The sequence below is a fragment of the Rhizobium croatiense genome (assembly GCF_019793465.1).
GTDB classification, from domain to species: Bacteria; Pseudomonadota; Alphaproteobacteria; order Rhizobiales; family Rhizobiaceae; genus Rhizobium; species Rhizobium croatiense.
In genome coordinates this window covers 57672-113324 of the sequence record NZ_JAILYJ010000005.1, presented here as the reverse complement: position 1 = coordinate 113324, position 55653 = coordinate 57672, and the positions used below count along the sequence as shown (strand labels likewise).

The window sequence follows — 55653 nt, the reverse complement described above, 5'->3', positions numbered from 1 at the left end:
TGGGCTGCGAGTTCCTCCGGGGTCGAGCCGACAATGGTGGCGCTGAACTCCTTCATCCGCTCGGCAACGGCGGGATCGGCGAGCGCCTTCTTGGCTGCGGCATTGAGGCGCATTACCACCTCGTTCGGCGTCTTTGCCGGCGCGAAGAGCGCGTTCCAGGTATAGGTCTCATAGCCTGGAATGCCGGATTCCGCGACCGTCGGCACGTCGGGGAAGGAGGGGGCGCGCTCAGCCGTCGTCACCGCCAGCGCCCTCAGCGTGCCCGCCTTGATGTGGCTGGATGAGGAGGGCAGGTTGTCGAACATGATCGGCACCTGGTTGCCGATGACATCGTTCAAAGCCGGACCGGCCCCCTTATAGGGGATGTGCTGCATGCTGACACCGGCCATGGATTTGAAGAGTTCGCCGGAAAGATGCAGCGGCGTGCCGTTGCCCGACGAGGCGTAACTGTATTTGTCGGGCTCCGCCTTCAAGAGCGCGATCAATTCCGGCACTGTCTTTGCCGGCAATTCCGGATTGACGACCAGCACGTTCGGCACGACGACGAGCAGCGAGATCGGCGCGAAATCCTTCTCGGGATCATAGGGGGTCGATTTGAGGATCAGCGGATTGAGGGCGTGGGTCGCGACCGTGCCCATCAGAATGGTGTAGCCATCGGGGTCGGCGCGGGCGACGTTGCCGGCGCCGAGATTGCCGCCGGCGCCGGCGACGTTCTGGACGATCACCTGCTGGCCGAGATCTTCCGACATCTTCTGCGCGACGATGCGGGCGACGACATCGGTCGAGCCGCCGGCGGCGAAGGGCACGACCATGGTGATCGCACGATCCGGAAAATCCGCGGCAAGGGAAGCCGTGCCAAGACCGAGCGTTGCAGCCAGGCCGAAAACGAGCGCAAGGCCCGTGCGTCGCGTCATGTTGGAAAGCGCCATTCCTATCTCCTCCCACGATTTCAACAGCAACCCCCTACCCGGGGGGCATGAAGAGGGTAGGGCAGGAGGCGGGAAAGACAACCGCGAGAGAATGCAAGAGAGGTCAGACTTTAGTTGCTGTCCTGGGAAAAGCGGATGCCGGTCATTTCGCGGAAGCGAGTACATCCTCGTTGGCGGCATCGAACTGCAGCCGGGCGAGGCGCGCATAGATGCCGCCGTGGCGGATCAGGCTCTGATGCGTGCCCTCCTCGACGACGCGGCCCTGGTCCATGACGAGGATGCGGTCGGCTTTCAGGACGGTGGCGAGGCGATGGGCGATGACGAGGGTCGTGCGGCCGTCGACCAGGCCGTCGAGCGCCTTCTGCACCAGGGTCTCGCTTTCGGCGTCGAGGGCAGACGTCGCCTCGTCGAGCAGCAGTACGGGCGCGTTCTTCAGGATGGCGCGGGCAATGGCGATGCGCTGCCGCTGGCCGCCCGAGAGGGTGACGCCGCGTTCGCCGACCTCGGTCTCATAGCCGCTCTCCAGCCGGGCGATGAACTCGTCGGCCTGGGCGGCAAGGGCTGCGGCGCGGACCTCCTCACGCGAGGCGCCGGGGCGGCCGAAGGCGATATTGTCATGGATCGAAGCGGCAAAGATGGTGACGTCCTGCGGCACGATGGCAATGCGCTGGCGCAACTCGTCCGGTGTCGTCAGCCGCGCGTCGACACCGTCGATCGTCACGCTGCCCTGCTGCGGATCGTAGAAGCGTAGCAGCAGCGAAAAGACGGTGCTCTTGCCGGCGCCGGAAGGGCCGACGATGGCGACGGTTTCGCCCGGTGCGATGGCGAAGTTCAAGCCATGCAGCGCCGATTTGCCGGGACGCGAGGGATAGGCGAAATGCACGTCGGAAAATTCGACGCGGCCGCGGCTGGGCGAGGGCAGGGCTTCGGGGCGCGCAGGGGCGGCGATCGGCGAGACCTCGTCGAGAAGCTCGGTCAGACGGTCGGCAGCGCCGGCCGCCTGCGAGAGTTCGCCCCAGACCTCCGACAGTGCGCCAAGAGATCCGGCCGAAATGACGGCATAGAGCAGGAACTGACCGAGCGTGCCGGCCGAAAGCGTGCCGGCAAGCACGCTGTGGGCGCCGACCCAGAGCACGGCGACGACGCTGCCGAAGATCAGCGTGATGGCGATGCCGGTCAGCAAGGCGCGCGAGCGGATGGCGGCGCGGGCGGCCTCATAGGCGGATTCAACGGCGCCGCCGTAGCGCATCGCTGCGGCATCTTCGCCGTTGAAGGCCTGGACCGTGCGGGTTGCGGCGATCGTCTCGTTGGCGAAGGCGGACGCTTCGGCAAGCGTATCCTGGGCGGCGCGGGAGCGCCTGCGCACCGAGCGGCCGAAGGCGACGAGCGGGAAGACGATCAGCGGGATCGCCCCGATGACGAGGCTGGAAAGCTTCGGGGAGGTGACGACCATCATGCCCATGGCGCCGAGACAGAGGATCAGGTTCCTGAGCGCCACGGAAGCAGTGGCGCCGACGGCGGACTTGATTTGCGTCGTGTCGGCAGTCAGACGCGAGATGATTTCGCCGGACTGGTTGACGTCGAAGAAGGAGGGCGACAGCCGCGTCACATGGGCAAAGACATCGCGGCGCAGATCGGCAACGATGCGTTCGCCGATGGTGATGACGAAATAATAGCGCATGGCGCTTGCAACAGCGAGCACGACGGCCATGACCATCAGCATGGCGAAATAGCTGTTGATGAAGCGGCCATCCGACTGGGTGAAGCCGTGATCGATCATGCGGCGTACGGCGAGCGGCAGCGCCAGCGAGGTGACGGCGGCAAGCGTCAGCGAAATCAGCGCACCTGCCACCAGGCCGCGATAGCGCATGACATAGGGCGTCAGTCTGCCAAGCGGTCGCAACGACCGCCTTTTGTTTTCTTCAGCCCGTCCCTGTTCTGCCAAATCATCTCCGATCGCCGCGAGGACCCGCTAATGCGGCCTGTTGGCTCTTGTTATCCCGGCGTCCTTCATGTATAGGCACGCCATCCTAATGGGAAGCCGTAGCCATCACGACTGCGGCTTCATTTATTCAATCGGTTCGGTGGCCGCAACTGCATGCGGCAAATTGAACTCCGGTATCGCAGGAAGATTGTTATGAAGGCAGGCATCCATCCCGACTATCACATGATCAAGGTAGTCATGACCGATGGCACTGAATACGAAACCCGCTCGACCTGGGGTTCGGAAGGTGCTGTCATGAACCTCGAAATCGATTCCAAGTCGCATCCGGCCTGGACCGGCGGCAATCAGCAGCTGATGGACCGCGGTGGCCGCGTTTCCAAGTTCAACAAGCGTTTCGGCGGCCTCGGCCTCTAATCGCTTCTGCTCGACGGAATTTGAAAAAGGCCCGGTTCTGCCGGGCTTTTTTGCGTTCGCAGGCTGCGCGGTAGCGCAGCAAATGAAAAACCGGCCGCGCAACGCGCAGCCGGTTCAAATGGAATTTGTCAGATCGGTCAGTTGTTGCCGAAGGCCGTCTGCAGCAGGGAAAGCTGGGCCTGCACGCTGTTCTGATTGTCGTGAACGATCACGGCTTCGGCCGGGCGATAGATTTCGCGATCAAGCAGGGCGATGCGGTTCTGCAGGCGCAACGAGCGCTCGACGAGATCGCGGAAGGATTCCGGCAGATCGCCCCAGCCCGGTGCGGCGCGGTCGACGTTGAAGCCGTCCAGGCGGACCTTGTTCTTCTCGGCCAGCACCTGATCGCGGGACATTTCGCCATTGTTGACGGCGCGCTGAAGCAGCAGCCAGGAAGCCATCTGCATCAGGCGGGTGGTCAGCCGCATCGATTCCGCGGCATAGAGGACGGACGCCATGCGCGGCAGAACCTTGGAGGCTGCGCGGCCCTGGCCGTCGAGATAGGCGGCGGTCTCCTCGACCAGCGACATGCCTTCGGCATAAAGCGCCTTGAACTGTGAGGATGCAGCCGCGCGGCCCGCAAAACTGATCGTGTTCAATCCAACTTCCGACATCGCAATAGTCCCTGTTGCACGCAGCTACTTATGGTCAGGTAAACGCCGGCGCCGAGGTAAAAGGTTCCCTAGCCGGTCTTTATGACTTTAAGATGGTATCATTAGCGCAAATGCGCAAGCCGTTTCTTAAGAAAGGGTTAATCTCCACAGTTTCATGGAAACGCGCCGGCCGCAGCAAAAAGAAGAGCCGCAAAAGCGGCTCTCAAGGTAAAACAGGGAGAAAAATCAGACCAATTCACCGCATGGAAAACTGTCTGAGACCCAGAGGAAATCTGGATGAATATAGTAATACCTTATAAAGCTTAATATTTTATTAACATTGTGCCGAATGAAGACTTGAGGCTGGTTCATTTGGTCAGCCATGCTGTTGTTTTTTGAGGTTTTTGCGGATCATGATCGGAAGAAGCTTTCCGCCGCCTGTCGTCCGGAGGCCTTGCGGGCGGCCTCGGCTTCCAGGCGGGCGATCTCGGTCTTCAGCAACTCCACTCGCGCCTTCAGCTCGTCCACCGAAAGCATGGAGAGATCGGCGCCGATCTCATGGGCGGTTTTCTTCTGCGGCCGGTCGTCATCGATAAAGCTCATCGGTTCTCCTCCTTTTGCTGCAGGCAGCTTGATGGCGAAAAATACGGGCGATGCGGAAGGGAAAATCTAGGCCGATCCGGCCTAAATCCACCCTCGTCCTGAGCTTCCCGTTCATGAGTCACGGAAAAACCGCAGCGCAGTTCTGCGGGACGCTCTATCCGAACTTTACAGCAGGATCGCCGTTTTCGGGAGACTTGCCGGTGCCGCGATCGGCAAGCGACATGCTTTCCGGCGTCAGCATCGGCGAAGTGCCGGTCGGGATCGTCGTATAGGCGTCGCGGTCGCTGGCCGGGACGGCGGCGCGGATGCGGCTTCTGATAATCGCATAAACGGTGATCAGCACATGGGCGATGGCCGTGACCAGGAAAAGCGCATGCGGTGTGATCGCCGACATGACAGGGCCGCCGAGCGTCGGGCCGATGACCGTGCCGATGCCGTAGAGGAGCAGCAGACCGCCGGAGACCTTGACGAAATCCTCCGATGCCGCGAAGTCGTTCGCGTGAGCGACCGCGATCGGGTAGAGCGTATTGGCCACCGCGCCGTAAAGGACAACCAGCCCGATCAGCAAGGCGGGCGATGTCGGGTGGAGCATGAAGATCAGCAGGCCGGCGAGGGCGGCGATCGCCGACATGGCGGCGAGCACGTAGCGCCGGTCGATACGATCGGAAAGTCGCCCGGCTGGCAACTGCATCATGGCGCCGGCGAAGATGGTGGCGCTCATCATGACGGCGATGCTGGTGTCGGAAAGGCCGGCGCCGGCGCCGAACACGGCGCCCAGCGTGCCATAGGCGCCGTTGGCGATGCCTACGAGCAGGATGCCGAGGCAGGAGACGGGCGAATTGCGGTAGAGCGCCGGCAGGTCGAGACGCACGGCCTTCAGCGGCTGCGGCGAGGCGGCGGTCGAAAGCGTCGTCGGCAGCATGGCGATGCAATAGAAGATGCCGCAGATCATGAACAGCACCGGCGTGCGCACATCCTCGAGCGGGATCATCATCTGGCCGCCGACGACGCCGAGCAGTGTGATGCCAATATAGAGCGAGAAGATCGCGCCGCGGCTTTCGTTGCTGGCGCGCTCGTTCAGCCAACTTTCGATGATCATCGAGGTGCCGGCGGTGGAGAAGCCGGTGACGGCGCGCAGGACCACCCACCAGATAGGATCGATGATGATGCCGCTGACCAGCGCGATGATGGCGATGATCGAGATGAAGCCGGAGAAGGCTCTGACATGGCCGACGCGGCGCACCAGTTTCGGCGCCACCAGGCAGCCGATGACGAAGCCTCCGGCCCATGAGGTGCCGAGCAGGCCGAGCGTCGTGGTGGCGTAGCCTTCGAGATTGCCGCGCACCGGAAGCAGGATGCCCTGCAGGCCGTTGCCCATGAAAAGGAAGAGCGTGCCAAAGAGCAACGCGGCGACGGACAGCAGATTTCTCTTCATTTCCCCAGACTCGGTCTCAGCGATTGTAAACGGACATAAGGCAAGACCTGCGCCTGGCCAGCCTCAAGATGATTGATTGTGCCCCGGAATATCTTTACGGCGTGTCGAGATGCTCTTGTTCGCTCGGAAAAATGTCCGTCCTGTGACATTCCGAAAAATGGAAAAAATAAAGCATGACAAAGCTGATAGCCTTGCTGCTCATGCTTGCCATGGCGATACAGGTGATCAAGCCGCTCGGGCTTCCCGGCCTCCGGCGGCGTATGGATTTCTGGAAGATCGCGCTTATCGCCTTCGGCGTCTGGGCTGTTGCGCTCTTATCGCGCGACTTCCTGATGTAAGCCCGCAGTCCATCCCGGATCGTCAGTCCTGCAGGATGATTTCTCCGCGCATGACGGAAACGCAGCGTCCCGAGATGACGACATCGGTGACGATGCCGCCGGATTTCACGACATCGAGGGCAATGATACTGCGGCGGCCCATTTCGACGCCTTGTTCGATGGTGAGGCGGACGTCCATATCGGCGTCCGGCGCAAGCGAAACAAGATAGGCGCCGAGTGCTGCCGAAGCGCTGCCGGTTGCCGGATCCTCGGGCACGTTATCGAGGGGGGCAAACATGCGGGCGCGAATATGCCACGGATCGTCGGATGTCCTGGCATAGACGAAAAGCGAGAAGTCGTGGCCGCTCGTCGTCTGCCGGCCCGCGGCCGCCTGGAAGCCGGCAAGGTTCGGACGGGCGGCGGCCAGGGTTTCGAGCCCCTTCAATTCGGCGACGGCGAAGTTCAGGCCGACGGAGGCAAAGACCGGCGCGTGGGTGGTGGTGACGATGACGCCTGGATCGAGCGAGATGCAACGGGCGACGGCCTCCTCGGCAATGGTGTCGCCGATTGTCAGCGGCTGCGGCGCGCGGATGGCGGTGGCCTCGATCTGTCCGCCGTTGCGTTTCAGGTCGACTTCGACGATGCCGGCCCTTTCCTCGAAGCGCAGCCTGTCGCCGACCGGCTTGCCGAAGATCTCGGCCTGCCGGCCGAGCACGTAGGCGGTGCCGACATTCGGATGGCCGGCGAAGGGGATCTCCATCGTCGGGGTGAAGATGCGCACGCGGGCGGAATTCCGATCGTCTTCCGGCGGCAGAACGAAGGTGACTTCGGAATAGTTGAACTCGGTGGCGATCTTTTGCATCGCCGCATCGCTCAAGCCCTGGGCATCGGAAATGACGGCAAGCGGATTGCCCTCGAAGCGGGTGGAGGTGAAGACGTCGACGGTGACGTAGGAGATGGTGTTCATGGCGGCTCCTGTTGTGGCAGGCCGTCATGAGTAAGCATGGTTTTTAAGGGATTGAAGCGGTTTCTTGTCGCCGTGACAATGAGAGGTGAGCGGTTACGCGCCGCATTTATCGTCCACGCAACTTCCCCGGTGGCATGGGAGGACGGCGTCTCTCCAACCCCTCATTCCTGTGCTCGTCACAGGAATCCAGCCACGGCGCGTCCGCGCCGTGAGTGAATCAATACTTCAGGGAAAAGAGTCTTTAGCGCCCAAGGACTTGGGCGCACTGGATTCCTGTGACGAGCGGAGAAATGAGGGCGAGGGGATTAGCAGAAGCGGCAACGTTGTGATTGCCGCCCCGGCTCAAATCCCAAGTCCAAAAATCAAGCGGCCTTTTCCAGGTCCTTCTTCCAGCTGCCCTTGGCGGCGAGGCTGTTCATCTCGGCGCGGTGGGTGAATTCGCGCTGGCCGGCGGCGACATTTTCCGGCTTGCCGTTCCAGGCCTTGAGGGCGCTGTCCTGCAGGGCGCGGCCGTAGGAGAAGGTGACAAGCCAGGGCAGGTCGCCGGTGGCATTGATGGCGGAAAGATGTGCGCTCGCCTCTTCGGTCGTCTGGCCGCCGGAGAGGAATGCGATGCCGGGAACGGCGGAGGGAACGGTCGCTTTCAGGACCTTGACGGTGCGCTCGGCAACTTCCTCGACCGAGGCCTTGCGGGCGTTCTTGCCGTCGATGACCATGTTCGGCTTGAGGATCATGCCTTCGAGGCTGACGCGGGCTTCGGCCAGTTCCTCGAAAACGATGCGCAGCGTGGATTCGGTGACTTCGGCGCAGCGGTCGATGTTGTGGTCGCCCGGCTTGCCGTCCATCAGGCATTCCGGCTCGACGATCGGCACGATCTTGGCTTCCTGGCAGAGAGCCGCATAGCGGGCGAGCGCCTGAGCGTTGGCACGGACCGAGCCGCGGGTCGGCAGCGAGGACGAGATGGCGATGACGCCGCGCCACTTGGCGAAACGGGCGCCGGCTTCATAATAGCGGGCAAGGCGCTCGCCGAGGCCGTCGAGGCCTTCGGTGATGGTTTCGCCGGGAAATTTGGCCATCGGCTTGGCGCCGGTATCGACCTTGATGCCGGGAATCGAACCGGCAGCGCGGATGATGTCGACGAAAGGCGTGCCGTCGGCAGCCTTCTGGTAGAGCGTCTCTTCGAAAAGAATGACGCCGGAAATATATTTCTTCATCGCCTCGTCGGAGCGGAAAAGCATCTCGCGGTAGTCGCGACGGCTCGTTTCGGTCGATTCGAGGTTGATCGTGTCGAAACGCTTCTTGATGGTGGAGGTCGATTCGTCAGCCGCAAGCAGTCCCCGGCCGCCCGCAACCATCTGCACTGCAATATCTTCCAGTCGTTCGCTCATTCGATCTCTCCACAGCGTTAACATCAGCGGTTTAAGAATATAGGACGGCGATAACAGAAGTTTATAGTGAGGAAAATGGAAGGCTAAGTCATTGAAACGATTGAAATCAATTCAATCGTTTGAAAAAATGGGATTTTTTTCAAGCCTTGAGCAAAAGACCGCGGAAGGCTTCTCGCCACCGCGGTCTATCCACATGTAAAACCTGCCAAATTGCGTTTTGCGGCGCCGCACCGCCTATTGCAAGGTGCGACACCGAATGCGTTTTTTCACGCCGAGGCGCTCGGTCTTATCTGGCGGCGTTGAGGACGGCGACGCCGGGAAGTTCCTTGCCTTCCATCCATTCGAGGAAGGCGCCGCCGGCGGTCGATACATAGGTGAAATCGTCGGCAACGCCGGCATGGTTGAGCGCCGAGACGGTGTCGCCGCCGCCGGCAACCGAGGTGAGCTTGCCGGCTGCCGTGCGCTCGGCGGCGTATTTCGCGGCAGCGACCGTTGCGACATCGAAGGGCTCGATTTCGAAGGCGCCGAGCGGACCGTTCCAAACGAGCGTTGCGGCGCGCTCGATCCAGGCGTTGATGGCCTCGACCGATTTCGGCCCGACGTCGAGTACCATGGCATCGGCGGGAATGGCGTTGATATCGACCGTCTCGTTGGCGGCACCCGCCTTGAATTCGCGGGCGACGACGCCGTCCTCCGGCAGGATGATGGCGCAGCCTGACGTCGCGGCCTCGATCATGATCTGCTTGGCGGTTTCAGCGAGGTCATGCTCGCAGAGCGACTTGCCGACATGGGTGCCGCGGGCGGCAATAAAGGTGTTGGCCATGCCGCCGCCGATGACGAGCGCGTCGACCTTCTTCACGAGGTTCATCAGGAGGTCGATCTTGGTCGAGACCTTGGCGCCGCCGACAATTGCGACCACCGGGCGGGCCGGGGCGCCGAGGCCCTTTTCCAGCGCTTCCAGCTCGGCCTGCATGGTGCGGCCGGCATAGGCCGGCAGGTGATGGGCAAGGCCCTCGGTCGAGGCATGGGCGCGGTGGGCGGCGGAGAAGGCGTCGTTGACATAAATATCGCCATTGGCGGCAAGCGCCTTGGTGAAGTCGGGGTCGTTCTTTTCCTCGCCCTTGTGGAAGCGGGTGTTTTCCAGAAGCAGGATATCACCGTCATTCATCGCGGCGACGGCGGAAGCGGCAGCCTCGCCGATGCAGTCGGAAGCCGTCGCCACGGCGTGATCGAGCACTTCCTCGACGGAAGGGGCGATCAGCGACAGCGACAGATCGGCCGAAGGGCCGTCCTTCGGCCGGCCGAAATGGGCAAGCAGGATCACCTTGGCGCCCTTGTCGGACAATTCGAGGATCGTCGGCGCCACACGCTCGATGCGCGTCGTATCGGTGACCTTGCCGTCCTTGACCGGGACGTTGAGGTCGACGCGGACGAGTACACGCTTGCCGCTGATGTCGGTGAGATCGTCGAGGGTCTTGAAAGCAGGCATGGGGAGGATCCAGTCTTGGTTGGCGGAAGTTGCGCCGACCATAGCAAGGATCATTCGAGACGCAAGGCGTTCAACGGCCGTTTTCGCGCCTGGCTTCGTCGCCTCCTGCCGATGCTTTCGGCGCGCCTTCGGAGGCCGCCGCTTCGCGATTCCGGCGTCCCTTCAGTCGCTCGCGGATGCGCTGGATGATGTCCTTGAGATTGATGAAGATCGGCAGGGTGATTGCCGGTTCGACCGCTTCGAGCGACATGCCGACGGAGGTGATGTGGTCGTGCTCGTCGAGATCGCGGACGATGAGAATGATCGAGCCGAGGCGGACACGGTCGGCATAATCGGCCTTGCCGCCGAGGCGCTGCCGCATCAATTCGGCGATCGTCAGGCCTTTTTCGGACTCGTTGAGCAGGCCGGGACCGTAAGCGGCGTCAAGATCGGCGGCGGGGCGGGCAGGCGACAGCGCGAAGGCACCGAAGAATTCGGCATCGTCCTCATCGACCGGCGCACGGCTGGCGAAGAGCCGGTCGAGCAGGCGCGAATAGCTCGGCACGATGAAGAGGTAGACAAGGTCGTTCTCGCGCAGGCGTCCGGCATATTGATAACGCATCGACTTGCCATCGCGGATGACGAGCGAGGGTGTCGCCCAGCGCGGGATGCGCTCGCCGCGCAGCACCGGGCTGTCCTTGATGACGCGATAGGAGAGCAGTTCGTGGTTGGCGGCGCCCGGCAGGTCGACCTCGACCTTGTCGACGGCGCCGATGCGCGGCGGAATGATCAGGCCGAGCTTCTTGGCGACCGGCTTGATCGTCCAGCCCTGGACGAGCAGGGAGACCAGCACGATGATGAAGGCGGTATTGAAATAGATCTGGCCGTTCTCCAGCCCGCCGAGGATCGGCATGATGGCAAGCAGGATGGAGACGGCGCCACGCAGGCCGACCCAGGCGACGAAGCCGATTTCCTGCTGCGTGTAATCGAAGGGAAGCAGCGACAGCCAGATCGCCAGCGGCCGGGCGATGAAGATCAGGAAGAAGGCGAGCAGGATGGCCGGCACGATGATGACGGGGAATTGCGACGGCGTGGCGAGCAGGCCGAGCACCAGGAACATGATGATCTGCGCCAGCCAGGTCATGCCGTCCTGGAAGCGCTTGATGGTGCCGATCGCCTGCATCTTGCGGTTTCCGGCATAGATGCCGGCAACATAGACGGCCAGGAAGCCGCTGCCGCCGACCGTGCCGGCGAAGGAGAAGACGAGCAGGGCGAGCGCCAGCACGAAGATCGGCGTCAGGCCGCGGTCGGTATCGAGCTTGCTGACGATCAGCACGATCATCATGCCGCCGAGCAGGCCAAGGATGACGCCGAGCCCCATCTGCTGCACGAACATGGCGAGCATGCCGACATTGATGCCGTCGTAACGCTCGCCGCTCGCCAGCACCTCGACAAGGGCGATGGTGAGGAAGATCGCCATCGGATCGTTGGTGCCGGATTCGACTTCGAGCGTCGAGCGCACCTTGTCACGGATGTTGATGCCGCCGATGCGCAGCAGGAAGAAGACGGCGGCGGCATCCGTCGACGCGACGATCGAACCGAGCAGCAGTCCTTCCAGCCAGGTGAAGTTCAAAAGCCACATGGCGGCGACGGCAAAGAGCGAGGCGGTGATCAGCACGCCGACGGAGGCGAGCGTGAGAGAGGGCACGGCTGCCAGCCGGAAGGCCTGCATCTGCGTGCCAAAGCCGGAATCGAACAGGATGACGGCCAGCGCGATGGAGCCGAGAATGTAGGCCAGATAGTTGTTGCTGAATTCGATGCCGAGGCCGTCGACGCCGGCGGCAAGGCCGATCATCAGAAACAGCAGAAGCAGCGGGGCGCCGAAGCGGAAGGCGAGCAGGCTCGAAAAAGCGGCAAGAAGCACGAGCGCCGTCGCGACCAGCACTACGATATAGAACGCTTCCATGCCCACCCCTTTCCATCGAATGCTTGCCGATGCGGCCACCCCCGGCCGATCCGCCTTGTCTCCACCCCTCCACTACGCGCGTCGATGCATCAGTAAACGGCAAAACGGCAGAGAAGGGTAGGCCTTGCGGCTTAACCTCGTCTCGTGCTGCATCATGCTGCTGAACGGCTGCCGGACGGCCACCGACACGGAAATGCTACGGGAGAAACTCTCTACAAAGAATGTATAAGAAAATCAGGCAAGAGCAGGGCGAAAGGCAGGAAGATCGATTTTTCCTGCCGGTATCTGCGAACCGCGACAGGATAGCGCACGCTTCTGCCTTCACGCGGCCCGTTCGTCTTGTCTACTGGTGAGAGGAAGGGATTGCCGCCGCCGATTGGCGTTATCCCAACACCGCCTGGAGTGTGATGACGGCGAGAAACGAAAGACCGATGAACACGGCAGCCCGAACGACCAGACGATTGGCCTTTGCCAGCACGACAGGTCTGACGTCCCGCTTGCGATGAAACCGCTGCCGCCGCTTGAGGGTGGCATGGGACAAGCGTTTTTGCGCCTCTGCCATTTATCGCCTCCACTTGCACTTCCTCAATCTACCACGCTTGGCCAGTGGATTGCCAACCGTGATTTCATCCTCGCGGCCACCGAACCACCCGTCGCTTCGAAGCGGCTTTCAACCAGAAGACGGCGAAGACCGACTGTCAGTCTTCGGTGTCGTCGCCGTCGTCGGTCAGATCCTCGACCGGAACCAGGAAAACGACGAATTCGTCGTCGATGGTCCTTTGCGGATCGTCGTCGAATTCATAGGCGTGCTCGACTTCGCTGGCTTCCTCGGCGGTCGCCTTGCGAAGGCTGAGCACCGCTTTGCGGTCCCACAGGGGCTTGCCTTCGGATTCCAGGATGGTCAGGTCGTCGCGAAAATCTTCCGCCTCGAAGAAATGCGTCGCTTCCTCATGGTTTTTCGAGCGAAAGCTGGCAATGGCGCGGCCGGCGATCTCAACGGTAAAGTAATCCATGCATCTCTCCCTATCTGCCCGGCCGACAATGCGGTTAGGGCTTGGTGCACCATATCAGGTTTCGCAATCAAGGCGCGGTGCCTATAACAAAACGGCCCGGTTTCCCGGGCCGCTTGCGATTATTCGTTCGTCAGGCTCTTAGATGAGCTTGGCAAAGGCGACGGCTGTGTCCGACATGCGGCTGGAGAAGCCCCACTCGTTGTCGTACCAGGACAGGACGCGCACAAAGTTGCCTTCCATAACCTTCGTCTGGTCGGTCGCGAAGATCGAGGAGTGGCTGTCGTGGTTGAAGTCGCGGGAGACGAGCGGCTCGTCGGTGTAGCCGAGGATGCCCTTCAGCGCGCCGTTGGAGGCGGCCTTGATGGCTTCGTTGATTTCGCCGACCGTGGTCGCCTTCTTGGCGACGAACTTGAAGTCGACGACCGAAACGTTCGGGGTCGGAACGCGGATCGAAGTGCCGTCGAGCTTGCCCTTGAGATGCGGCAGGACGAGGCCGACGGCCTTGGCAGCACCCGTCGAGGTCGGGATCATCGAGAGGGCGGCAGCGCGGGCGCGATACAGGTCCTTGTGCATCGTGTCGAGCGTCGGCTGGTCACCGGTGTAGGAGTGGATGGTCGTCATAAAGCCGTGGTCGATGCCGACGGCGTCGTCGAGAACCTTGACGACCGGCACCAGGCAGTTGGTGGTGCAGGAGGCGTTGGAGATGACCATGTGCTCCTTGGTGAGCTGGTCATGGTTGACGCCGAAGACGACGGTCAGGTCGGCGCCGTCGGCGGGGGCCGAGACGATGACGCGCTTGGCGCCGGCCGTCAGATGGGCGGCTGCTTTGTCGCGGGCGGTGAAGATGCCGGTGCATTCCATCGCGATGTCGACGCCGAGCTCGCGGTGCGGAAGCGTCGCCGGATCCTTGATCGCCGTGACCTTGATCGGCTTGCCGTTGCCGACGGTGATCGTGTCACCTTCGACCTTAACGTTTGCCGGGAACTTGCCGTGGATCGAGTCGTAGCGCAGCAGGTGGGCGTTGGTCTCGACCGGGCCGAGGTCGTTGATGGCGACGACTTCGATGTCGGTGCGGCCGGATTCGACGATAGCGCGGAGGACGTTACGGCCGATGCGGCCGAAACCATTGATGGCAACCTTGACTGTCATGTGCATTCACTCCCGATAGAATAGAGCCCGATAGAGAGGGCCTGGAATTGAGGAGATGGAGAGCGCCTCAAGGCGCCCTCTTTAAAGCTTTGCTTCCGCAGCCGCAACGACGGCGTCGGCGGTGATGCCGAAATGCTTGTAAACGTCCTTGACCGGGCCGGACGCGCCGAAGCTCTTCATGCCGATGAAAGTGCCTTCCGGTCCGATGAAGGCATCCCAGCCCTCGCGGACGGCGGCTTCGACGGCGATCTTGACCGGGGAGTTGCCGAGAACATCCTTGCGATAGGCGTCCGGCTGCTCGAAGAACAGTTCGGTGCAGGGCACCGAGACGACGCGCACCGAAACACCCTTGGCTTCAAGAGCGGCGCGAGCGGCGACGGCGATTTCGACTTCCGAGCCGGAGGCGAAGATCGTCACCTTGGCGTCGGCATTGCCGGCGAGCGTATAGGCGCCCTGTTCGCAAAGGTTCTTTTCGCTGTATTCGGTGCGGGCCGGGCTGAGGTTCTGGCGCGTCAGGGCGAGGCCCGACGGACGGTTGTGCGCCTTAATGGCGATCTGCCAGCATTCCGCCGTTTCCGTGGCGTCGGCCGGCCGGAAGACCAGCAGGTTCGGGACGGCGCGCAGGCCGGCGAGCTGCTCGACCGGCTGGTGCGTCGGGCCGTCTTCGCCGACGCCGATCGAGTCGTGCGTCAGGACGTGGATGACGCGGATGCCCATCAGTGCTGCGAGGCGGATCGGCGGGCGGCAATAATCCGAGAAGATCAGGAAGCCGCCGCTATAGGGAATGAGGCCGCCATGCAGCGCAATGCCGTTCATGGCGGACGCCATGCCGTGCTCGCGGATGCCCCAATGCACGTAACGGCCGGCGAAATCCGTCGGCGTGATCGAGTGCATCTGGCTGGTCTTGGTGTTGTTCGACGGCGTCAGGTCGGCGGAGCCGCCGAGGGTTTCGGGCACGAAGCCGTTGATGATTTCGAGTGCGTCCTCGGATGCCTTGCGGGTTGCAACCGTCGGCCTGGTCTCGGCGAGCTTCTTCTTATATGCGCTGATCGCGGCATCGAAACCTTCCGGCAGGTCGCCTGCCATACGGCGGGAGAATTCCGCTCTGGCCGGCGATCTGGACAGAGTTTCTTCCCATGCCTTGACGATATTGTCGGAGCGGGTGCCGGCCGAACGCCATGCCTCGAGAATGTCGGAAGGGACGACGAAGGGCTCGTAATCCCAGTTCAGAGCCCTGCGGGTGGCGGCGATTTCATCGGCGCCGAGCGGGCTGCCGTGCACCTTGTGGCTGCCGGCCTTGTTCGGAGCGCCGAAGCCGATGACCGTCTTGCAGGCGATGAAGGTCGGGCGATCGGACTGGTGGGCGGCCTCGATCGCATCGGCGATGGCGGCCTGATCGTGACCGTCGATCTCGATGGTGTTCCAGTGGACGGCCTTGAAGCGGGCGATCTGGTCGGTCGAATCCGACAGCGAGACGGCGCCGTCGATGGTGATCGAGTTATTGTCCCAGAAGAGGATCAGCTTGTTCAGCTTCAGATGACCGGCCAGCGCGATCGCCTCATGGCTGATGCCTTCCATCAGGCAGCCGTCGCCATTGATGACGTAGGTATAGTGATCCTGCAGGTCCGCACCGAATTCTTCGCGCAGCTTGCGCTCGGCGATCGCCATGCCGACGGCGTTGGCGATGCCCTGGCCAAGCGGGCCAGTCGTGGTTTCGATACCGGTCGCATGGCCGTATTCCGGGTGGCCGGCGGTCTTGGAGCCGACCTGGCGGAACTGCTTCAGATCCTCGACCGTCATATCGGGATAGCCGGTCAAATAGAGCAGCGAGTAGAGGAGCATCGAGCCGTGGCCGGCAGAGAGCACGAAGCGGTCACGGTTCGGCCAGTGCGGCTTCTTCGGATCGAAGCGCAGATATTTGGTGAACAGGACCGTTGCCACGTCGGCCATGCCCATCGGCATGCCGGGGTGGCCGGAATTCGCCTTTTCAACGGCGTCCATGGCGAGGAAACGGATCGCATTCGCCATCCGGTCGTTTTGTTCGGGAGAGGTCATGGCTTTTCCGCAAGCTCCGGGTGTCGGGGGATGGCCTCGAGCCTCCAAGACCATCGAATGAAAGCGGCAGAGACATAGCAGTTAAGACGGGCGAGTCAATAAATGGCGGGCCGAATCCGGCGGGGCTGAGGCGATTTTTGACATTTGTTCGCGCGATTATACAAATGACAAATTTTATGCGGCAGGCACCGATAAAACGCTCATCCACAAGATAGGCCGGCGGACGGGTATGGGGATTTATTGACGGGCCGTTGGTGAGCTGCATATCCTTTTTGAAATCACAGGATCGGTGCAGAGTGCCGATTCGCGGATCCTGCGCGGGAATCGGGAAGGCATGATGCCCACAGGCAAAACCATGGAAGCAGCGCTGAACGAGCTGAGACAGGCGATTTCGAGCCTCGAAAATGCCGTCGACATGCGCATCGAGCGGCAGCGCGAGCAAGGGGAGATCGAGGGCGAGGTGCGGCGCGTGCACGCTGACCGCTCCCGGCTGGCGCAAGAGCTCGACCAGGCCGAATTCCGCGCCAATCGGCTGGAAGAGGTCAATCGCGAAGTATCGCGGCGGCTGGTGACGGCCATGGAAACGATCCGCGCGGTTCTGGATCGCTGATGAGAAAGAATATGACATGGCGCAGGTGACGGTAACGATCGACGGCAAGGCCTATCGCATGGCCTGCGAGGAAGGGCAGGAGGATCATCTGACCGATCTTGCCACCCGTTTCGACCGCTATGTCGGCCATCTCAAGGGCCAGTTCGGTGAGATCGGCGATCTCAGGATCACCGTCATGGCCGGCATCATGATCATGGACGAGATCGCCGAGCTGACGCGCCGCGTTGCCGGGCTGGAATCCGAGCTCGAGTCGCTGCGCGGCAACCGCGACACGGTGCTTGCCGCGACCGCCCGCACCGAGGAAACGCTGGCGGCAGCGCTCGGCGAGGTGTCGAGCCGCATCCGCGGCATCACCGACAAGCTGAATGGCCGCTCCGCCCCCGAGCTCAATTGACGTCAATTAAATCGGCGCGGCCTACCGTCGCCACTGGCGCGTCGATGCAAACGCCCTTATATATCGCGATGCGGTCTGCGCCTCTCGACAGGAACCACAATCCCTGGGGCCATACTCGATCCAAAGGGAGCTGTCCCTGGCCAGGCCCGTGGGCCTGGACACACGGTGCCCACCTACGTTTGTAGGCACCCAGGATCGTAAACATCCATCGGTCGTCGTGGATCGCACTTTCTCTCCATCGCCGGCAAAGGCAGCAGATCGACAGGCGAACGCGGCGCGCGTCCGCCTTTTTTCCGCAGGTGCGACTACTTCCTTTATGACGTTATATCAGGATGACGCATTCTCGCTTCGGCGATTCAGCGTCCTAAAGCGCGTCGCATCAAATTTGATTCATGCGAAGCGCTGATGCATGTCGTTGTCCCGGAACCGCTGCACACTTCCGGGCGACATGCATTAATCGACCGGATAGGGGCCTTCGGCGAAAATTTCGTCGTGATAGCCTTTGGAGCCGACCTCGAGCGACAATGGGCTGCGCCATTCGCGATTCTTGCGCAGGCAATCGAGCACGAAGCGGAAATCATAGCGCGGCTGCCAGCCGAGTTCGCGCCGTGCGCGCTCGTTGACGTAGACGCGGTCCAGCGCCGGGAACATCTTCCAGCCGCGTTCGGCATAGAGGCGGCGGGCTCCCGGAAAGAGCCGCTCGACGACCGCAGGCGCATCGCGCCTGATCTCGGCGAGATCGTCTGGTGAAAACGGCGTGGTGGCCGAGATGATGTAGCGGCCGAAGCCAAGCGGACGCGCCCTTTCGAGGGCGAGCAGATGGGCGCCGACCACATCGGCGATATCGACGCGGCGATGGAGCAACTCGTTGGCCTGGGCATTTGCCGGCGAATATGCGTTGCGAATGTCCGGATCGTCGTCACTTTCGGGAAAGAAACGCGACGTCCTCAGAATAACGACCGGCAATGCGAATTTGCGAGCGAAGAGTTCGCACAGACCTTCGGCAGCGAGCTTCGTCACGCCGTAAATGTTCCTCGCGACCGGAAGCACGTCCTCGGTGATCCATGCGGCCGGTTGGCCGGCGGCCGGCGTCAATGCCGCGCCGAAGGTGCTGGTGGTGCTGGTGAAGACGAAACTTGCAACGCGTGCGGCGGCCGCCTCTTCAAGCAGGTTCAGCGTGCCGCCGATATTGGTGTCGACGAAATCCTGATTGCCGTGAGTGGCCACATGCGGCTTGTGCAGCGTGGCGGCATGGATGACGTGGCTGATGCCCGACATCGCCTGCCGGACGAAGGCGCGGTCGCCGATGGAGCCGACTGCGTCGGTGAAATCCGAAGGCTTGATGTCGACGCCGCGCGCCGATCGGCTTTGCGCCTTCAGGACGCGCATCAGCGCTTCGCCGAGGTGGCCGGTGCTTCCCGTCACCAGTATCGTCATTGTATTTTCTCCAGACCGTTTCCGCGGCGGAGGCTATTAAGACCGGCGTTTTCGGACAACGCATAAATTATGCATGGGGGTGCAGGAAAGCTGCAGGCTCGGTGACGGTGGTGACGAGGCGACCGGCGCTGCCGTCGGAGAGCATGATCCGTTCCCAGGTGACGCGGCCGGTTGGCACCGGTATCGAATGTCAACGACATGAGCCTGCCCTCATGCCAGCCGCATGCCTCCAGCGATTGTTCGGCGGCGGCGATCTCGGCTGAAGCGTAGGGGAAAAGAGAGCGGCCGAGAAAAGCGCCGATCGGTGCGCGCCATTCCGACTGCCGTGGACGGGAGGCGGACAGCAGCCGGTGGGTGCTGTCGCAGATCAGATGCACCGGCCGGAGGCAATCCTCGACCAGCCGTTTCAAAGCGGCATCGGCCGCGGCATGGTGCGGCGAGGCGAAAATTCGTTCCAGCTTGACGGCCTGCTCCGGCGAGAGGGCAAGTTGATCTCGCTCCCAGCGCGAGACGGTCGTCTGGTTGACGCCGAGGAGTTCGGCGAGGTGTTGCTGCTTCATGCTGCGCAGCAGCCGCATGCGGCGTATGCCGGCCCCCGATATCGTCATCTGTCCCGTCTCTTGTCTTTTGGTCAGCATAGAATTGCGGCCGGCCGGGAGGCAAGGTGGGGTGCCCCGGTCATTGTTGCGGCGGGCCTTCGAGATCGCTTCTCAGCCGATCGAGGATCGACAGGGCATGACCGGCATAGGCGTGATCCAGCGATCGTAGATCTGCTTGATCGGCAGACTGTTCAGGTGGTTCCAGCGTTCGCGCCCCTCCTTCCTGGCGATGACCAGATCGGCTTCCTCCAGCACTTTCAGATGCTGCATCACCGTGCAGCGGTCCATGTCAGGAAACAATTTCGGTCTTGCCCTGACGACATAGTAGCCGCCGAGGGCAAAGACCGGCAGAGTTCGATATCGTCGACACACCGAAGGTGGAGCGGCGGGCCGTGGTCGGATCAGCGGAAACATCCGGGCGGGGCCGGGATCCGATTCTCGTTGGGATCGAGATTGGCGGTGCGCAGGGATGATGGTTTGTACCTGTTGCTGCAGTTTGTCTCAGGCGCTTGCCTCTCACCTCAGCTGTGATGAGTTGACAACCCCGACACGTGCTCCAAAACTCTGCTTTTAGGTTATGGAGAAATGTAACCGTCATGCGACGTCGTGATTGGCAGATAGGCGCATTTGCCAAGCGGCTGCTCGCCCGCGAAGCACGGAACCATACAAGTCCTGTTTCCTCGATGTGCAGCTTCTGGGGCCTTATGCGCGCCTACTGGCTTTCTGAAAGCTGGCGCGAGGCCTGGGGGTTAACATCCGCCATTCTTGTCCTCACGGCATTGTCCGCCCAGGCCAGCGTCTGGTTCGCTATCACCTCGGGCGAGTTGATCAATCGGATCGCCTACTTCCACCATCCATCCACACCCACGACGCCCATGGAACTGTTGACAACAGCGGCAACGCTTGCCGCGATCGCGATCATGAGGGACGTGTGTTTCACCGCTGTCCGCCATTTCTTTTCGACCACGCTTCATCGCAAATGGCGCGCGTGGCTCGACCGACGCTTCAACGATGCCCTGCTCGACAGCAACCATACGCATTTCCATCTTCTGCAAATGGGCTCCGATTCGTCCGGCTCCGCTGTGCCGGCGCCGGACAATATTGATCAGCGCGTCCAGGAGTCTATCAAAGGCTTGACTGGCGGTGCTATTGGGCTCGCGATGGGCATTGCGGGAGTCGTGCTGTCCCTTGGCTTCGTCGGCAGTAAACTTGTTGAGATGTCGAGCGAAGTCGCAGGGCTTGAGTTCCTAGGCAGCTATGGAAGCGCCTGCTTGGCCTTCACGGCGGTCGCGATTTATGTACCGCTCAACACCGCTATTGCCGCTAAGCTCGGCGGGGTTCTCCAGCGCCTGTCCGGACGCATGCAATGGGCGGAGGGAAGCTACCGCACGGAATTGAACGCTTTGCTGCACCGCAGCTTCCATGTTGCCGTCCTCCATGGAGAAAGAGCCCAGAACGTCGTCAACAAGCGCCGGTATCTTGACATTGATCAAACTTGGGCCAGCCTGAATCGGGTGACTGCCGGCTACATGGGGTTCGAACTGGTCCATAATTTCATTGGTTCGCGGATTGTCGCCTATGCACCCGGACTGCTCCCCTACATGGACAACAAGGTCAGCCTGCAGCACTACGTAACGGGTGCCGAACTGGCGACTGCCCTGATCAACGAATGCTCGTGGTTCATACACGTCATGCCCGATATTGCGACGCTGAAGGCAAACGCCCGGCGAATGACCGATCTCGCGAAGGCGATCGAAACCGTTCAGCGACCCGAGGAGTTTTATGCCCAAACAGGCCTTTACGAATTCCAATATACCGAGCAGGATCCGGCGCTCGGCCTGACTCTCGAGCAGATTGGCCTTCTGCATGCGGGCACCGAACTCCCGTTTCTGACTGTCGATAGACTTCAGTTCCTGCCCGGCGAGTGGACCTTGGTCGTCGGCGAGTCGGGGAGCGGGAAGACCTCACTTATAAAGGCGATAAACGGTCTTTGGGCGCACGGCCGCGGTACTGTCGCAACGCCAAGACACGCCCGAATCCTGTATACCGCCCAGGACATCAAGCTTCAGGCCGTGTCCTTGAAGGAGCTCGTTTGCCTTCCAGACCCGGCGAGCGACTATCCGGAGACGCACGTCGCGGTGGCGTTGCACGAGGCGGGACTCGGCGAATTCATCGATGAACTCCCCAACGAAGGTCGCAACGGCCAGAGCTGGGATCTGCTGCTGTCGGGAGGCCAGAAGCAGAAGCTCGTTCTTGCCAGGATCCTTTTGTTGCGGCCTGGCCTCATCTTTCTCGACGAGGCCACGAGCGCCCTTGACACTCAAGCAGTTCGCGCATTTCACCAGGCTATTATAGATCATTGCCCGGAGGTGACTGTGATCGCCGTCATGCATGACGTTTCGTCCATCCGATCGGGAAGCGGCGCTGATTTCTTCGACAGCGTGCTCACCATCGAGAAAGGCGTAGCAAAGAAAATGCCCATTGCTGCTTGGCTTCAGACGGCGGGGGGTAACGGCGGCCAGACCATGCCGTCGCCGTAGACAAGCGCGTCAAGGCGGTCGTTGCCAGCACGAAGTACGACCTGACGCGGGTTATGTCGAAAGGCTGCAACGACAGTGTGACGCCGGAACAGCGGACGCAGGCGCTGGAGCAGTTGGGTCGGCAGCGTTGGGCGGACTTCCAGAAAGGAACGCCCGCCTATCAGCCCCCTTACAATGACTGAAGGGCGGCGAAGCGCAGTTCCTGGTCGCCTATCATGACTACTACGAGACGCGGTGTGGCTATCATCCGCGCGCGGTCAACTCCGGGAAAGCCTGGGTCGCAGACGATGCCGATGTCGTTCATGAACATGCCGGTCCTGACCTACACCGCGGAGATCTCGCCCCGTGCAGTCCTGTTCATCGACGGCGAGAAGGCCCATTCGCGCCACTTCGCCGAAGCGGCCTTCGCCGCTGCCGCGGAGCCTAAGCAGCTGATGATCATCCCCGTTGCCAGCCACGCGGACCTGTACGACCGGATGGACAAGATCCCCAGCATCCACTACCGAGCCCGCGTGCAAAAGTTCTCCATGATGGAAGCCGAAAAGGCTGTCGGTGCGCTGATCGAAGCCGCCGACAAGGTCTTCACGATGGCGGTTCGATTGCCGAGGCACGAGGCTCATGGCACGGCGATTGGAGATGTCAGAATGCCTTGCTGCGACCACCTCGGCTCCCTGCACCTGAAGAACCTGGGCGAGCATTGCCGCCGACGCGTCATCGAGTGGCCCCTGCCTCCGATGCAGAAGACGAAGGTGTTGCTGCTTCATGCTGCGCAGCCGCCGCATGCGGCGTATGCCGGCCCCCGATATCGTCATCTGTCCCGTCTCTTGCCTTTTGGTCAGATAGGATTTCGGCCGGCCGGGAGGCAAGGTGGGGCGGGCGCCCGGGTCATTGTTCCGGCTGGTCTTCGAGATCGCTTCTCAGCCGATCGAGGATCGACAGGGCATGACCGGCATAGGCGCTGATCCAGCGATCGTAGATCTGCTTGATCGGCAGACTGTTCAGGTGGTTCCAGCGTTCGCGCCCCTCCTTCCTGGCGATGACCAGATCGGCTTCCTCCAGCACTTTCAGATGCTGCATCACCGTGCAGCGGTCCATGTCAGGAAACATCTCGCAAAGGGTCCCTGTGGTGCGGGGGCCATCCTTGAGCAGATCGAGAATCTCGCGGCGGCGATGATGCGCCAGCGCCTTGAAAACAGGATCGTCGGATGATTCGCTTGACATGTTATGTTTTTATAACATAATGAGATCAGACACAATGGAGAAGAGGAGCAATGCCATGTCTCTCGGAATCCGTATTTCCGGCCGCATCGGCCGTCCCGTCGCAGAGGTGTTCGACGCCGTCGTCAATCCGAAGAAGCTCAGCAGCTATTTCACCACGATCGGCGGGGCGAGCGCCCCGCTCGTTCAAGGCACGACCGTGACCTGGTGGAAGGATGCGCCGGTCGAGGTCGTCGAACTCGTGCCGGAAAGCCGTATCGTGCTTCGCTGGGACGGTGGCACCGGCGAGGACAAGACGACGTACAAGACGCTGGTGGAGATGAATTTCAAACCGCTGGAGGATGGCGGCACGCTGGTGACGATTGCCGAGAACGGCTGGCGCGAGGACGAAGCCGGGCGGCGCGGCACCTATCTCAATTGTGAAGGCTGGACGCAGATGCTTTGCTGCATGAAGGCCTTCGTCGAGTACGGCATCAACCTGCGCGAGGGCATGTTCCTCAGTGAGATGAAGGGTGAACCGGCCAGCGCGCCCGATGAGTGAGGAATGAGCCGGCGTCGGGCTCTTCGGTCCGACGCCATCTCGCCGCGGCGCGATCGTCGCAGGCGCGGATACGGCCGAGACTTCGCTTGCCTGTCACACTGCGGGTGCTAGTTTCCGGAGGCGATACTTCATTTCGGTTTCCAGGAGATTCATATGCAGCTTGGCATGATTGGTTTGGGCCGCATGGGCAACTACATGGTCCAGCGCCTGATGCGGGGCGGTCACGAATGCGTCGTCTATGACACCAGGCCCGAAAGCGTTGCCGAGCTCGCAGGCCTCGGCGCGATCGGAAGCGCGTCACTCGAGGAATTCGTGTCGAAGCTGCAGCATCCCAGGGCGATCTGGCTGATGCTGCCGGCGGCGATCGTCGATAAGGTGCTTTCGAGCCTGGTGCCGCTGCTTCAGAACGGCGATATCGTCATCGACGGCGGCAATTCCTATTACCACGACGACATCCGCCGCGGCGCCGAGCTCATCACCAAGGGCATTCATTATGTCGATGTCGGCACCAGCGGCGGCGTCTTCGGCCTGGAGCGCGGCTATTGCCTGATGATCGGCGGCGAAAAGGGCACCGTTGCCCATCTTTCGCCGATCTTTGCAACGCTCGCCCCCGGCGTCGGCACGACGGAAGCATCGCCGAACCGCACAGCCGAAGCGGCAGCGGTGAGCACCGCGGAACAGGGCTACCTGCATTGCGGCCCGCATGGCGCCGGCCATTTTGTCAAAATGGTGCATAACGGCATCGAATACGGCCTGATGGCCGCCTATGCCGAAGGCATTAACATCCTGAAACATGCTAATATCGGCGCTGCCTCGCACGTGGCCGATGCGGAGACCGCGCCGCTCGCCCATCCCGAACATTTCCAATACGATTTCAATCTGCAGGATGTCGCCGAAGTCTGGCGCCGCGGCAGCGTCATCACCTCCTGGCTGCTCGATCTCACCGCCGATGCGCTGCATGCCGATCCGGCACTTTCAAAGTTTGCCGGCCGTGTCTCGGACAGCGGCGAGGGCCGCTGGACGATCATGGCGGCAATCGACGAAAGCGTGCCGACGCCGGTGCTGAGTGCGGCTCTCTACGGCCGCTTCTCCTCACGCGACAATGACGAGTTCGCCAACAAGGTTCTGTCGGCGATGCGCGCCGGCTTCGGCGGCCACGTGGAAAAGCCGGCGCCGAAATCTTGAGGGGCCGCAGCTGAATCCTGTTCTAAATTAACTGTTAGAGCATGACGTCGTTCGAAAACCGCTCACATTTTTCGGCGTCATGCCTAGCCATTGGTATGGTTTTCCTGCCGCTTGCTGGCGGCTGCGGTCACGAGTATCCATTGCGGAAAGGGAAATGTCGGGGCTGCTTCCATCCGAGCGGCCGACACTCCATTGGGAGGGCGGTCATGGGACGTGGCACGGCGGCGGGCTTGAAAGCCGCCATATTCGGCATCTTGGCATTCGTTGCGCTTTTCTCGGCGGCGTCGCCCGGCTTGTCCCAAACGCCTGCGCAAGCGCCGGATGCCAATACCCCGCCGGCGCAGGTGCGTGAGATGATGCAGCTCATGCAGGCACCGGAGGTCAGGCAGTGGATGGCGACGCAGATGGCGGCACCCTCTGCGGCCGATTCAGCGACCCAGAACCAGATGTCGGTTCTCTCGGGCCTGCTGCAACATGCCCGCCGGCATATCTCGATGGTGTCCGACGCGGCGATGATCTTGCCCTCGCAGATCGGCAATGCGTCCTCGCTGTTCTTTGGTGAAGTCGCCGCCACCGGCTGGAGTCGAATGATCGCGCAATTTCTGGCGATCTTCCTGCTCGGGGCCATCGTCGAAAGCATGGCCCGCTATGCCTTCCGCCGTCGTCGGCGGCGCCTGGCTCAAATGGCGGGCATGCATCTGACGCCGCGCGTCGTGCCGGCTCTCATTTTTGCCGCAGCAACCATGCTCGCGCTTTTCAGCCTCAGTTGGCCGCCGCTTAGCCAGAGCGTGGCGATCCTCTGCGCTGTCGCGCTCATCGTCCAGCGTTTCACGATTTGCCTGGGTGGCGTCCTGGTCGATCTCATCGGGCTGGCGCGGGCCGAGGAAGAGCGGCAAGGCGTGACTGTGCCGACCATGCCGTCACGCGCCGTCGCGCTCTTCTGGTATCGCCGCTCTGCGATTTTCGTCATCTATTTTATGCTTGGCTGGGCGGCCATCCAGTCGATGGAGCCGCTCGGCTTTTCCCCGAGCGCCCGGCTCTTCGTTGGCTATATCCTCGGCATCGGGCTGCTGCTGATCGCGGTCGAATCTGTCTGGTCGCGGCCTCAGAAGGACGAGAAGCGCGGTCATGGGATGTCCTGGGCGCTCACCGTTTATTTCCTGTTGCTCTGGGGGCTGTGGGTCACCGGGTTCAACTGGCTGCTCTGGCTCGGCATCTATGTGCTGATGCTGCCGCGGGTGCTCGCCGTCTCGACGATTGCGGTGAAATCGTTGCAGCAGACCGAGGCAAGGTTCCTTGCCACGCGCCGCATTGCCGCCGTATTGCTCGACCGCGGCGTGCGGGCGCTGATTATCGGATTCGCGGCCATCTGGCTCGGCCAACTGCTCGGCGTCGGCGCCGACACGATGGCGGCCGGCGACAAAATGGTCGATAAGATCGCCCGCGGCGTCATCGGCGGAATCGTCATCCTGCTTACTGCCGATCTGCTCTGGCACGTCGTCAAAGCCTATATCGACGGCAAGCTGCTCGGCTCGCCCTTGGACGGCGGCGCGACGGACGAGGAGAAGGCCAAACATGCACGGTTTCAGACGCTGCTGCCGATCTTCCGCAATATCCTTGCCGTGGTCATCGCCGTCATTGCGGTTCTCATGGTGCTCTCGGGCCTCGGCATCGAGATCGGGCCATTGATTGCCGGCGCCGGCGTCGTCGGCGTTGCTATCGGTTTCGGCGCGCAGACGATCGTCAAGGACGTCATCAGCGGCATGTTCTATCTCTGGGACGATGCCTTCCGCGTCGGCGAATATATCGAAAGCGGCAGTCACAAAGGCGTCGTCGAGGCCTTCAGCCTGCGCTCGGTGAAGCTGCGGCATCATCGCGGGCCGCTGACGACGGTGCCGTTTGGTGAACTTGGCGCGGTGAAGAACCTGAACCGCGATTGGACGATCGACAAGATCAGCCTCAACGTCACCTACGACACCGATCTCGTCAAAGCGAAGAAGGTGATCAAGCAGATCGGCCAGACGTTGCTCGAAAACCCCGAATTCGGCCCGCACATCATCGAGACGCTGAAGATGAAGGGTGTCGACCAGTTCGGCGAATTCGCGATCGAGATCCGCCTGTCGATGATGACGAAGCCTGGCGAACAGTTCGTTATCCGCCGCAATGCACTGGCGATGATCCGCAATGCCTTCAAGGAAAACGGCATCGAATTCGCCGTGCCGACGGTGCACGTGGCCGGCGATCGCGCAGTGGAAGTGGATGCCGCCGCGGCGCGCTATGCTGCGCATGCGCGGGCCGCCGGTGAGCCGGCCACCTGACGTCTCACATCGCCGCAGCGGCTGCGGTGAGCAGACCGCCGATAATGGCCATGTTGCTTTTCCAGCTGCTAATGGCGCTGTCGCGGGCAGTGCCTTCCATGTCCCAGAAATTCAGTAGCATCACGGAGGCGGCAAGCGTGAAGACGATGAGGCCGAACGCTGCCGCGGCGACGAAGAGACCCAGCATCATGAGGAGGCCGGCAGCAATTTGAAAGACGCTGCCGGACAGCAGCACCCATTTCGCAAAAGGTATGCCGCGGGCTTCGATGGCGTCGGTTATCGGCACGATGACGAAAAAATGATGGATACCGGCGGCAAGGAAAAAGCCGCCGAGCAGCAATCTGCCGAGGATGAGGATCAGGAAGGCCAGGTCATCCTGCATGTCTAATCCTTCGCTCGCGTCTCAAATCTTCGTCATTACCGCAAACTCTTCGTAAGCTTACGAAAATGCAATGTGGCAATACAGTTTGCCTGCTCACTTTCGCCCCATTTGAGGATGATTGAGGCGCAGGCGGCGGGGCTGGGGCAGCGGCGACATGGCCTCATGGAGCTTCTATGCCTGCCATGTTACGTCTTCGAAAAATGATTCCCGCCGAATTTGGAAATTGCGCAGGTACGAGATGTCGGGTCACGGCAATTTGGAAGAGATGGAAGCGACGGACGGGTTTTCTTTTCGCGCGCTTTTCAGACGGTACAGGACGCCACTGACGGCCGCCGCGACACTCGTTGTCTTCTGTCTCGTCGGTTATGCGATCATGCAGCTGACCAACGAGGTTCGCTATGATGATGTCGTCGGTGCGCTGGCGGCGACCAGGCCGAGCGCGATCCTGCTCGCGCTGCTCTTCACGGCCCTCAGTTTCCTCTCGCTGGTCTTCTATGACCTCAACGCCATCGAATATATCGGCAAGAAGCTGCCCTTTCCGCATGTGGCGCTGACGGCTTTCAGCGCCTATGCAGTCGGCAATACAGCCGGCTTCGGGGCGCTTTCGGGCGGTGCGATCCGCTATCGCGCCTATACGCGCCTCGGCCTCTCGCCGGAAGACATCGGCCGCATCATCGCCTTCGTCACGCTGTCCTTCGGTCTCGGGCTCGCGGCTGTCGCGTCGATCGCCCTCATTATCATCGCCAGCGAGATCGGGCCGCTGATCGGTGTCAGCGCGTTCCTTCTCCGGCTGATGGCCGGCTCGATCATCGCCATTCTCGGGGCTGTCATGATCATCGGTCGCGAAGGCCGCGTGCTCGACCTCGGTGCGGTGGCGATTCGCTTGCCGGATTCACGCACCTGGTCGCGCCAGTTCCTGGTTACGGCCTTCGATATCGCCGCCTCGGCCTCGGTGCTCTATGTGCTCTTGCCGCAGACGGCGATCGGCTGGCCGGCTTTCCTGGCCGTCTATGCGATCGCCGTCGGTCTCGGCGTGCTCAGCCACGTTCCGGCCGGGCTCGGCGTGTTCGAGACCGTGATCATCGCGTCGCTCGGGAGCGCGGTCAATATCGACGCGGTGCTGGGATCGCTGGTGCTTTATCGGCTGATCTATCATGTATTGCCGCTGTTGATTGCCGTGCTCGCGGTCTCCGCGACGGAGCTGCGCCGTTTTGTCGATCACCCGGCCGCCTCCAGCGTCCGGCGCATCGGCGGACGGCTGATGCCGCAGCTGCTGTCGACCTTGGCTCTGCTGCTGGGTGTCATGCTGGTGTTTTCGAGCGTCACGCCGACGCCGGATCAGAATCTGGAATTTCTGTCCAACTATCTGCCGCTGCCGATGGTCGAAGGCGCGCACTTCCTCTCCAGCCTGCTCGGGCTGGCGCTGGTGGTCGCCGCGCGCGGCCTTGGTCAGAGGCTCGATGGCGCCTGGTGGGTGGCGGTGTTTTCGGCCGTTGCGGCATTGACCTTGTCGCTGTTGAAGGCGATTGCGCTCGTCGAAGCCGCTTTTCTCGCCTTCCTCATCTTCGGGCTCTTTGTCAGCCGCCGGCTCTTTACCCGCCATGCGTCGCTGCTCAACCAGGCAATGACGGCATCCTGGCTGATGGCGATCGCCGTCATCGTCGTCGGCGCCGTCGTCATCCTGCTCTTCGTCTATCGCGATGTCGAATACAGCAACCAGCTCTGGTGGCAGTTCGAATTCACCGCCGAGGCGCCGCGGGGACTGCGTGCCTTGCTTGGCATCACCATCATCTCGTCGGCCATCGCCATTTTCAGCCTGCTCCGGCCGGCGACCTTCCGGCCGGAGCCGGCGACGGAGGAGGCGCTGGCGCGTGCCGTCGACATTGTCAGGAAGCAGGGCAATGCCGACGCCAATCTGGTGCGGATGGGCGACAAGAGCATCATGTTTTCGGAGAAAAGCGACGCCTTCATCATGTACGGCCGGCAGGGCCGCTCATGGATCGCGCTCTTCGATCCGGTTGGCGATCATCGCGCCGTGCAGGAACTCGTCTGGCGCTTCGTCGAGGCGGCGCGGGCGGCGGGCTGCCGCGCCGTTTTTTACCAGATCTCGCCGGCCTTGCTTTCCCATTGCGCCGATGCCGGCCTGCGTGCCTTCAAGCTCGGCGAACTGGCGGTGGCCGATCTCAGGACCTTCGAGATGAAGGGCGGCAAATGGGCAAATCTCCGGCAGACTGCGAGCCGGGCGCAGCGCGACGGGCTGGAATTTGCCGTTATCGAACCGCAGGATGTGCCCGTGGTCATCGATGATCTCGCCGCGGTTTCCTCGGCCTGGCTCGAGCACCACAACGCCAAGGAAAAGGGCTTCTCGCTCGGCGCCTTCGATCCCGATTATGTCTCCTCTCAACCGGTCGGCATTCTGAAGAAGGACGGCAAGATCGTTGCCTTTGCCAATATCCTCGTCACCGAATCCCGGGAGGAGGGCACGATCGATCTCATGCGCTTCTCGCCGGATGCGCCGAAGGGCTCGATGGACTTTCTCTTCGTGCAGATCATGGAATATCTGCGCGGTCAGGGCTTCACCCACTTCAATCTCGGCATGGCGCCTCTCTCCGGCATGTCGAAACGCGAGGCGGCACCCGTCTGGGACCGCATCGGCAGCACCGTCTTCGAGCACGGCGAGCGCTTCTATAATTTCAAAGGCCTTCGGGCATTCAAATCCAAGTTTCATCCGCACTGGCAACCGCGCTATCTTGCGGTCTCCGGAGGGGGCAATCCGATGATCGCGTTGATGGACGCGACGTTTCTGATCGGGGGCGGGTTGAAAGGGGTAGTGAGAAAATGATCAGGACAATCCTTCTTGCCACGGCATGCGCCTGCATGCTCGCGGCCGCACCGGCTAATGCCGCCGAGGAAACCACGCAGAGCTTCGAAAGCGGGCTGATCCCGTCGCCGCACATCTTCCTGCCGGAAGGGGAGGTGAAGGGCACGGTGATGCTGATCTCGGATGTCGCCGGCTGGGGCGATTACGAGAAGGCCGAGGCCGACAGGCTTGTCGCCGAAGGCGCCGTCGTCATCGGCGTCGACTTTCCTTCCTATGTGAAGGCGCTCAGCCGCTACGATGTCAGCCTCAATGACGGATGCCTCTACATGGTCTCGGATATCGAATCGCTGAGCCAGCAGGTGCAGCGTGCGACCGGCAACAACGCCTATCATCTGCCGATCGTCGCGGGTATCGGCGAGGGCGGGGCCTTGGCGCTGGCGATCGCGGCGCAGACGCCGGACGCGACGATCGGCCAGACGCTCGCCGTCGATCCGAAAGCCGGCATTCCGCTGACCAAGGAGCTTTGCACGCCGGCTTCCAAGCAGGCCGTCGGCGAACGCATGGTTTACGGACTGAGTGACGGCGCTCTGCCGGATCCCGTTATAACAGTGTTTACGCCCAAAGCCGACAAGGACGGCCGGGCGCATGCCGAAGCGCTGAAGAAAGTCCATTCCGCGATCGAGATCCGCGATTCCACCGACGACGCGCAGACGGTCTTTGCCGATACGCTCGATGATCTCGTCACCGCCTCCGGCGCCTTCGGCAATCCGCTCGGCCTGCCGCTGGCGATCCTCGAGGCCACCCCCACGCTCGATACGATGGCGGTGATCTATTCCGGCGACGGCGGCTGGCGAGACATCGACAAGGAGGTGGGCGGCACGCTGCAGAAGGAAGGAATTCCTGTCGTCGGCGTCGATTCGCTTCATTATTTCTGGTCGGAGCGCAAGCCGGAAGAGACCGCCAGCGACCTTTCGAAGATCATCGATTTCTACCGCAAGCAGTGGAAGGTGAAGCATGTGCTGCTCGTCGGTTATTCCTTCGGCGCCGACGTCGTGCCTGCGACCTACCAGTTGTTGAAGCCGGCCGAGAAGTCCGCGGTGGCGCAATTGTCGCTGCTGTCGCTCTCGCACGAAGTCGACTACGTCATCTCCGTTCTCGGCTGGCTCGGCCAGAAGACGGAAGGGGCGGGAGGTGATCCGGTCGTCGATTTGAAGAATGTCGATCCCAAACTCGTGCAGTGCGTCTACGGCAAGGACGATGACGACGACGTCGCCTGTCCGGCGCTGAAGGACAGCGGCGCCGAGGTCATCGAGCTGCCGGGCGATCATCACTTCGATGAGAATTACGACCTTCTCACCAAGACGATCATCGACGGGCTGAAGAGGCGGCTGCAGAATTAACGTATCAGTTTTTCCTCGCTCCAGCCGAGTTCGCCGAGTTCCTTGCTGCGAAACCGTGCATCATCGGCGACGATGAATTCGTCGAGCTGCGGCGGGGCGACGCTGGTGCCGGCAAGCATGGCATGCACCTGGCCGCGATGGTGGGTCTGGTGCTGGAAGAGGTGAGCCAGCGCATCCTCCATGCGCTCTTCCTGGATGCGGTCGCCGCGATGGAGTTTGACGATGGAGACGAGTTTTTCCGGGGTCAGAGCCTCGCAGAGCGCCGTCAGGCGCTGATCGACCGCCGCCTGCGCAGCGCCGAGCGATGCTATGTCGTCGAATGGCTCTTCGAACTCGAAGGCCTGGTAGCCGAGCGTGCCACCTTCCAAGCCATCGACATAGAACCAGTCGACGGTGATGATGTGGTTCAAGGTTTCCTTGATCGACGGGAAGAAGCTCGTGCGCGGCGCTTCGAATTCGCCGGGCTTCAAGGCTGCACAGGCGTGAAGCAGGCGGCGGTTGGCAAGGGCGTTGTTATAGGCAAGTTTGCGAAACGCCCGAACGGGATCGAAGGTCGGCATCGAGACATCTCCTCTTCTGCGTTGCGGCCATACGCATGACGTTACGACGTCAGTTCTTTTCGTCGAGATTGCCGTCGCGCCAGACGAGATGACGGGGTGCTGCCGGCAGGTTCTCGATGTCATCGGCGATGAAATAGGGCGGGATGTCGAGCGCGGTCAGGGCCTCGCGCGTTGCCCGCACCCATTTGAACTCGAGCTGGTTGTCGCCGTCTTCGACCCGATGGATGATTTCGTGCGACAGAAAGGGGAATTCGGGCGGGATCTCCATCAGATAATAGAGGCCGAGTTCATGCCAGTCGCGCTGCTCATAGTGGAAAAAATTCTCGACGACCCAGAGCAGGCGGTCGACGGTGACCTCGACGCCAAGCTCCTCCACCATCTCCCGTTTCAGCGTCTCCTCCGACGTCTCGCCGATTTCCGCCCTGCCGCCGGGAAAAGTCCAGAAGGGCTCGTGCACGGCGCGATGGACGAGCACATGGCCATCGCGAAAACCAAGGCCGGCGATGCGATAGTTGAAACGCTCGGCCCCCGCGGTCAGGCGGATGAGGGTACGCTTGCTCATGACATTCTTATCCGAGATCGATGACGACGATTTCCGGCGGCACGCCGAAGCGGACCGGCGCGATGGAGCAGCCGAGGCCGCCGGACACGATGATATTACGCCCCTCCTCGACGATGTGGCCATAGGCGTAGCGATTGCCGTAACGCGAGGGGACGATCGGCGAACGGCCGAGGAACCGGATCTGCCCGCCATGGGTGTGACCGGATAGCGTCAGCGAGACGCGCTCGGGCACCCGCGGAAAGATATCGGGCTCATGGGCGAGGAGGATGACGGGCGCATCGTCGGTCACCTGCGCCATCGTTCCATCGAGGTCGTCGAGGCCGAGCATGCGCGTGCGGCCCCATTTCGTGCCGGGCAGCAGTGCCAGCTGGTCTTCGAGGCCCGCGAGCCAGAAGCCGCGGCCATCCTTTTCGAGCCGAACGGCGCGGTTGCCGTAGACCGGGATGCCGACGCCGGCAAGCGCCCGGTGCCCGAATGTTTCCATCCCGCCGTTCTTCTGGGCGGTTCTGTCCTCCCACCAGTCATGATTGCCCATGATCGCATGGACGCCGAGAGGGGCCTGCAGGGTGGCCAGCGCCTTCGACCATCGGCTCGAATGCACGTACTGCGTCACCATGTTCATGCCCGAGGCATAATCGCCGAGCAGCACGGTCACGTCGCCTTCGAGCTCGTTGGCCCTGTGGCAGATCGCGGTAATGCGGCTTTCCGACATCCAGGGCTCGCAGGCATGGATATCGGCGAGCGCGACGACGCGGAGCTTCAGCCCCGGTGTCCATCCCGGTGGCGTCAGTCGGTAACGGGCGATGCCGAGCCGCGCCAGCGGTTCATAGGCGAAGGCGTACCCACCAAGCGACATAACGCCTGCGATACCACCGCCGAGAACCTTGAAAAATCCGCGGCGGGTGATCACTCAGTTATCCTCCTGGAACAGCCGGAACTGCGCCGCCTCCATGTCCTTGGGCGGTTGCATTCCGAGATGTTTCCACGCGATTGCGGTCAGAACACGGCCGCGCGGCGTGCGCTGAATGAAACCTTGCTGGATCATGTAAGGCTCGATGATATCCTCGATTGCATCGCGCGGCTCGGAAAGGCCGGCGGCGATGGTTTCGATGCCGACCGGGCCGCCGCCGAAATTGACTGCGATCATGTTGAGGTAACGTTTGTCGAGCTGATCGAAGCCGACATTGTCGACGAGCAAGCGGGTCAGCGCCTCGTCGGCAATCTCGCGGGTAACGGCTTCCGCCCTTGCCACCTCGGCGAAGTCGCGCACGCGCCGCAGCAGCCGGCCGGCGATGCGTGGCGTGCCGCGGGCGCGTCTGGCGATCTCGCGGGCGCCTTCTTCGGTGATCGGCAGGTTCATCAGCCGCGCTCCGCGACGCACGATCAGTTCCAGCTCCTCGACAGTATAGAAGCTCAGGCGCACCGGGATGCCGAAGCGATCGCGCAGCGGCGTCGTCAACAGGCCGAGACGGGTGGTCGCCGCCACCAGCGTGAATTTCGACAGGTCGATCTTCACCGAGCGGGCGGCCGGGCCTTCGCCGATGATCAGGTCGAGCTGGAAATCCTCCATGGCGGGATAAAGGATTTCCTCGACGGCCGGGTTGAGGCGATGAATCTCGTCGATGAAGAGCACGTCGCGCTCCTCGAGATTGGTGAGCAGTGCGGCGAGATCGCCGGCCTTGGCAATGACAGGCCCCGACGTCGAGCGGAAATTGACGCCGAGTTCCTTCGCCATGATCTGCGCCAGCGTCGTCTTACCGAGACCGGGGGGGCCGACGAAGAGCACGTGGTCCAGCGCCTCGCCGCGGTTCTTCGCCGCTTCGATGAAGATCTTGAGATTGGCACGCGCTTCCGCCTGGCCGGTGAACTCGTCCAGCGATTGCGGGCGCAGGGTGATGTCGAGATCTTCGCCCCGCTTTTCCGGCGATATCAGGCGGGCGGGTTCGCTCATGAAAGAAGCTCCATGCCTGGCACGGTCTTGAATGCGTGCCGGTCAAATGTCTTGGTTGCTTGGCATCCCTCATCGGCGGCGCGATAACCAATCAAGGCATCCGCAAAATCGGCCTTGCGCGTTTCCACGGCCCTTAGCGCCATGATGACCAGGGTTTGGTTTTCGATGTCCAATCCCCTGACGCGTGTCAATTTGCCGATCGCATCGACGACGTCCTTTTTCTTGAAGCCGAACCGCGCGCGCAATGCCCAATCCAGTTCCAAGAGGTTCAGCAAGGAGAGAAATCCACGATAATCCCTGCCGATGCCCTCACCAAATTTCAGTGCGGCCGCCCTTTGCTCTGGATCATCGTCGACGATGAGTCTCAGCAGGACGTTAGTATCTACGCCATAGGCGATCATGCGGCGATATCCGATTTCGATCGTCTGCCTTCATCGACCACGTCGTTGCCCGCAGCATCGGTGACGGCTGCGTCGATCTCCTCCAGCGAGGCACGACCATTCGGTGGCGATCCGAGGAGCCCCGCGAGATCGTTGAAGTTGATCGATTTCGGTGTCATCACGACTTCTCCGTCGATGACGGAGAAAACCAGTTGATCGCCAGGCTGAAGGCCGAGTGCATCCCGCAGGTCTTTCGGGAGGGTGATTTGGCCTTTGGGCGAAAGTGTAAATTCTCCCCACATCGCTCGGAAATCCTATTTTTGGGTGTGAGTTGGAATTCTTGTGAGTTAGCAGAAAAACGACGATCTATCTTACTTTATCGCGCCAATTCCTTCAACCCCAGCCGGATGAGCTTGGCGCTGTCGGCGTCGTCGCCGGCCACCTTCATCGCCGCCGCAACCGCATTTGCCGCCTGGTCTCTGCTGTAGCCGAGGTTGGTCAGCGCGGAGACCGCATCGGCCACGGGTGCGGCCGCGACCCCTTCGCCGAGTTCCTGCTTGAGGGCGATATTGATCGCTTCTCCGGCAAAGGCCGGCGCTCGGTTCTTGAGCTCGGTGACGAGGCGCATCGCCACTTTCGGGCCGACGCCTGGTGCGCGGGAAACGGCGGCGCGGTCCTGCAGGGCAATCGCATTGGCGAGTTCGCCCGGCGTCAAGGTCGAGAGCACGGCAAGCGCCACCTTGGCGCCGACCCCCTGAACGCTTTGGAGCAGGTTGAACCATTCCCGCTCCAATGCGGTCATGAAGCCGAAGAGCTTCAACTGGTCCTCGCGCACATAGGTCTCGATGAACAACACACAGGCCTCGCCGGCCGAGCCGAGCTTGGACACGGTGCGGGCGGAGCAGTAAGCGACGTAGCAGACGCCGTGCACATCGACGAGCACATAATCTTCGCCGATCTCGTCTATGGTGCCTTTCAGCTTGCCGATCATGGGTCGTGGTCTCTCAAGGATGCGTTTCGGGCGTGATAAGTTCCACGGAGGGAAAATAAGACCTGTATCCGCTGGGATCCCGGGTCAATATTCTATAGCCCCGGATCGTCGCATGGGCGCCGATGAGGAAATCGGGCGGTATCCGTTCGCGTCCCCCGCCGGCGCGACGGTAAAGTCGAAAGGCTTGAGCCGCGGCAAAAGCCGCCGGCCAAGGCAAATTCTCGCGGCGGAATTCATCCTGGGGAAGCAGGCGATCGACTTCATCCACATCGCCGTAGCGGACGGAAAATTCGGAATAGATGATCGGGTTTATCAGCACTGGCCCCTCTCTGAAGACATCGATCATCTTCTGACGCGACCAGCCATGCCAGTCCGAGCTAACCACGGCCAGGTCGACAAGGATGTTTGTATCGACAAGCGTCGCCATCAGCGATCACGGGTCATCGACATGAGGTCTTCGGCATCGATCTCCTGATCGCCGGTTCCTTCGAGACGACGGATCGCCTGCAGGAAACGGTCGAGCCGACCTCGATCCTCGATCTCCTGCTTGCCGTTCTTCGGCGAGACAACCAGCTTGCCGCCCTCGATCGAGAAGATGACCTCGCTGTTGGCCTCGATGCCGGCAAGCTCCCTGAGATCGCGAGGGATGGTGACTTGGCCTTTGGACGTGACGCGCATCTTGCTGCTCCTTCAAAGTAAGAATTATCCTTACCATCGGAACAAGTCAAGAACAGATCAGCCGGCCAGTGCCTGCCGCATCCGATTGCTGCCGCGATTGTGCGCATGGCAGATGGCGATCGCCAGGGCGTCGGCGGCATCGTCGCCTTTGAATTCGACTTTCGGCATAAGGATCTTCAACATCATGTGAATCTGATGTTTTTCGCCGTGGCCGACGCCGATGACGGCCTTCTTTACGGCGTTCGGGGCATATTCGGAGACTTGCAGCCCGGCGCGCGCCGGCACCAGCATGGCGATGCCGCGGGCCTGGCCAAGTTTCAGGGTCGCAACCGCGTCCTTGTTGACGAAGGTCTGTTCGACGGCGGCCTCATCCGGCTTGTAAGCGTGCACAACCTCCGCCAGGCCGTCATGCAGCTGGCAGAGGCGGGAGGCGAGGTCCATGTCTCCATCCGAGGTCACGGTTCCCGAGGCCACAAATCGCAGGGAATTGCCCAATGTGTCGATGATTCCCCAGCCGGTGCGGCGAAGTCCGGGGTCGATGCCGACGATGCGAATCGTATTTTGCATGGTTCAACCTATAGCGACTGCGAAATAAGTGCCATCGATATGTGAACAAAACAAAAACCTTCCCGGATTTAAGCCGCTCCATTTACCGCGAATTAAAACAGATGCTTGAATTCTAGTGTCGAATACGAAGGGGGTCTCCTGTCGCAAAGAGATAAAGCCCCGATGTTCTGTTTTGAAGACCGGTCGATCAGGCATGCGTTGCCTGCCCGCGCCGGCAGGCGCGTTCAGAAGGGGTTCGTCGTACATGGCTCGGAGATTTCAATCCCTGTCCTTCAAGGTCATTGCCACATTCATCCTGATGACCGTGCTGTCGATCGCGGTGATCGATGTGCTCGCCTATTTCGCCAGCAGCCGCATCTCCGGCGAGCAGGCGCTGAAGGCCAAGGAGAGCGTGCTGATCTTCCGCGGCGACATGCTGCAGGACCAGCTGGCGCAGCTCGAGAACCAGGCTAATTCCATCGCCCGCATCGAGGCGCTGCAGATGTCGATCACCAGCCTGAAGAGCGGCTGGAAGACCATCGAGAAGACCTCCGGCGATGCCCGCGCCGAGCTGAAAAAGGTTTTCATCACGGCCAATCCCAACCCGGCCGATCAGCGCGAGAAGCTGATGAAGCCGGAAGGGCCGAGCGGTTTTTATTATTCGAATCATGAGAAGACGCAGAGCGAGGTCGCCCGCGACCTCGAGGATACCGCGTTCAGCGATCTGCTGATCGCCGATCTCGACGGTACCGTCCTCTATTCCTACAAGAAGCTGGACGACTTCGCCGAGAATCTGAAGACGGACGCCTGGAAGACGTCCGGCGCCGGCATCGCTTTCGCCAAGGCGCTCGAGAATACTGCCAAGGCGACCGAAGATGCCGCGCCGACAGGCTTTTCCGGGCTCCGCGTCGATGCCGCCAGCGGCAGGTCGGCGATCTTCTATGCCGTGCCGATCGTCAAGCTCGGCGCCGCCAAGGGCATCATCCTGTTCAAGGTGCGTGACGACATCGTCACCAGCATCCTTGCAAAGGGCATAGTTCAGGGCAGCACCGCGCGGGCGGCGATCGTCTCCGCCGATGGTTCCGCTATCGGTCTCGATGCCGGCGGCAAGCTTGCGACGCTCGATGCCACCCCCTTCACCTTCATCAAGGACGCGCTTGCCAGTTCGGCGATGACGGTGGCCGATTTCGACAGGGCGGACGGCTCCGCGCGCGCCTATGTCCGCGGCCTCGATTATCGCGGCGACCGCTTCCTCGTGGTCGAAAGCGTGCTGCTCAGCGAGCTCAATGCCGGCTCGATCGAGATCGCCACTTTGCTGACGATGATCGGCATCGGCGTGCTCGTCGTCATGGCGATCGCCACCGGGCTTGTCACCAATCTTCTGTTCTCGCCGCTTGCGCGGCTTGCCGGCGTCACCCGCGATGTCGCCGATGGCAAGCTCGACAGCGAGATCGGCAGCCTGAACCGCAAGGATGAGATCGGTACGATGGCGAATGCGCTCGCTCGCTTCCGGCAGTCGCTGATCGAAAGCCGCGAACTGGAAGCCGCCAGCGAAGAGACGCGCCTTCAGGCCGAGCAAGACCGCCAGCAGAACCTTGCCGAGCGCGAGGCCGAGGCGAAGTCGCTGCAGCAGGTGGTTGAGGCGATCGATGAGGGCCTGCATCATCTGGCGAGCGGGGATCTCGCCTATCAGATCGACACACGCTTCCCGAACGAGCTCGAAAGCCTGCGCATCAATTTCAACCAGGCGCTCGCGACGCTAAGCGAAACCATGACGGCCATCGGCGGCAACTCGATGGCGGTGCGGGCCGGCTCCGAGGAGATGCGCACCGGCGCCGACGAGCTTGCCGGGCGCACCGAGCGCCAGGCCGGCTCGATCACCGAGACGGCGAATGCGATCAGCGCCATCACCCAGTCCGTCCGCCGGCAGATCGAGCGGGCCGAACAGGCCGAGCGCATCGCCCGCGACGCCAAGAAAGAGACGACCGGCTCCGGCCAGATCATGCGCGAGACGATCGCGGCGATGGAGGCGATCCAGACCTCCTCACGCCAGATCAACACGATCATCTCCGTCATCGACGATATCGCCTTCCAGACCAATCTTCTGGCGCTCAATGCCGGTGTCGAGGCGGCGCGCGCCGGCGAATCCGGCAAGGGTTTTGCCGTCGTCGCCATGGAAGTGCGCGAGCTTGCCCAGCGCTCATCGAGCGCCGCCAAGGAAATCTCCAGTCTGTTGCAGAAATCGACGCATGAGGTGGAAAGCGGCGTGTCGCTGGTCGAAAAGGCGGGTGCTGCGCTGACGGGCATCGGCGGCCATGTCGAGGCGATCAACGGGAAGATCAACGAGATCATGGAATCGACCCGCGAGGAGGCCAATACGCTGCGCGAGATCAACAACGCCGTTGCCGAACTTGACGCAATGACGCAGCAGAATGCTTCGATGGTCGAGGAGACGACGGCGGCGATCCACCGGCTGGCGACCGAGGCCCTGGAGATGGACCGCCAGCTCGGCAACTTCACGCTGCCGCCCGGCGATCACAAGCCGAGCGCCGAGGTGCATGTGCTGCGCCGTCACCGGTAGGCTCATCGCATCTGAACCGACACAAGGGCCGCCGTCGCGCGGCCCTTTTTGTTTGCGTTGACGGTTTGGAACGGCGTGGGCGCGAACCTACATAGACGGCACCCTTCAACTGCCCGGCAGGTTTCCCATGGTTCCCTTCTCCATACTCGACCTTTCCCCCGTTGCCGAAGGCAGCACTGTTACTCAGTCGCTCGAGAGCTCGGCTCGGATGGCTCGCAAGGCCGAGGAATTCGGTTACAAGCGCTTCTGGCTCGCCGAACATCACGGCATGCCGGGCATCGCCAGTGCTGCAACCGCCGTCGTCATTGGTCATGTCGGGGCGGCGACCAAGCGCATCCGGATCGGCTCCGGCGGCATCATGCTGCCCAATCATTCGCCGCTCGTCATCGCCGAGCAGTTCGGCACATTGGAGGCGCTCTTCCCCGGTCGCGTCGATCTCGGCCTCGGACGTGCGCCGGGGACGGATATGCGCACGGCGCAGGCGCTGCGGCGCAATCTCGAGGCCGGCGCCAACAGCTTCCCGAACGACGTGGTCGAACTGCAGCAACTGCTCGGCACGCCGGTCGAGAACCAGGCGATCCTTGCCGTCCCCGGCAACGGTTCGCATATTCCGATCTGGCTGCTCGGCTCCAGCCTCTACAGCGCCCAGCTCGCCGCCATGCTCGGGCTTCCCTATGCCTTCGCCTCGCATTTTGCGCCCGATATGCTGCTCGATGCGATCGCGATCTACCGTGACCGCTTCCAGCCCTCGGCAACGCTCGACAAGCCCTATGTGATGGTCGGGGTCATGGGCGCGGTGGCGGCGACGGACGAGGAGGCGCGCTATCATTTCACCTCCGCCGAGCAACAGTTCGTCAACCTGCGCCGCAATGTCCGCGGCCCCTTCCCGCGTCCGGTGGCCGATATGGAGGCGTTCTGGTCGCCGATGGAGAAGATGAACGTCGAACACACGCTGCGTTATGCCGTGGTCGGCTCGCCGGAGACGGCAGAGGCAAAACTGACGGCGTTTCTCAAGGAAACGCAGGCCGACGAGGTGATCATCTCCATGCCGATCCATGATATCGAGGCGCGGCTGAGATCGGTGGAACTATTCGCGGGCCTGGGAAACTTCATGCGGGTGGCCGCGTAGGGGTTCGTAACGAGCGCCTTGAGAGCGGAACATCCTATGCGAGGCGAGGGGCGACCCGTCAGAAGAAGCCCGGCGTCGCAGCCGGGTTCAAAGGCGGCCAACGACTCTTTCGTCATGCTCGGGCTTGTCCCGAGCATCTGCCGTGGTTGCAGCAGATCCTCGGCACAAGGCCGAGGATGACGACGAGTAAAGAGCAAGGTTTGTCAACAAACTGAACCCGGCACTGCAGCCGGGTTTTCTATCGGGATGTCCGAAAAATCAGGCCGAGAGCTTGGCCAGCACTTCTTCCGAGACCTCGAAGTTGGAATAGACGTTCTGCACGTCGTCATCATCTTCCAGGCTGTCGATGAGCTTCATCAGCGACTGGGCTTTTTCTTCGTCCACCGGCACATTGTTCTGGGCGCGCCAGACGGCCTTGACGGTTTCGGCTTCGCCGAGCCCGGATTCCAGTGCTTTCGATACGTCGCCGAGGGCTTCGAAGGCGCAGGTGATGTAGTGGCCCTCTTCGTCGGTCTCGACGTCGTCGGCGCCGGCTTCGATCGCCGCTTCCATCACCTTGTCGGCGTCGCCGACGGAAAGCTTGTAGGTGATTTCGCCGACATGGTCGAAGGAGAAGGACACGGAGCCGGTTTCGCCGAGGGCGCCGCCGGCCTTGGTGAAGATCGAGCGGACGTTGGAGGCGGTGCGGTTGCGATTGTCGGTCAGGGCCTCGACGATGATCGCCGTGCCGCCCGGGCCGTAGCCCTCGTAGCGGACTTCGTTGTAGTTTTCGCCGTCGGCGCCGGCTGCCTTCTTGATGGCGCGGTCGATATTGTCCTTCGGCATGGACTGGGCCTTGGCGTTCTGGATCGCCAGGCGAAGACGGGCGTTCATCGACGGGTCGGGCAGGCCGGCCTTGGCGGCAACGGTGATTTCGCGCGCGAGCTTGGAGAACATTTTCGACCGCACGGCATCCTGACGGCCTTTGCGGTGCATGATGTTTTTAAACTGTGAATGGCCAGCCATGGCACCCCTGTTCACGTCTCATTGTTCGGAATGGGGCGCCTTATAAGAGCGAAACGGCACCCGTTCAAGGGAAAAGCAGTTCGGAACAAAGGCGAAAGGATGACGTTTTCAATCGAACTCCACCCAACGGAAAGGAACGGTCATGGCAAGTCTCAGCGAGGCGCGGGAGCAACCGGCACGTCAGCTTTGGGATCAGGTCAACGGCGTTCATGCCGGCATGCTCGGAATTTCCGGACTGGATATGCACATGCAGCCGATGGCGCCGCATGCCGATCCCACCACCAACACGATCTGGTTCTACACCAAGACCGACGCCGATATCGTGCGCGTGATCAAACCCGGCAGCCGCGCGCATTTCTGCGTCATCGGCAAGGATCACGACTACCACGCCTGCCTTTCCGGCGTGATCGAGGTACGCCCCGACCCTTCCAAGATCGAGGAATATTGGAGTTCGATGGTAGCGGCCTGGTATGACGGCGGCAAGAAAGACCCGAAACTCACCATGCTTTCCCTGCATGTCGATGATGCCGAGATCTGGGTTTCCACCGGCAGCACCCTGAAATTCGGGTGGGAGATCGCCAAGGCCAATCTCGACGACGACAAGATGCCCGACGTCGGCGTGAAACGCCACCTGCAGTTTGCCTGATGCGCAAGGTTTGGCCGGATCCGCCGCGACCTTTTTTACTGCACGCCTTTCATCACGTAGATCAGCGGCTTCTTCGGCAGCGTGCGCGTGGAGACGGTGATGCTGTCATCGGGCGCATAAGCGACATCGAAGTCCTTGCCGAACATGGCGACGAAGGCACTGACCGGCGGGCCGCGGCGGTGCATCGGCAGGATCAGCGACGAGCGCAGCCGCTTGATGACACGGCTCATGCTGTCGGCGCCCATGGTCAGGCCGCCGTCGACCGGCACCATGACGACGTCGAGGCGGCCGATCTCGGTATAATGGGTATCCGTCAGCTCGTAATGCAGATGGCCGAGATGGCCGATGCAAAGGCCGGCAATTTCGAAGACGAAAATCGAGTTTCCATTCTGCTGCGCGCCGCCGAGGCCATAGCTGAAGCGGATATCCGTGGCGATGTTGCGGATATGGGCGTCGCCGACCACAAGATCGATCCTCGCTGCCTCGCCGGGAACGTCGCTCCACCCATGCAGCACATGCTTGATCCCCGGCTCAGGCGTCAAGGTGAAGTGGGTCGTATGAGCCTTGTTCATCGTTACGACGTCTGGAAGCGCCGCCGGCCGGTACCAGCCGTTATAGTCGGTCGCGATGACGATGCCGGCGGGCGTGTCGATCTCGAAGGTGGAGTGGCCGAGGAAGGTCAGTTTGACGTCCTCGCCCTCGGAGACGGCAGGTGCGACCGGCTGGGCGCCGGAAAAGCTGGCGAAGGTCGCTTTCGGGATGGTCTGCGCGATCGCCTGGCACTGGCTGACGGGCGGCCGCTGTTGCTGCGCCCTTGCTGCGGCACCCGACAGGACAAGGGCGGCTAGGCATGCGATCGCGAGAACAAGATGTTGCGGCTTCATGCCACCCCTCCGGCGCTTTCACGAGAAGGCCGGAGAATGCGGCAAGAGGTCGCAGCGGTCCAGACTAGGGATGCTCACAATCGTGTGTGGGATCCGTGTCGAGGCCTTACCGCCAGAACTCCGGCACTGTTTCGGCCAGGCGTGGTCCGAGCCGCAGCGGCGCGATCTTTTCGGCCAGTCCCGTCGCGTCGGAAATCTCGACGCCGACGCCGCAGATCGTCGCCGGGCCGCTCGCCGCTTCCATGCGGCCTTTCGGCATCTTGGAGATGAAGCGGTTGAGCGGCTCCTCCTTGTCCATGCCGAGCGAGGAATCGTAATCGCCGCACATGCCGGCATCCGACATATAGGCCGTGCCGCCGTTCAGGATCTGCGCGTCGGCGGTCGGCACATGGGTATGAGTGCCAACGACGAAGCTGGCGCGGCCGTCGACGAAATGGCCGAAACACTGTTTCTCGCTGGTCGCTTCCGCATGGAAATCGAAGATGATCGCATCGGCCTGCTCCTTCAGCGGGCAGGCGTCGAGGATCACCTCCGCCGATTTGAAGGGATCGTCGAGTTCCGGATGCATGAAGACCCGGCCCATGACGTTGGCAACGAGCACACGCGCGCCGTTCCTGGCATAGAAAAGGCCGGAGCCGCGACCGGGCGTGCCTTGGGGATAGTTGGCCGGCCGCAGAAACTGATCGTGGCGCCCGGCAAAGGCGACCGCTTCCTTCTGGTCCCAGACGTGATTGCCGGTCGTTACTACATCTGCGCCTGCATTGATCGTCTCCAGAAAGATGTCCTCGGTGATGCCGAAGCCGCCGGCGGCATTCTCGCCGTTGACGACGACGAAATCGAGCCGGAGGTCGGAAATCAGGCCGGGGAGGCGGTCCCAGACCGCCGTGCGTCCCGTCTTGCCGACCATGTCACCCAAAAAAAGCAGCCGCATTCCCTATCCAATCCAAGAGGCAAAAAAGCGCAGGCCGCTTTCTGTCAGGATGGCATCCAGGCTTATGTCATGCGGCTCGTCGGGCACATGTGCCACTTCCTGGCAGTCGAATGCAATGCCGATCAGCTTCGGATGCAGGCGTTTCTCTCTTAGCCGGCTGATGGCGCGGTCGTAATAGCCGGCGCCATAGCCGATGCGATGGCCGCGGATATCGAAGGCCGAAAGCGGCACCAGCATGATTTCGGGATCGAGAATGTCGGCCTCCGTGCCGGGGGCCACCGTGCCGAAGCCGGTCTCGATGAGAGGCACGTCTTGCGTCAGTTCCCGAAAGGCGATGGTCTGCTTGTCGAGGATCGCCGGCACGCACAGCCGTGCGCCGCGCGCTGCAAACCGGGCCATCAGCGGTCGCAGATCGGCCTCGGACCGGATCGGCAGGAAACCGGAGACGATCGTGCCGGGCGCAAAGGCGACCGCCTCGCCGGCATGATCTGCCATTGCAAGGCTCTTGGAGATACGCTCCTCAGGAGCGATGGCGTCGCGGGCGGCCAGCCGTTCATTGCGCAACTGCGCTTTCAGTTCTCGTGCGGTCATTCGATCTGCCAGATGTGAGAGGTTCGGCCGAGCATAGACGGCTGGAGGTCCGATGCAAATGCAGGGTGCGACGGGAGCGCGGCGGTTTCACGCCGTGTCGGCCTTCGGCCGCCGATCGTCAGACGAGGATGCCTATCGCTCCTGCGTCGATTCGTGTGCCAACGTCGGCAGCGCGACGGCCAGCCGCCGCATTGTTTCCTCGAACAGAGGGGTTCCGCCCGGCATCCAGCCGAGCGCGCGGATTTTTGCCGTGCTCATCGGATTGAGCGCTGTCCTGTCGGCCGGAGCCGGCAGCGCATGACGACATTCCGTCTCACGGCGGATGGGGGCAAGGATGTCGCGGGTGTCGACGACGATGTCCGACAGGTTGAAGATCTCGCCGGAGATGCGGGTGCTTTCCGCCTCCAGCATCAGCCGCACCGCGCGCCCGAGATCACGGCCGTGAACCTCTGTTGCCGCGCGGGGTGCGACCGGCCGGCCGGCGCGATAATCGGCGATGAGGCCGTCCCATTTGTTCGGCGAAAGATCGCCATAGACGCCGGTCGCCCTCAGACTGACGCCGGCAAAACCCGGCGTCGAGAGATGGCTCAGCGCGCCTTCAGCGTCGAGTTTGATCTGGCCGTAGAGCGTCTCCGGCTTCGGCAGCATCGTTTCTGTGAGCTCGGTTCCGGGCGGATGTTCGCCGTAGGCAGCGCGGCTGGACAGGAAGACGCAGCGGCGCGTGCCGGCGCGTTTGGCCGCTTCGAAAAGGCGAACGGTGCCGTCGAGGTTCAATCTGTGGAAGGTCTTCGCATCGTCGCCTTCGCCGCCGCGATATTTGCCGGGAACATGGCTGAAGGCGGCGTGGACGAAGAAATAGGCGTCGTCGAAAATGTCGATCTGATCCTGGTCGGGATCGAGGGAGAGCGCTGCGAACTCGACCGGGCGGGAGAAGAGGCGGGGATGGGGCGCACGACGTCCACCGACGATCACCTGATAGCCGGCGGTCAGAAGCTCCTCGACGACATAACGGCCGACGAGACCGGTTCCGCCGGATACCAATACCTTCATGCTGCCCCTTCCGGATTGTCCAGCGCCGCGATCTCGGGCACATCGCCGCCATCGTGGAAACGATGCCATAAATCGATCAAAGGTTGTAGCTGCGCTGCCTTGGGATGATCTTTTTCCCACGGTTTTTCATACTGGTAGTGCAGGATCGAGACGCTCTTCCAGTCCCAAAGCGCCGGCATGGTGAACCATACATATTGCAGCATGTTGAAATAGACCGGCAGGCCGTGCCAATCCGGGAAGAAGGTCTGAAGAAAGGTCTGATCGGTGCGGCGCCAGAAGACTTCCGGCGTGTCGAGCCTTTCGAGCATGTGCCGGAATGTGTCATGCGACGGCGTGGCGACGAAAACACCGGAATTCATGCGGCGGAAGTCGGCGAGGCTTTCGTAGACATTGGGGGCGGCGGAAAATTCCGGATAAAGGAAGAGCCTGTCGACGTTTTTCAGCACCAGGGCATCGGCGTCGATGAAGACGCAGCGTTCGTATTCGACGAGCTGCCAGAGCCTGAGCTTGCAGAAATTGTCGAGCGGCGAATGGAAAGTGGGCTTGCGGCCCTTTGTAAAAGGCGCTGCGGAATGAAGTTGGCCGCGGGCGTGGCGTTCGTTGAAGGCGTCGGAGAGCGGCAGGTGCTCGACTTCGATCAGGCGGCAGCCGAGGGTCGCGAGCGGGGCGAGGGCGGCTGCATCGACGCCGCCGGTATGGAGGACGACGATGTCGGCGGTGGTGCCGGTTCGGCGGAGGGAGCGGGCAAGCGCGGTCGCGCCCATGGCGTAGTCGGCGTTGGTGACGAGGGTGACGTAGGCGAAACGTTGGCGTGGTTGTGTGGTCACGTGCGCCATTGCAGCACGTCCTCCTTCCTGTCCTTGGTCAGGCCCAGGGACGGGACGGAGGAGAGGGTGTGCCGTGGCCGCCCCCCTCTGCCCTGCCGGGCATCTCCCCCACAGGTGGGGAGATTAGCTAGGCGCGACGGCTTCCCCAAGCAACTGACGTCCAGCACAGCGAAACGGTAATTGGGTGGGAAGCGCGAGCCGCTTGTGATCTCCCCACCTGTGGGGGAGATGCCCGGCAGGGCAGAGGGGGGCTCACACGGCATGCCCTCTCCCTCCCACATGAACTGACTTGGCAAGGGAGTCTCTATTGACTGATCCGTCCTCACTCATGACACCGATTTCAGCCGCTTGCCTTCCGGATCGTGGTTGATCGTCGCGGCAATATCCCTGGTCCAGGCGGAGACGGCCGGCACGCGGGCACGGTCGACGCGGTAGGCGAATTTCTTCGCGACGTCGACGATCTCGCCGAGCAGCCCTGTTTCCAGCGTGATCGGTTCGAGGCCGAGATCGAGGAACTTTTCGTTGCGGACGATCAGCTCGTTTTCGGCGGCTTCCTTGCGCGGATTGGGCAGCCAGGCAATCGTGGCGCCGCTGATCCTGGCGATCATTTCGGCAAGGTCGCGCACCCGGTGGGTTTCCGTCATTTGATTGAAGATCTCGACGCGGGCGCCGCGGGCGGGAGGATTCTGTAGCGCCAGCTCGATGCAGCGCACCGAATCCTGGATATGGATGAAAGCGCGGGTCTGGCCGCCGGTGCCGTGCACAGTCAGCGGATAGCCGATGGCCGCCTGGATGAGGAAGCGGTTCAGCACCGTGCCGTAATCGCCGTCGTAGTCGAAACGGTTGATGAGCTGTGCGTGGCGGCGCGTTTGTTCGGTATGCGTGCCCCAGACGATGCCCTGGTGCAGGTCGGTGATCCGCAAGCTGTCGTTCTTGGCGTAGAACTGGAAGAGAAGCTGATCCAGGCACTTGGTCATATGGTAGATCGAGCCGGGATTGGAGGGATAGAGGATCTCCTGGCTGACCGTCTCGCCGCCTGCAGTCTCGATGCCGACCGGCAGGTAACCCTCGGGGATTGCCGCGCCGACCGTCGAATAGCCGTAGACGCCCATGGTGCCGAGATGGATGAGATGGGTATCGAGATTGAGCTCCGTCAGCGCGTTCAACAGGTTGTGCGTGGCGCTGACATTGTTGTTAACCGTGTAATTCTTGTGGCGGTCGCTCTTCATCGAATAGGGCGCGGCCCGCTGCTCGGCGAAGTGGATGACGGCATCCGGGCGATGTTCGGAAAGCCAGTTCTTCAGGAGTTCGTAATCCTTGGCGAGATCGATCAGATTGAAGTGGATGCGGCGCCCGGTTTCGGCATGCCAGATGCGGGTGCGCTCCTGGATCGAATCCATCGGGGTCAGCGACTGAACGCCAAGTTCGGTGTCGATCCAGCGGCGCGAGAGATTGTCGAGAATATGGATGTCGTGCCCGGCATCGGAGAGATGCAGCGACGTTGGCCAACCAATGAAACCGTCTCCGCCCATAACCGCAATCTTCATCGCATCGTCTCCTGATCGGTCGCTCAATATCGGGAATAGTTAGGAATTATGACAATCATTCAATGCCTGCCGGCCCGGCATTCAATGCTTGCCTGCCGAGAGGCGTTGCGCCAAAGAGAGCACCGCAGTTTGGAGAAAATTATGACGGAACGCCCTTTTTCCATTTCGGGAGAGCTGACGGAGACCGGACATCGCCTCGTCCAGCGGGTCTATTATGAGGACACGGATTTCTCCGGCCTGGTCTATCATGCGCGCTACCTGCATTTTCTCGAGCGCGGCCGCACCGATTATCTGCGCTGCCTCGGAGTCGAGCAGCGCGAGCTCGTCAGCGCCGACGAGGAGGGGCTTGTCTTCGTCGTTCACCGCATGGAGATCGACTTCAAGAGCCCGGCGCGCATGGACGATGTACTGACGATCCTGACGCACACGGAAAAAGCGGGCGGCGCCAAGATGGTGCTCAATCAGCAGATCCGCTCGGGCGAGACGCTGCTGATCGCCGCCCGGGTGATCATCGCTGTCATCAATGCCAAAGGGCGGCCGCGGCGGCTGCCGGAAACGCTTGCGGCGAAATTCCTGGAAGGCAGCACGCCGCTATAGCGCCGAATTGCTCGAAATTCGGCCTTGTAAAAACTTGAGCTTTATGTGAAGGAATTCCCGCGCCGCAGGATGAGCGCTCTTTCGGCAGCCGGAGCTTGCTCCGGTCAAGTAATCCAGGAATAAAATCTTGCGAATACAGGCTTGCTGTCACAGTCCGGCACTAACGATCTATTAACCATAATAGTGTCTTACTGGGAAAGTCGGAGTTTGTGCGGTGCACGCCTTCCTTTGACCAAATTTGACGGCAAGAAGGCGGAAGATGAGCTTGGAAGCTTGACCAGGGCTTTGGGCGGCGGCCGCCGGACACTTCTTGCGAGATCACTTTGTTTCGCCCGGTCCAGCACCGGGCGTTTGGATTCGGGGATTTTGGATCAATGGAACAAGTAGGATTGGCAGCAGCCACGACGGACGTCAGCCTCTGGTCGCTTTTCATGCAGGCCGGCATCGTCGTCAAGCTCGTCATGCTCGGGCTCATCGCAGCCTCTGTGTGGACCTGGGCGATCGTCATCGACAAATACCTGGCCTATGGCCGCGCACGGCGCCAGTTCGACAAGTTCGAACAGGTCTTCTGGTCGGGCCAGTCGCTCGAAGAACTCTATCGCTCCCTGTCGGAGCGCAACAATACCGGCCTGGCGTCGATCTTCGTCGCGGCCATGCGCGAGTGGAAGAAATCCTTCGAACGCGGCGCCCGCTCGCCGATCGGCCTGCAGATGCGTATCGACCGTGCGATGGACGTGACGCTCGCCCGTGAAACCGAATATCTCGGCGCCCGTCTCGGATCGCTTGCGACGATCGGTTCGGCCGGTCCGTTCATCGGCCTGTTCGGCACGGTCGTCGGTATCATGACCTCGTTCCAGGCGATCGCCGGCTCGAAGTCGACCAATCTCGCGGTCGTTGCTCCCGGTATCGCCGAAGCGTTGCTCGCTACCGCGATCGGCCTCGTCGCCGCTATCCCGGCGGTTATCGCCTACAACAAGTTCTCCGCCGATGCCGCCAAGCTCTCGGCGCGCATGGAAGGTTTCGCGGATGAATTCTCCGCCATACTTTCGCGCCAGATCGACGAGAAGCTGCAGCCGCGCGCTGCCGCTCAGTAACCAACGGAGAATACTGACATGGGTATGGCTGTTGGAGGCAATGGCGGCGGGGGCGGCGGACGCCGCCGTCGCGGCGGTCGGAACAAGGCCGTCATCTCCGAAATCAACGTGACGCCGCTCGTCGACGTCATGCTGGTGCTTCTGATCATCTTCATGGTCGCAGCACCGATGATGACCGTCGGCGTACCGATCGACCTGCCGGAAACGCAGGCCAAGGCGCTGAATTCCGAGACGCAGCCGATCACCATCTCCGTCAAGAATAACGGCGAGGTGTTCCTGCAGGAAACGCCGATCCCGGCGGCGGAGATCGCCGCAAAGCTCGAGGCGATCGCCACCACCGGGTATAACGAACGTATCTTCGTGCGGGGCGACGCGACAGCGCCTTACGGCGTCATCGCCGACGTCATGGCCCGTATCCAGGGCGCCGGCTTCAAGAATATCGGCCTGGTGACGCAGCAGAAGAAGGACCAATAGCGTTCAAGATGAAGACCAGCGTCGTCACATCTGCTGTTCTGCACTGCCTGGTGTTGACCTGGGCGATGGTATCGCTCGGCGCGCCGGAATCCTTCAAGGTGGAGGATTTCGAGGCGATGCCGGTCGATCTCGTACCGGTGGAATCCATCACCCAGATGCAGCAGGGTGACAAGAAGGCTCCGAAGAAGGAGACTTCCGCGCCGGTGCCCACCACACGGCCGCCGATCGCGGAGCCGGCCGAAAATGCCGGCGACAACAATATCGACCTGAAGACGCCGCCGGTTCCGAACGCCAAGCCCAGCAATACGGAAGCTGCGGCAGCGAATTCGAGCGATAAGCCGCTGCCGAAGACCGATCCTGTCCCGAACGATGTCAAGGATATCGTCAAGGAGGAAACAGAAGTCGATCAGCCGAAAGAAGTCGCCTCCATTCCGCCGCCGAAGCCCGTCGAAGTGACGCCGCCCAAGCCGGAGGAAAAGCCGCCGGAAGAACAGGCCAAGCCCGAGGAGCCGCCGAAGCCGGAAGCCGAGGCGCTGCCGGACAACGTGCCGACCCCCGTCGCCAAGCCGCAGGTGAAGCCGCCGGAACCGCAGAAGCCAGCCGAAAAACCGCCGGAAAAAGCCCAGGATCAGCCGAAGACCGCTGACAAGCCGACCGAGAAGAAGAAGGCGGACCAGAAGCAGGAAACGGCGAAATCGGCTTCATCGATGAAAAGCGATTTCAATGCGGACGAGATTTCAGCCTTGCTGAACAAGACCGATCCTTCCGCCGGCGGCGCCAAGCGCTCGACCCAGGAAGCATCGCTGGGCGCCAAGAAGAGCAATGGTGGTTCCAAGCTGTCGATGAGCGAGATGGATGCGTTGAAGAGCGCCATCGCCGGCAACTGGACGGTCATCCCCGGCATGGAAGGCATGGGCGACGTTCGCATCAAGGTCCACATGAATCTCGACCAGGACGGCAATATTGTCGGCGAGCCGGAGGTCGAGGCAGTCGGTGGTGATAACGAGTCGACGCGCCGGGCACTCGCCGGCGGCGCTTATCGCGCCATCATGAAATCGGCACCTTTCTCCTCCCTTCCAAAAGACAAATACGATGCCTGGAGCGAAGTCGTCGTCAATTTCGACCCGAGCGATCTGGGAATTTAAATGCTGAAAGGCTTTTACTCCATGAACAAGTGTTCCTTCTTCCGCGCGATTGCGGTCGCTGCCGGTCTCATGACCATTGCTGCGTTCGCGACACCGGCGAATGCGCTGGTCGAGATCAACATCAACAAGGGCAACGTCCAGCCATTGCCGATTGCTGTGACGGATTTCCTTCAGGGCAACATGGGCGCGCAGGTCTCGCAGGTGATCGCCGCCGACCTGCAGCGTTCCGGTCTGTTTGCGCCGATCAACAAGACAGCCTTCATCGAGAAGATTTCTAATCCGGACGCTTCGCCGCGCTTCGAGGACTGGAAGGTCATCAATGCACAGGCGCTCGTAACTGGTCGTGTCACACAGGAGGCAGACGGCCGCCTGCGCGCCGAGTTCCGCCTCTGGGATACATTTGCCGGCCAGCAGATGACCGGTCAGCAGTTCTATACGCAGCCGGAGAACTGGCGCCGTGTGGCTCACATCATCGCCGATGCGATCTACAAGCAGATCACCGGTGAAGAGGGTTATTTCGACACCCGCGTCGTCTTCGTCTCCGAATCCGGCACCAAGCAGCAGCGCAAGCGTCAGCTGGCGATCATGGACCAGGACGGCTTCAACGTGCGCATGCTGACGGATGGCAGCGATCTCGTGCTGACGCCGCGTTTCTCGCCGAGCCGGCAGGAAGTCACCTACATGTCCTTCGCCAACCAGCAGCCGCGCGTCTATCTGCTGCAGCTCGAAACCGGGCAGCGCGAGGTCGTCGGCAACTTCCCCGGCATGACTTTCTCGCCGCGCTTCTCGCCAGATGGCCAGAAGGTGATCATGAGCCTGCAGCAGGAAGGCAATTCCAACATCTATACGATGGACCTGCGCTCGCGCACGACGACGCGGCTGACCTCGACGGCGGCGATCGACACCTCGCCCTCCTATTCGCCCGATGGTGCCCGTGTCAGCTTCGAAAGCGACCGCGGCGGCAAGCCGCAGATCTACGTGATGAATGCCGATGGTTCCGGCCAGACCCGGATCTCCTTCGGCGACGGCTCCTATTCGACGCCGGTCTGGTCGCCACGCGGCGATCTCATCGCCTTCACCAAGCAGTCCGGCGGCAAGTTCTCGATCGGCGTGATGAAACCGGATGGTTCGGGCGAACGGATCCTGACGACCGGCTTCCACAATGAGGGGCCGACCTGGGCGCCGAACGGCCGCGTGCTGATGTTCTTCCGCCAGGCAGCGGGCTCTGGCGGCCCGCAGCTCTATTCGATCGATCTGACCGGCTACAACGAACAACTCGTCAAGACGCCGACCTACGGTTCCGACCCGGCTTGGTCGCCGCTTCTGGAGTAAGAATGCGGCAGTGCCTTCTTGTCGCCCCAGAATCATGGAAACCGGGCGGCTACGGGACAAATCAGTAAATTGTTAACCATAATCTTTGAGGGGCGGTTAACCTAGTGCGGTTACTGTCCGGAAACCCTGAAATCGCAAGGAGACCCGGCCATGAGCCGAATTCACACCCCGGCAATGAGCCGCATGCAGAATTTCGCCCGCAACCCCGTCATGATCGCGCTTGTCGCCGGTCTCGCGCTTGCAAGCTGCGCCAAGAAGCCGCCGAACACCCCAGGTGATCTCGGCCTCGGCGCCGGCGCGGGTGGTGCCGCAACGCCGGGTTCGGCCCAGGACTTCACGGTCAATGTCGGCGACCGCATCTTCTTCGATACCGACTCCTCGTCGATCCGCGCCGATGCCTCGCAGACGCTCGACCGTCAGGCGCAGTGGCTCGGCCGTTACCCGAACTACCAGATCACTGTCGAAGGTCATGCCGACGAACGCGGCACGCGCGAATACAACCTCGCGCTCGGCGCCCGCCGTGCTGCTGCCGCCAAGGATTACCTCGCTTCGCGCGGCGTTCCGGCGCAGCGCATGAAGACGATCTCCTACGGCAAGGAACGTCCGGTCGCTGTCTGCGACGACATTTCCTGCTGGTCGCAGAACCGCCGCGCGGTCACCGTGCTCGGCGGCGCCGGCATGTAATCTTCGGATATAATTCGTTTTCGGAAGGCGGTCCCGTGAGGGGCCGCCTTTTCTTTTTGACCACACTTTGGCCAGACTCCGTTGCTTTTTGACAGCAATTGGAAAAATCTCCTGTTCGTGCCTCAAGGCGCGAAGAATCACTGGGACAGGACGATACATATGAAGAAACTTGTCGTGGCAGGCATGCTGTGCCTCGCGGCTGTGACCGGGAGCGAGCGGGCGGCCTATTCGGCCTCGTTCTTCGGGCTGCATCTCGGCGGCCGATCCGCGGAAAACCAGGCAGCGGCGCCGCCCGTTGTCAAGGTGCAGAGCGGCGACGCCGAGGTTCGCGTCCAGCAGCTCGAAGAGCAGCTGCGACAGCTGAACGGTCGGATCGAGGAGATGAGCTTCCAGCTGCTGCAGATGCAGGAGACGATCCGTAAGCAGCAGGAAGACAATGAATTCCGCTTCCAGCAGCTCGAAAAAACCGGAGCCGGCGGCGGTGGCGCCAAGGCTCCTGTCAAGAAGAGCGAGACCGATGCCGCTCCGGCAGCTTCCGGCGGGGACGATGTCGCCAGGGTGATCCAAGCACCGCAGGGGGCCGAAACGGCTCCCTCCACCGACGTGCCTGATAATACCGGCCTCGGTCAGCCGCCGAAGCAGCTCGGCTCGATCGAGTTCGATCAGAACGGCAACCCGGTCGGCGGAAGCGTCGACGAAAATGCCACCATCGGCTCCGGCCCGATTCCCGATGCCAGTGGCCGAACACCGCAGCAGACGGCATCGCTCGGCAGTGAGGCGGATCAGTACAAGGCAGCCTACGGCCACGTCCTGTCAGGCGATTACGGCACTGCAGAACAGGAATTCAACCAGTACATCGCCCGTTACCCGAGCAGCGCGCGGGCCGCCGACGCCAATTTCTGGCTCGGCGAAGCGCTCTATTCGCAGGGAAAATATAACGAGGCGGCCAAGACTTTCCTCAACGCGCATCAGAAATACGGCAGCTCGGAAAAGGCGCCGGAAATGCTGCTGAAACTCGGCATGTCGCTTGCTGCCCTCGACAATAAGGAAACCGCCTGCGCGACGCTGCGCGAAGTCTCGAAGCGCTACCCCAAAGCGTCACGCGCCGTCATAAGCAAGGTTGCGAGCGAACAGAAACGCCTCGCCTGCTGAGGTCTTCCGGAATGTCTCCGGAAGCCACGTCGCCTCATGCGGCGATCCTCCAGTTTCTCGCATCGCTTCAAAGTCCTGCGCGCATTCTCGTCGCGATCTCGGGCGGAAGCGATTCCACCGGCCTGCTTCTCCTCCTCGACGAAGCCGTGAAGGCCGCGCCTCATCTCAAGATTTCCCTTTGTGCTGCCACCGTCGATCACCGGCTGCGGGCCGGCTCCGCGGACGAAGCGCAACAGGTAGCCGCGCTCTGTGCATCGCTCGGCATTCCCCACATCATCGCAGCCTGGCAGGGCGATAAGCCGAAAACCGGCATCATGGCCGCGGCCCGCGAGGCTCGCTACGACCTCTTGGCGGAATCGGCAGAGAGGCTCGGCGCCAATCTCATCGTCACCGGCCATACGCTCGACGATCAGCGCGAAACATTGCAGATGCGCGGCGTGCGAACCGAGCAGCTTTCATCAGGTATCGCCGATGCGGTGCTCTTCGACCGGCGGTTCTGGATTTTGCGGCCGCTTCTCTTTTCCAGCCGGGTCGATATCCGCGCTTTTCTGAAAGATCAGGGTGTTGCGTGGATCGACGACCCCAGCAAT

General features: G+C 61.8%; 54 protein-coding genes, 1 other RNA gene and 4 pseudogenes (2 of these 59 running past the window's edge). 23 read left to right on the top strand and 36 right to left on the bottom strand.

Features of this window, described 5'->3' with window-relative positions:
- Positions 1 to 929: the 5' portion of a Bug family tripartite tricarboxylate transporter substrate binding protein gene (locus K6M89_RS10210; RefSeq protein ID WP_097580338.1), read on the bottom strand. The gene continues 64 nt to the left of window position 1, outside the view; 929 of the gene's 993 nt are visible here — the first part of the coding sequence; it begins with the start codon at positions 927 to 929; the stop codon falls past the left edge of the window.
- Positions 930 to 1071: 142 nt separating this feature from the next.
- A complete protein-coding gene (locus tag K6M89_RS10205) occupies positions 1072 to 2874 on the bottom strand; it encodes an ABC transporter transmembrane domain-containing protein (protein WP_222139356.1) in 1803 nt (600 codons plus the stop codon).
- A 192-nt stretch (positions 2875 to 3066) separates the two neighbouring features.
- Here K6M89_RS10205 and rpmE point away from each other — a divergent pair, with 192 nt between their 5' ends.
- Positions 3067 to 3288 (top strand): 50S ribosomal protein L31, encoded by a 222-nt coding sequence (rpmE, locus tag K6M89_RS10200; protein WP_003566413.1) that lies wholly within the window; start codon positions 3067 to 3069, stop codon positions 3286 to 3288.
- Between the two features lie 137 nt (positions 3289 to 3425).
- Here the strand turns inward: rpmE and rcdA are convergent, their stop codons facing one another.
- The 3 genes from rcdA to K6M89_RS10185 all read right to left on the bottom strand — a co-directional run bounded on the left by rcdA (position 3426) and on the right by K6M89_RS10185 (position 5958).
- A complete protein-coding gene (gene rcdA, locus K6M89_RS10195) occupies positions 3426 to 3941 on the bottom strand; it encodes a protease adaptor protein RcdA (RefSeq protein WP_004679442.1) in 516 nt (171 codons plus the stop codon).
- A 390-nt stretch (positions 3942 to 4331) separates the two neighbouring features.
- Entirely contained in the window at positions 4332 to 4523 is a 192-nt protein-coding gene (locus tag K6M89_RS10190) for a DUF1192 domain-containing protein (protein ID WP_003582172.1), read from the bottom strand.
- 154 nt (positions 4524 to 4677) lie between these two features.
- Positions 4678 to 5958 (bottom strand): MFS transporter, encoded by a 1281-nt coding sequence (locus tag K6M89_RS10185; RefSeq protein WP_222139355.1) that lies wholly within the window; start codon positions 5956 to 5958, stop codon positions 4678 to 4680.
- A gap of 173 nt (positions 5959 to 6131) precedes the next feature.
- Here K6M89_RS10185 and K6M89_RS10180 point away from each other — a divergent pair, with 173 nt between their 5' ends.
- Positions 6132 to 6296, top strand: coding sequence for a hypothetical protein (locus tag K6M89_RS10180; RefSeq protein ID WP_097664134.1), 165 nt, complete (start codon positions 6132 to 6134; stop codon positions 6294 to 6296).
- 22 nt (positions 6297 to 6318) lie between these two features.
- Here the strand turns inward: K6M89_RS10180 and K6M89_RS10175 are convergent, their stop codons facing one another.
- From K6M89_RS10175 to tkt, 8 genes are all read right to left on the bottom strand, one after another.
- A complete protein-coding gene (locus K6M89_RS10175) occupies positions 6319 to 7242 on the bottom strand; it encodes a PhzF family protein (protein WP_222139354.1) in 924 nt (307 codons plus the stop codon).
- A gap of 362 nt (positions 7243 to 7604) precedes the next feature.
- Positions 7605 to 8630: a class I fructose-bisphosphate aldolase gene (locus tag K6M89_RS10170; protein WP_222139353.1), complete on the bottom strand. Its 1026-nt coding sequence runs from the start codon at positions 8628 to 8630 to the stop codon at positions 7605 to 7607.
- 286 nt (positions 8631 to 8916) lie between these two features.
- Entirely contained in the window at positions 8917 to 10119 is a 1203-nt protein-coding gene (locus tag K6M89_RS10165) for a phosphoglycerate kinase (protein ID WP_222139352.1), read from the bottom strand.
- 70 nt (positions 10120 to 10189) lie between these two features.
- Positions 10190 to 12064: a potassium/proton antiporter gene (locus tag K6M89_RS10160; RefSeq protein ID WP_222139351.1), complete on the bottom strand. Its 1875-nt coding sequence runs from the start codon at positions 12062 to 12064 to the stop codon at positions 10190 to 10192.
- 382 nt (positions 12065 to 12446) lie between these two features.
- On the bottom strand, positions 12447 to 12626 hold the full coding sequence (locus K6M89_RS10155; RefSeq protein WP_064694393.1) for a hypothetical protein: 180 nt from the start codon (positions 12624 to 12626) through the stop codon (positions 12447 to 12449).
- A 136-nt stretch (positions 12627 to 12762) separates the two neighbouring features.
- Positions 12763 to 13077, bottom strand: coding sequence for a hypothetical protein (locus K6M89_RS10150; RefSeq protein ID WP_222139350.1), 315 nt, complete (start codon positions 13075 to 13077; stop codon positions 12763 to 12765).
- A gap of 138 nt (positions 13078 to 13215) precedes the next feature.
- Positions 13216 to 14226 (bottom strand): type I glyceraldehyde-3-phosphate dehydrogenase, encoded by a 1011-nt coding sequence (gene gap / locus K6M89_RS10145; protein WP_222139349.1) that lies wholly within the window; start codon positions 14224 to 14226, stop codon positions 13216 to 13218.
- Positions 14227 to 14307: 81 nt separating this feature from the next.
- Positions 14308 to 16281: a transketolase gene (gene tkt, locus K6M89_RS10140; protein WP_222139348.1), complete on the bottom strand. Its 1974-nt coding sequence runs from the start codon at positions 16279 to 16281 to the stop codon at positions 14308 to 14310.
- Between the two features lie 334 nt (positions 16282 to 16615).
- On the opposite strand from tkt, the gene K6M89_RS10135 reads away from it, so the two are divergent.
- The 3 genes from K6M89_RS10135 (at position 16616) to ssrS (ending at position 17513) form a co-directional block, all read left to right on the top strand.
- Positions 16616 to 16891 carry a DUF4164 domain-containing protein gene (locus tag K6M89_RS10135; RefSeq protein WP_009994078.1) on the top strand — a complete coding sequence of 92 codons (276 nt, stop codon included), beginning with the start codon at positions 16616 to 16618 and terminating at the stop codon, positions 16889 to 16891.
- A 16-nt stretch (positions 16892 to 16907) separates the two neighbouring features.
- The gene (locus K6M89_RS10130) at positions 16908 to 17285 is read left to right on the top strand and encodes a cell division protein ZapA (RefSeq protein WP_096769883.1); all 378 of its coding nucleotides are present in this window, start codon (positions 16908 to 16910) and stop codon (positions 17283 to 17285) included.
- Between the two features lie 69 nt (positions 17286 to 17354).
- A non-coding RNA gene (gene ssrS, locus K6M89_RS10125) (6S RNA) lies at positions 17355 to 17513 on the top strand.
- Between the two features lie 225 nt (positions 17514 to 17738).
- On the opposite strand, the gene K6M89_RS10120 is transcribed toward ssrS, so the two are convergent.
- The 3 genes and pseudogenes from K6M89_RS10120 to K6M89_RS10110 form a co-directional block, all read right to left on the bottom strand.
- The gene (locus K6M89_RS10120) at positions 17739 to 18722 is read right to left on the bottom strand and encodes an NAD-dependent epimerase/dehydratase family protein (protein ID WP_222139347.1); all 984 of its coding nucleotides are present in this window, start codon (positions 18720 to 18722) and stop codon (positions 17739 to 17741) included.
- A gap of 67 nt (positions 18723 to 18789) precedes the next feature.
- Positions 18790 to 19330, bottom strand: a pseudogene (locus K6M89_RS10115) (helix-turn-helix transcriptional regulator).
- Between the two features lie 70 nt (positions 19331 to 19400).
- Positions 19401 to 19624 (bottom strand): annotated as a pseudogene (locus K6M89_RS10110) (ArsR/SmtB family transcription factor); the annotation flags it as partial.
- Positions 19625 to 19917: 293 nt separating this feature from the next.
- On the opposite strand from K6M89_RS10110, the gene K6M89_RS10105 reads away from it, so the two are divergent.
- Positions 19918 to 21861 (top strand): ABC transporter ATP-binding protein/permease, encoded by a 1944-nt coding sequence (locus tag K6M89_RS10105; protein WP_245443304.1) that lies wholly within the window; start codon positions 19918 to 19920, stop codon positions 21859 to 21861.
- Positions 21846 to 22352, top strand: a pseudogene (locus tag K6M89_RS10100) (alpha/beta hydrolase family protein); the annotation flags it as partial. The gene K6M89_RS10105 and the pseudogene K6M89_RS10100, both read left to right, overlap by 16 nt.
- Before the next feature lie 255 nt (positions 22353 to 22607).
- Here the strand turns inward: K6M89_RS10100 and K6M89_RS30990 are convergent.
- Positions 22608 to 22673: pseudogene (locus K6M89_RS30990) on the bottom strand (transcriptional regulator); the annotation flags it as partial.
- Between the two features lie 73 nt (positions 22674 to 22746).
- Positions 22747 to 23082 carry an ArsR/SmtB family transcription factor gene (locus tag K6M89_RS10095; protein ID WP_222139346.1) on the bottom strand — a complete coding sequence of 112 codons (336 nt, stop codon included), beginning with the start codon at positions 23080 to 23082 and terminating at the stop codon, positions 22747 to 22749.
- A gap of 55 nt (positions 23083 to 23137) precedes the next feature.
- Between K6M89_RS10095 and K6M89_RS10090 the strand changes: the two genes are divergently transcribed.
- The 3 genes from K6M89_RS10090 to K6M89_RS10080 all read left to right on the top strand — a co-directional run bounded on the left by K6M89_RS10090 (position 23138) and on the right by K6M89_RS10080 (position 27123).
- Complete coding sequence (locus K6M89_RS10090) at positions 23138 to 23620, top strand: SRPBCC domain-containing protein (protein ID WP_097604004.1); 483 nt, start codon at positions 23138 to 23140, stop codon at positions 23618 to 23620.
- Positions 23621 to 23773: 153 nt separating this feature from the next.
- Positions 23774 to 24805, top strand: coding sequence for a phosphogluconate dehydrogenase (NAD(+)-dependent, decarboxylating) (gnd, locus tag K6M89_RS10085; protein WP_222139345.1), 1032 nt, complete (start codon positions 23774 to 23776; stop codon positions 24803 to 24805).
- 206 nt (positions 24806 to 25011) lie between these two features.
- Positions 25012 to 27123: a mechanosensitive ion channel family protein gene (locus tag K6M89_RS10080; protein ID WP_222139344.1), complete on the top strand. Its 2112-nt coding sequence runs from the start codon at positions 25012 to 25014 to the stop codon at positions 27121 to 27123.
- A 4-nt stretch (positions 27124 to 27127) separates the two neighbouring features.
- Here the strand turns inward: K6M89_RS10080 and K6M89_RS10075 are convergent, their stop codons facing one another.
- Positions 27128 to 27505 carry a DoxX family membrane protein gene (locus K6M89_RS10075; protein WP_222139343.1) on the bottom strand — a complete coding sequence of 126 codons (378 nt, stop codon included), beginning with the start codon at positions 27503 to 27505 and terminating at the stop codon, positions 27128 to 27130.
- 238 nt (positions 27506 to 27743) lie between these two features.
- Between K6M89_RS10075 and mprF the strand changes: the two genes are divergently transcribed.
- Complete coding sequence (mprF, locus tag K6M89_RS10070) at positions 27744 to 30347, top strand: bifunctional lysylphosphatidylglycerol flippase/synthetase MprF (protein WP_222139342.1); 2604 nt, start codon at positions 27744 to 27746, stop codon at positions 30345 to 30347.
- Positions 30344 to 31726 (top strand): virulence factor family protein, encoded by a 1383-nt coding sequence (locus tag K6M89_RS10065; RefSeq protein ID WP_222139341.1) that lies wholly within the window; start codon positions 30344 to 30346, stop codon positions 31724 to 31726. The genes mprF and K6M89_RS10065 overlap by 4 nt, the downstream gene beginning before the upstream one ends.
- On the opposite strand, the gene K6M89_RS10060 is transcribed toward K6M89_RS10065, so the two are convergent.
- From K6M89_RS10060 to ruvC, 10 genes are all read right to left on the bottom strand, one after another.
- A complete protein-coding gene (locus tag K6M89_RS10060; RefSeq protein ID WP_222139340.1) occupies positions 31723 to 32286 on the bottom strand; it encodes a DinB family protein in 564 nt (187 codons plus the stop codon). The genes K6M89_RS10065 and K6M89_RS10060 overlap by 4 nt on opposite strands.
- A gap of 49 nt (positions 32287 to 32335) precedes the next feature.
- A complete protein-coding gene (locus K6M89_RS10055; RefSeq protein ID WP_222139339.1) occupies positions 32336 to 32848 on the bottom strand; it encodes an NUDIX hydrolase in 513 nt (170 codons plus the stop codon).
- A 7-nt stretch (positions 32849 to 32855) separates the two neighbouring features.
- Positions 32856 to 33758, bottom strand: a complete 903-nt coding sequence (locus K6M89_RS10050) for a metallophosphoesterase (RefSeq protein ID WP_222139338.1) — start codon at positions 33756 to 33758, stop codon at positions 32856 to 32858.
- Entirely contained in the window at positions 33759 to 34799 is a 1041-nt protein-coding gene (gene ruvB / locus K6M89_RS10045; protein WP_097583761.1) for a Holliday junction branch migration DNA helicase RuvB, read from the bottom strand.
- Positions 34796 to 35200, bottom strand: coding sequence for a type II toxin-antitoxin system VapC family toxin (locus tag K6M89_RS10040; RefSeq protein WP_097583763.1), 405 nt, complete (start codon positions 35198 to 35200; stop codon positions 34796 to 34798). Before K6M89_RS10040 ends, ruvB begins: the two co-directional genes overlap by 4 nt.
- A complete protein-coding gene (locus K6M89_RS31485; protein WP_097583764.1) occupies positions 35197 to 35481 on the bottom strand; it encodes an AbrB/MazE/SpoVT family DNA-binding domain-containing protein in 285 nt (94 codons plus the stop codon). Before K6M89_RS31485 ends, K6M89_RS10040 begins: the two co-directional genes overlap by 4 nt.
- Positions 35482 to 35555: 74 nt before the next feature.
- The gene (gene ruvA, locus K6M89_RS10030; protein ID WP_222139337.1) at positions 35556 to 36170 is read right to left on the bottom strand and encodes a Holliday junction branch migration protein RuvA; all 615 of its coding nucleotides are present in this window, start codon (positions 36168 to 36170) and stop codon (positions 35556 to 35558) included.
- A gap of 13 nt (positions 36171 to 36183) precedes the next feature.
- Positions 36184 to 36597, bottom strand: coding sequence for a type II toxin-antitoxin system VapC family toxin (locus tag K6M89_RS10025; RefSeq protein ID WP_222139336.1), 414 nt, complete (start codon positions 36595 to 36597; stop codon positions 36184 to 36186).
- Positions 36597 to 36848 (bottom strand): AbrB/MazE/SpoVT family DNA-binding domain-containing protein, encoded by a 252-nt coding sequence (locus K6M89_RS10020; RefSeq protein WP_097583769.1) that lies wholly within the window; start codon positions 36846 to 36848, stop codon positions 36597 to 36599. The genes K6M89_RS10025 and K6M89_RS10020 overlap by 1 nt, the downstream gene beginning before the upstream one ends.
- 57 nt (positions 36849 to 36905) lie before the next feature.
- Entirely contained in the window at positions 36906 to 37415 is a 510-nt protein-coding gene (gene ruvC / locus K6M89_RS10015) for a crossover junction endodeoxyribonuclease RuvC (RefSeq protein ID WP_010046894.1), read from the bottom strand.
- A 244-nt stretch (positions 37416 to 37659) separates the two neighbouring features.
- Here ruvC and K6M89_RS10010 point away from each other — a divergent pair, with 244 nt between their 5' ends.
- Both K6M89_RS10010 and K6M89_RS10005 read left to right on the top strand, forming a co-directional pair.
- Entirely contained in the window at positions 37660 to 39975 is a 2316-nt protein-coding gene (locus tag K6M89_RS10010) for a methyl-accepting chemotaxis protein (RefSeq protein ID WP_222139335.1), read from the top strand.
- Positions 39976 to 40102: 127 nt separating this feature from the next.
- Complete coding sequence (locus tag K6M89_RS10005) at positions 40103 to 41104, top strand: LLM class flavin-dependent oxidoreductase (protein WP_222139334.1); 1002 nt, start codon at positions 40103 to 40105, stop codon at positions 41102 to 41104.
- A 258-nt stretch (positions 41105 to 41362) separates the two neighbouring features.
- Here K6M89_RS10005 and K6M89_RS10000 read toward each other — a convergent pair whose 3' ends face one another.
- Positions 41363 to 42109 (bottom strand): YebC/PmpR family DNA-binding transcriptional regulator, encoded by a 747-nt coding sequence (locus K6M89_RS10000; protein ID WP_222139333.1) that lies wholly within the window; start codon positions 42107 to 42109, stop codon positions 41363 to 41365.
- Between the two features lie 142 nt (positions 42110 to 42251).
- On the opposite strand from K6M89_RS10000, the gene K6M89_RS09995 reads away from it, so the two are divergent.
- Positions 42252 to 42755, top strand: coding sequence for a pyridoxamine 5'-phosphate oxidase family protein (locus tag K6M89_RS09995; protein WP_097583779.1), 504 nt, complete (start codon positions 42252 to 42254; stop codon positions 42753 to 42755).
- Positions 42756 to 42790: 35 nt separating this feature from the next.
- Here the strand turns inward: K6M89_RS09995 and K6M89_RS09990 are convergent, their stop codons facing one another.
- From K6M89_RS09990 to K6M89_RS09965, 6 genes are all read right to left on the bottom strand, one after another.
- Entirely contained in the window at positions 42791 to 43639 is an 849-nt protein-coding gene (locus K6M89_RS09990; RefSeq protein WP_222139332.1) for an MBL fold metallo-hydrolase, read from the bottom strand.
- A gap of 106 nt (positions 43640 to 43745) precedes the next feature.
- On the bottom strand, positions 43746 to 44570 hold the full coding sequence (locus K6M89_RS09985; RefSeq protein WP_088677967.1) for a TIGR00282 family metallophosphoesterase: 825 nt from the start codon (positions 44568 to 44570) through the stop codon (positions 43746 to 43748).
- Positions 44571 to 44573: 3 nt separating this feature from the next.
- A complete protein-coding gene (locus K6M89_RS09980) occupies positions 44574 to 45161 on the bottom strand; it encodes a 5-formyltetrahydrofolate cyclo-ligase (protein WP_097583783.1) in 588 nt (195 codons plus the stop codon).
- Between the two features lie 132 nt (positions 45162 to 45293).
- Positions 45294 to 46211 carry an NAD-dependent epimerase/dehydratase family protein gene (locus K6M89_RS09975; protein WP_222139331.1) on the bottom strand — a complete coding sequence of 306 codons (918 nt, stop codon included), beginning with the start codon at positions 46209 to 46211 and terminating at the stop codon, positions 45294 to 45296.
- Entirely contained in the window at positions 46208 to 47047 is an 840-nt protein-coding gene (locus tag K6M89_RS09970; RefSeq protein ID WP_222139330.1) for a glycosyltransferase, read from the bottom strand. Before K6M89_RS09970 ends, K6M89_RS09975 begins: the two co-directional genes overlap by 4 nt.
- Positions 47048 to 47364: 317 nt before the next feature.
- Complete coding sequence (locus K6M89_RS09965) at positions 47365 to 48585, bottom strand: NAD-dependent epimerase/dehydratase family protein (protein ID WP_222139329.1); 1221 nt, start codon at positions 48583 to 48585, stop codon at positions 47365 to 47367.
- A gap of 141 nt (positions 48586 to 48726) precedes the next feature.
- Between K6M89_RS09965 and ybgC the strand changes: the two genes are divergently transcribed.
- The 8 genes from ybgC to tilS all read left to right on the top strand — a co-directional run.
- Positions 48727 to 49182, top strand: coding sequence for a tol-pal system-associated acyl-CoA thioesterase (gene ybgC / locus K6M89_RS09960; protein WP_009992977.1), 456 nt, complete (start codon positions 48727 to 48729; stop codon positions 49180 to 49182).
- Between the two features lie 374 nt (positions 49183 to 49556).
- Positions 49557 to 50276, top strand: coding sequence for a protein TolQ (tolQ, locus tag K6M89_RS09955; protein WP_222139328.1), 720 nt, complete (start codon positions 49557 to 49559; stop codon positions 50274 to 50276).
- Positions 50277 to 50294: 18 nt separating this feature from the next.
- Positions 50295 to 50750, top strand: a complete 456-nt coding sequence (gene tolR / locus K6M89_RS09950) for a protein TolR (RefSeq protein ID WP_222139327.1) — start codon at positions 50295 to 50297, stop codon at positions 50748 to 50750.
- Positions 50751 to 50758: 8 nt separating this feature from the next.
- On the top strand, positions 50759 to 51895 hold the full coding sequence (gene tolA, locus K6M89_RS09945; RefSeq protein WP_222139326.1) for a cell envelope integrity protein TolA: 1137 nt from the start codon (positions 50759 to 50761) through the stop codon (positions 51893 to 51895).
- Between the two features lie 21 nt (positions 51896 to 51916).
- Positions 51917 to 53227 carry a Tol-Pal system beta propeller repeat protein TolB gene (tolB, locus tag K6M89_RS09940; protein ID WP_038692764.1) on the top strand — a complete coding sequence of 437 codons (1311 nt, stop codon included), beginning with the start codon at positions 51917 to 51919 and terminating at the stop codon, positions 53225 to 53227.
- A gap of 150 nt (positions 53228 to 53377) precedes the next feature.
- Positions 53378 to 53911 (top strand): peptidoglycan-associated lipoprotein Pal, encoded by a 534-nt coding sequence (pal, locus tag K6M89_RS09935; RefSeq protein WP_222139325.1) that lies wholly within the window; start codon positions 53378 to 53380, stop codon positions 53909 to 53911.
- Positions 53912 to 54070: 159 nt separating this feature from the next.
- Entirely contained in the window at positions 54071 to 55063 is a 993-nt protein-coding gene (gene ybgF / locus K6M89_RS09930; protein ID WP_222139324.1) for a tol-pal system protein YbgF, read from the top strand.
- A gap of 11 nt (positions 55064 to 55074) precedes the next feature.
- Positions 55075 to 55653, top strand: the beginning of a protein-coding gene (gene tilS / locus K6M89_RS09925) for a tRNA lysidine(34) synthetase TilS (RefSeq protein WP_222139323.1). Its footprint extends 789 nt past the window's final position; only the first 579 of its 1368 coding nucleotides appear in the window; its start codon is at positions 55075 to 55077; its stop codon lies off the right edge, out of view.

Bases quoted from the DNA above. Each gene is read 5' to 3' on its own strand.
- rpmE (WP_003566413.1), top strand. From the start codon at position 3,067: ATGAAGGCAGGCATCCATCCCGACTATCACATGATCAAGGTAGTCATG.
- rcdA (WP_004679442.1), bottom strand. From the start codon at position 3,941: ATGTCGGAAGTTGGATTGAACACGATCAGTTTTGCGGGCCGCGCGGCT.
- K6M89_RS10190 (WP_003582172.1), bottom strand. From the start codon at position 4,523: ATGAGCTTTATCGATGACGACCGGCCGCAGAAGAAAACCGCCCATGAG.
- K6M89_RS10185 (WP_222139355.1), bottom strand. From the start codon at position 5,958: ATGAAGAGAAATCTGCTGTCCGTCGCCGCGTTGCTCTTTGGCACGCTC.
- K6M89_RS10180 (WP_097664134.1), top strand. From the start codon at position 6,132: ATGACAAAGCTGATAGCCTTGCTGCTCATGCTTGCCATGGCGATACAG.
- K6M89_RS10175 (WP_222139354.1), bottom strand. From the start codon at position 7,242: ATGAACACCATCTCCTACGTCACCGTCGACGTCTTCACCTCCACCCGC.
- K6M89_RS10170 (WP_222139353.1), bottom strand. From the start codon at position 8,630: ATGAGCGAACGACTGGAAGATATTGCAGTGCAGATGGTTGCGGGCGGC.
- K6M89_RS10165 (WP_222139352.1), bottom strand. From the start codon at position 10,119: ATGCCTGCTTTCAAGACCCTCGACGATCTCACCGACATCAGCGGCAAG.
- K6M89_RS10160 (WP_222139351.1), bottom strand. From the start codon at position 12,064: ATGGAAGCGTTCTATATCGTAGTGCTGGTCGCGACGGCGCTCGTGCTT.
- K6M89_RS10155 (WP_064694393.1), bottom strand. From the start codon at position 12,626: ATGGCAGAGGCGCAAAAACGCTTGTCCCATGCCACCCTCAAGCGGCGG.
- K6M89_RS10150 (WP_222139350.1), bottom strand. From the start codon at position 13,077: ATGGATTACTTTACCGTTGAGATCGCCGGCCGCGCCATTGCCAGCTTT.
- gap (WP_222139349.1), bottom strand. From the start codon at position 14,226: ATGACAGTCAAGGTTGCCATCAATGGTTTCGGCCGCATCGGCCGTAAC.
- tkt (WP_222139348.1), bottom strand. From the start codon at position 16,281: ATGACCTCTCCCGAACAAAACGACCGGATGGCGAATGCGATCCGTTTC.
- K6M89_RS10135 (WP_009994078.1), top strand. From the start codon at position 16,616: ATGATGCCCACAGGCAAAACCATGGAAGCAGCGCTGAACGAGCTGAGA.
- K6M89_RS10130 (WP_096769883.1), top strand. From the start codon at position 16,908: ATGGCGCAGGTGACGGTAACGATCGACGGCAAGGCCTATCGCATGGCC.
- K6M89_RS10120 (WP_222139347.1), bottom strand. From the start codon at position 18,722: ATGACGATACTGGTGACGGGAAGCACCGGCCACCTCGGCGAAGCGCTG.
- K6M89_RS10105 (WP_245443304.1), top strand. From the start codon at position 19,918: ATGCGACGTCGTGATTGGCAGATAGGCGCATTTGCCAAGCGGCTGCTC.
- K6M89_RS10095 (WP_222139346.1), bottom strand. From the start codon at position 23,082: ATGTCAAGCGAATCATCCGACGATCCTGTTTTCAAGGCGCTGGCGCAT.
- K6M89_RS10090 (WP_097604004.1), top strand. From the start codon at position 23,138: ATGTCTCTCGGAATCCGTATTTCCGGCCGCATCGGCCGTCCCGTCGCA.
- gnd (WP_222139345.1), top strand. From the start codon at position 23,774: ATGCAGCTTGGCATGATTGGTTTGGGCCGCATGGGCAACTACATGGTC.
- K6M89_RS10080 (WP_222139344.1), top strand. From the start codon at position 25,012: ATGGGACGTGGCACGGCGGCGGGCTTGAAAGCCGCCATATTCGGCATC.
- K6M89_RS10075 (WP_222139343.1), bottom strand. From the start codon at position 27,505: ATGCAGGATGACCTGGCCTTCCTGATCCTCATCCTCGGCAGATTGCTG.
- mprF (WP_222139342.1), top strand. From the start codon at position 27,744: ATGTCGGGTCACGGCAATTTGGAAGAGATGGAAGCGACGGACGGGTTT.
- K6M89_RS10065 (WP_222139341.1), top strand. From the start codon at position 30,344: ATGATCAGGACAATCCTTCTTGCCACGGCATGCGCCTGCATGCTCGCG.
- K6M89_RS10060 (WP_222139340.1), bottom strand. From the start codon at position 32,286: ATGCCGACCTTCGATCCCGTTCGGGCGTTTCGCAAACTTGCCTATAAC.
- K6M89_RS10055 (WP_222139339.1), bottom strand. From the start codon at position 32,848: ATGAGCAAGCGTACCCTCATCCGCCTGACCGCGGGGGCCGAGCGTTTC.
- ruvB (WP_097583761.1), bottom strand. From the start codon at position 34,799: ATGAGCGAACCCGCCCGCCTGATATCGCCGGAAAAGCGGGGCGAAGAT.
- K6M89_RS10040 (WP_097583763.1), bottom strand. From the start codon at position 35,200: ATGATCGCCTATGGCGTAGATACTAACGTCCTGCTGAGACTCATCGTC.
- K6M89_RS31485 (WP_097583764.1), bottom strand. From the start codon at position 35,481: ATGTGGGGAGAATTTACACTTTCGCCCAAAGGCCAAATCACCCTCCCG.
- ruvA (WP_222139337.1), bottom strand. From the start codon at position 36,170: ATGATCGGCAAGCTGAAAGGCACCATAGACGAGATCGGCGAAGATTAT.
- K6M89_RS10025 (WP_222139336.1), bottom strand. From the start codon at position 36,597: ATGGCGACGCTTGTCGATACAAACATCCTTGTCGACCTGGCCGTGGTT.
- K6M89_RS10020 (WP_097583769.1), bottom strand. From the start codon at position 36,848: ATGCGCGTCACGTCCAAAGGCCAAGTCACCATCCCTCGCGATCTCAGG.
- ruvC (WP_010046894.1), bottom strand. From the start codon at position 37,415: ATGCAAAATACGATTCGCATCGTCGGCATCGACCCCGGACTTCGCCGC.
- K6M89_RS10010 (WP_222139335.1), top strand. From the start codon at position 37,660: ATGGCTCGGAGATTTCAATCCCTGTCCTTCAAGGTCATTGCCACATTC.
- K6M89_RS10005 (WP_222139334.1), top strand. From the start codon at position 40,103: ATGGTTCCCTTCTCCATACTCGACCTTTCCCCCGTTGCCGAAGGCAGC.
- K6M89_RS10000 (WP_222139333.1), bottom strand. From the start codon at position 42,109: ATGGCTGGCCATTCACAGTTTAAAAACATCATGCACCGCAAAGGCCGT.
- K6M89_RS09995 (WP_097583779.1), top strand. From the start codon at position 42,252: ATGGCAAGTCTCAGCGAGGCGCGGGAGCAACCGGCACGTCAGCTTTGG.
- K6M89_RS09990 (WP_222139332.1), bottom strand. From the start codon at position 43,639: ATGAAGCCGCAACATCTTGTTCTCGCGATCGCATGCCTAGCCGCCCTT.
- K6M89_RS09985 (WP_088677967.1), bottom strand. From the start codon at position 44,570: ATGCGGCTGCTTTTTTTGGGTGACATGGTCGGCAAGACGGGACGCACG.
- K6M89_RS09980 (WP_097583783.1), bottom strand. From the start codon at position 45,161: ATGACCGCACGAGAACTGAAAGCGCAGTTGCGCAATGAACGGCTGGCC.
- K6M89_RS09975 (WP_222139331.1), bottom strand. From the start codon at position 46,211: ATGAAGGTATTGGTATCCGGCGGAACCGGTCTCGTCGGCCGTTATGTC.
- K6M89_RS09970 (WP_222139330.1), bottom strand. From the start codon at position 47,047: ATGGCGCACGTGACCACACAACCACGCCAACGTTTCGCCTACGTCACC.
- K6M89_RS09965 (WP_222139329.1), bottom strand. From the start codon at position 48,585: ATGAAGATTGCGGTTATGGGCGGAGACGGTTTCATTGGTTGGCCAACG.
- ybgC (WP_009992977.1), top strand. From the start codon at position 48,727: ATGACGGAACGCCCTTTTTCCATTTCGGGAGAGCTGACGGAGACCGGA.
- tolQ (WP_222139328.1), top strand. From the start codon at position 49,557: ATGGAACAAGTAGGATTGGCAGCAGCCACGACGGACGTCAGCCTCTGG.
- tolR (WP_222139327.1), top strand. From the start codon at position 50,295: ATGGGTATGGCTGTTGGAGGCAATGGCGGCGGGGGCGGCGGACGCCGC.
- tolA (WP_222139326.1), top strand. From the start codon at position 50,759: ATGAAGACCAGCGTCGTCACATCTGCTGTTCTGCACTGCCTGGTGTTG.
- tolB (WP_038692764.1), top strand. From the start codon at position 51,917: ATGAACAAGTGTTCCTTCTTCCGCGCGATTGCGGTCGCTGCCGGTCTC.
- pal (WP_222139325.1), top strand. From the start codon at position 53,378: ATGAGCCGAATTCACACCCCGGCAATGAGCCGCATGCAGAATTTCGCC.
- ybgF (WP_222139324.1), top strand. From the start codon at position 54,071: ATGAAGAAACTTGTCGTGGCAGGCATGCTGTGCCTCGCGGCTGTGACC.